The following is a 57,013-nucleotide window of genomic DNA, read 5'->3' as shown; positions in this document are numbered from 1 at the left end:
CCTCGGGATGGTGCAGCAGGTGTTTGGCACCATCGACAACCTCGATGAGGTTGTGCGGTGCCAGGTTCGTCGCCATGCCGACCGCGATGCCGCTGGCGCCGTTCACGAGCAGGTTGGGAACCGCAGACGGCAGCACCTCGGGCTGCATGATCTGATTGTCGTAGTTCGGCACGAAATCGACGACGTTCTCGTCGAGCGACTCCGTCATGGCGAGCGCTGCGCCCGCGAGCCGTGCTTCGGTGTATCGGGACGCGGCTGGCCCGTCATCGAGAGAACCGAAATTGCCGTGCCCGTCGATCAGCGGCAAGCGGAGGGCGAATCCCTGTGCGAGACGCACGAGCGCGTCGTAGATCGACGAATCGCCGTGCGGATGCAGCTTGCCCATGACCTCGCCGACCACGCGAGCGGACTTCACATGCCCCTTCTCGGGGCGCAGACCCATGTCTTGCATCATGAAGAGGATGCGGCGCTGCACCGGCTTCAACCCGTCGCGCGCGTCGGGAAGCGCGCGCGAGTAGATCACCGAATAGGCGTACTCGAGGAAAGAGCCCTCCATCTCTTGCGAGATGTCGATATCTTCGATGCGTTCGCCGGCGAGCTCATGGGGTGCATCCGGAGTGCCGGCGGATGACGTGCGGGGGTCGGTCATAATGGAAATCATGCTACCGACGACGACCGACAACGGTGCGAGGCTTGCCGCGATTCTGCCAAGCGGCCTGGCGGCGATGGCCCGCGGTGCCGGGCACGCGGTGCCCGAGGAGTTGCGCATCGCGTCCGATGTCACCCTCCCGGCGATCCGCTCGTTCGTCATGATCGTGGTCGACGGTCTGGGGAGCGCGAATCTCTCAGCCGCAATCGGACATGCGCCGACCCTCGGGCGATTGCAGCGCAAACGCATTGAAACGGTCGCCCCGTCGACGACCGGAGCCGCGCTCACCACTCTGGTGACGGGAGCACTCCCGGGGGATCACGGGCTGATCGGCTATCGAATTCGGCACCCCGAACTCGGGTTGATCACGACACTGCGTGATTGGGACGGGATCGCGGATCGTGCGGCGTGGCAACGCGCGCGACCGCTGTTCCATCTTGCCGGCGATCTCGGAGCGCGCGCCTTCGCGATCGGTCGCCCGGCGCACGCGTCAGGCGGGCTGACCGAGGCGATTCTCGCCGGGGCGGAGTACGTCGGCGGGCAGCGAATCGAGGATCGCTTTTCGGCCGCATCTCAGCTGCTGCGCGGCGGCGAGCCGGCAGTCGTCTACCTCTACGTCGATGAGCTTGACAAGGCCGCACATGAATTCGGCTGGCAGAGCGACGCGTGGCGACACCGTCTCGAGCAGCTCGACGGCGCACTCGAGTCACTGCTCAGAGGCTTGCCCGGCGATGTCGGGGTCGTGGTGACCGCGGATCACGGCATGGTCGATGTTGCAGCGCATCAGCAGGTCATGATCGGCGCCGATTCACTGCTGCTCTCCGGGGTCGATGACATCGGCGGGGAGCCGCGCTTTCGCGCTTTGTATCTCAGCGATGGCGCCGATGCGGAGGAGGTCGCTCTTCGCTGGCAAGAGGCCGAAGGCGGACGTGCGTGTATCTTCACGCGTGAGGCGGCCGTGCGATCCGGAGCGTTCGGCAATATCGCACCAGAGGTCGCTCCGCGTCTCGGCGATGTGATGATCGCCGCACGCAAACAGATCGCCTACTACTCGCATCTCGACGACCCGAGATCGCTCTCGATGGTGGGGCAACACGGATCATTCACCGATGAGGAACGGGGAGTGCCGCTCGCGCTTGCCGGCGCGCTCGCCGGAACAGGATTCGCGAACGCCGTGGCCGCGGTAGCTCGAGCGCGCGCCGAGGCCTGAGCGGCCATCAACTCAGCGTCTACTGCGCTGGATCTTCGTCGCTGCGGGTGCCGAACAGGATGTCGTCCCAACTCGGAATCGAGGCCCGACCTTTCTTCGCAGGGCGCTCGGACTCGCCGGACGAAGCCGGTTCGTTCGGGCGCATCGAGCTCGGTCGCTCCTGAATATCAGGGGTGCCAGAATTACCCTGGGGTGCCTGGTCGCGCGTCGAGCCGGGGGCCGACACCCCGGCGTTGCCCCAGATGCTGCGAGGGGATGCAGCGCGCTCCGAGGCTTCCGGAAGCGAGACGGGTGCGGTCGCGTCGTTCGTCGAGTCGTCGTCCTTGCGTTCCACGGGAGACGGTGTAATCGCCGGCCCAGAATCTGCGAGAGCGTCCAGATCAAGCTCCTGAGGCTGCAGGGCGGCATCGCGTTTGACCTGGTCCCGTTCCCCACGCCGCTTTCGAAGCGCATCGAGCAGATCTGCAGTCTGGCTGAGATCCGCCGGTGCTGCGGCGTCTGATGAGATGGCGCGCTGATCGATCTCTTTGCGGCGCTCGTACTCGGCATTCGAATTTGCGGGCGGCGTCGCGTCGGTGTCCGCTTCGGGACCCGACTCGGTCTCGATGTCGGAAGCGTCGGCAGAGAAATCTTCGCCGGTATCTTCCGCGAACGTATTCGCCTCGAAGCGGCCGCTACGTTCCCCACCGTCGACTGCGCGCAGCTTCGGAATCAATCGGTCGCCGACTTCGCCCTGCTTCGACAGGTTCACCGCGTCCGGATTGATCGGCGCGAGAATGTTCTTGCGATGATCGAACGTCCACACGGCGCGATGGGCAACGTCATGCGAGATGAACTCCAGACTGACCATCCACCCCCGCTCCTCATCGCGCCATGAACTCCACTCGCTCGTGTCCGACGCGAGCCCGATGAGTCGCTCGGCGATGACCGCACCGAAACGCTCATCCGCCTCGTCAAGCGCATCGGTGCGCACCGGCACAGCGTGCGCACGCTCAAGGATGTAGCGACGCTCGGCGAGTACTGGCTCCTCGTAGCGTTCGACGTCGGCCTCGTCGAGCCCGGTCTCCGCAATCACCTCGGCGCGTGACTTCCCGGAGCGGATGAGCGCCTGGATTTCACGCGGCCCGACTTTTCCGGGCTCACGCTCGCGACGCGACAAGTGACGAAGCTCGCTCAGCGCGGCCTCGTCTACCAGGAAGCGGAACTCGTCGCCGGCGTCGTTCGCGACGATCAGCGACCGGTCATCTCGGCGCACAAAGCGCAGTTCGTCCATCGGCGCATCTCCTTCGTGAGTCGCGAACCAGAGTGACATAGAGTGTTGGCGATTCAGCGCATTGACGCGGGCGCGTGGCGATATGCCCGCGCAGAGGGTGTGTGCGACTTCGCGCTCAGAGAACTCTGAGCGGAACAGTTTGCGCCAGACAAGGTTCGTGCGGCAGACTATGGCCGCTCGAAGGATAAGGTGCCGATAGACCGGCACGGGAATGCAGGAGAGAATGGCCACCGATTACGACGCCCCGCGCAAGACCGAAGAAGACGCCGATTCGATCGAGGCGTTGAAAGAGCGTGGACCAGCCAAGGGCGCCTCGGGCCTCGATTCAGAGGATGCCGACAATCCCAGCTTCGATCTGGGAGGCAACGACCTCTCTGACGTCGAACTCGATGTCGTCGTGCTGCCGCAGCAGGATGACGAGTTCACCTGCGTGAGCTGCTTCCTGGTGCGTCACCGCTCACAGATCGACCACGAGACCGATCTCGGGCCGATCTGTCGGGAGTGCGCAGCGTAATTCCCGCTGAAACGACTGTGGCTGCGTGCCGCCCGGAATCGGGCGAACACGCAGCCACAGTTGTAGTGCGAGAGATTCAGGCCTCGTGCGCGTCGCTTCGCGTCGACGCGATGGCGGCGGAGAGCTTCTGCGGGTGTCGGGTCGTCAGGATCCAAAACGGCGCCGGGTCGTTCGCATCCGTGACCTCAATCCGCACACCCCGATGAATCCATCCGCGCAAGAGCAGGTAGTTCCGCGCGTCAGCTCCCGGTCCGATCGCTGCTTTCAGTGCTTCGGCTCCGAGAAGTTCGACGGCTCCGAGGTGATGGAGCGGGATCCGCGCACGCCCGGCGACGAGTGAATCGTCAGCGACCTCGATCGATGGGCTGAGCAGCAAGAACGTGAGCGCAAGAATGACGTACACGATGACGCCGGTCGGAATCGCCCACTGCGCATTGATCGGAGTCAACACCAGGGCTACCGCGGGGATCACCAGGATGAGTGAAATGAACAGGCTCGGGCCGGGGAGCAGTCGTTCCCGGTAGGAGGAAGTCGTCGGTGCGGAGGCATCACGGGTCATGCTGCCATTATCTCGCGGGCCGAGCTGGGAGCAGCCGATCCAGCGCATGTGCGGCCCGATCAGATACGCTGAGCGGGTGAGTGATGTTGTTGAGGTGCCGATTGTCGCCGAGTTCGCCCCCACGTATGCCCACCCCGGAGATGCGGGAGCAGATCTCAGGGCCGCGGAGTCAGTCGTGCTCGAACCGGGCGAGCGAGCGCTCATCGGAACGGGTGTCTCAATCGCTCTTCCCGATGGATACGTCGCGTTCGTCGTGCCGCGCAGCGGCTTGGCGGCGAAGCACGGTATCACGGTGGTGAATTCGCCCGGCACCGTCGATGCGGGCTATCGCGGAGAACTCAAGGTCACGTTGCTGAATACGGATCGCTCGGCTGCGTTTGCCGTGGAGGTCGGGGATCGCATCGCCCAGGTCATCATCATGCCCGTGAGCCGTGCGGTGTTCACTCCGGTGCCGGAGCTTCCGGAGAGCGTCCGCGGCACCGGCGGCTTCGGCTCGACCGGCGTACAGAACTGAAGACAGACAGTCGGCGCATGAGCGCCGCAATCGGCCAATACCGGCCGCAGGAGGAGACGCAATCATGAGTGATGCACAGACGCCCGAGTCTGACGAGCTCGACCCGAACGCCGCTGACGCGTTGGAGGTGCGCGACGCAGAGCTTGCCGCGCCCGACGACAGCAAGTCTGCGCCCACGGATCGCGAAACGGCGGGTCCGTTCGATGTCAGCGAAGTCCCCGCAATGCGTCCGTATGTCGACCTGGGCGGCATCAAGGTTGCGCCTCGTGAGGGATTGCAGTTGCGCCTTGAGGTCGATGAGCGTGCGAATCGTGTCGTCGCCGTGTCGCTGGAGTACGCGGAGTCGCTGCTGCAGGTGCAGGCATTCGCCGCACCGAAGACGACCGGCCTCTGGCACGGGGTGCGCTCAGAACTTGCCCATCAGATGACCACTCAGGGCGGCACCGCGACGGAAGAGGAGGGTGTGCTGGGAACGGAGCTGTTCGTGCAGACCCCCGCGCCTGATGAACAAGCAGGCACTCGTGCCGCGCGCTTCATCGCCGTCGATGGACCGCGATGGATGCTCCGCGGCGTCATCATGGGCAAGGCAGCTGTCGATGCAGGTGCACGTGAACGGGTCTTCGACCTGTTCCGTGAGCTTGTCGTGGTGCGCGGTGATCAGCCCATGCCGCCGAGCGAGCTGCTGCCGCTGAAGGTACCCGCCGGAGTGCAAGGCGAACGCCAGGCACCCGAAGGCGGAACGCTCGCAGTGTGACCGGCCCCGAAGGTTCTGCAGGGCCAGAACGCAGTGCGCCTGAGGGTTCACAGCCGGAATCTGAGCGGACTCCGCTGATCCCGCCGCCTGCGGCCGAACCCGTGTCGGTGACGCGTGAGTTCGGAGGCGCGCTGGGGCGCACCGTGCGCGCCGGAATGTCTGGAGAGGCGCTTTCGGGTCGTGGCGTCCTCGAAGCGATTGGAGGGTGGCGGGGTATCGCCGAAACCCTCGTGCCCGGCCTGCTCTTTCTCGTGCTCTTCACGCTCACCCGCGACGCGAGACTGTCGGCGATTGCGCCGGCCGCTCTCGTCGTCGTGCTCATCGTGATTCGACTGCTGCGGCGCGAACCGCTTGTGTCGGTCTTCTCTGGGGCGGCCGGCGTCGCCGTTGCCGTCGCGGCAACGATATTCACGGGGCGCGGAGCCGACTACTACGTTCCGGGCTTCATCACGAATATCGTTTGGTCGCTGGGGCTGCTCCTGTCGGCGGCGGTCGGATGGCCGCTCATCGGACTCGCGCTCGGAGCACTGCGCGGCGATCTGACCGGCTGGCGCCGGGTGCGGGCGCTGAAGCGCATCGCGACGTGGCTCACCCTGCTCTGGGCGGCGCTGTTCGTGGCGCGACTCGCCGTCCAGCTCCCGCTCTACTTCGCCGCGCGTGGCGACGACGGGGGAGCGGCGACCGATGCGCTCGGGATCGCTCGCCTGGTCATGGGGGTGCCGCTCTTCGCACTGGTGGTGGTCTTTACGTGGATGGTCCTCAATCGTCTGCCCCGATCATCAGATGATCCAAGCGGAGAATCTGAGGAGAACACTGGGCAAAACGCCCCGTCGGCGTGACAATGGTGGTGTCGGTTCGGGTATAGAATTATCTCGACATCGAGACACATTGGAGGAGCTCAATGGGAGCCGTCAACAGCTTCGACGCGAAGAGCACCCTCGCCGTCGGCGAGAACGAATACGGAATCTATCGCATCGATCAGGTCCCTGGCCACGAGCGGCTGCCCTACAGCCTGAAGGTGCTGCTGGAGAACCTGCTCCGCACGGAAGACGGCGCAAACGTCACCCGTGAGCACATCGAAGCCCTGGGCAATTGGGATCCTTCGGCGCAGCCCGACACGGAGATTCAGTTCACCCCCGCGCGCGTCATCATGCAGGACTTCACGGGCGTGCCTTGCGTCGTCGATCTCGCGACGATGCGCGAGGCCGTTGTCGACCTGGGTGGCACCCCTGACAAGATCAACCCGCTGGCGCCCGCCGAGATGGTCATCGACCACTCGGTGATCTCCGATGTGTACGGCACTCCCGGCGCGGCCGCGCGCAACGTTGAGATCGAGTACCAGCGCAACGGGGAGCGCTACCAGTTCCTTCGCTGGGGCCAAGGCGCGTTCGACGAGTTCAAGGTCGTTCCGCCCGGAACCGGCATCGTGCACCAGGTCAACATCGAGTACTTGGCCCGTGTGACGTTCACCCGCGACATCGACGGCGAAACCTTCGCATACCCCGATACCTGCGTGGGCACCGACTCGCACACCACGATGGAGAACGGCCTCGGTGTGCTCGGTTGGGGTGTTGGTGGTATCGAGGCTGAGGCGGCCATGCTGGGTCAGCCCATCTCGATGCTGATTCCCCGAGTGGTCGGCTTCAAGCTCTCAGGCCAGATCCCCGCGGGCGTCACCGCCACCGACGTGGTGCTCACGATCACCCAGATGCTGCGCAAGCACGGTGTGGTCGGCAAGTTCGTCGAGTTCTACGGCGAGGGTGTCGGATCGGTTCCGCTTGCGAACCGTGCGACGATCGGCAACATGAGCCCCGAATTCGGCTCGACGGCAGCGATGTTCCCCGTCGACGATGTGACGCTCGACTACCTGCGTCTGACCGGCCGCTCGGAAGAGCAGCTCGAACTCATCAAGGCCTACACGCAGGCGCAGGGCATGTGGCACGACGCGTCGCGCGAGCCCGAGTTCAGCGAGTACCTCGAGCTCGATCTGGGTACCGTGGTCTCGTCGATCGCCGGCCCGAAGCGCCCGCAGGATCGCATCGAGCTGTCGCACTCGAAGTCGCAGTTCGAGACGGACCTCAAGAATTACGCCCGGGCGGCCAACCCTGCCAAGGTCAAGGACGCGCAGGGGCGCGAGTTCGAGATCGACCACGGCGCGGTGACGCTTGCGTCCATCACCTCGTGCACCAACACCTCGAACCCTTCGGTGATGCTCGCAGCGGGCGTGCTCGCTCGCAATGCGGCAGCGCGCGGTCTCCAGGCGAAGCCGTGGGTCAAGACGACGCTGGCTCCCGGGTCGAAGGTCGTCACCGACTACTACGAGAAGTCGGGCCTGAAGGTCGACCTCGAGAAGCTCGGCTTCTACACCGTCGGCTATGGCTGCGTGACCTGCATCGGCAACTCGGGTCCGTTGAACCAGGAGATCTCCGACGCCGTCAACGATCACGATCTCGCGGTCACCGCGGTGCTCTCAGGCAACCGCAACTTCGAAGGTCGCATCAACCCCGATATCAAGATGAACTACCTCGCCAGCCCGCCGCTGGTGATCGCGTACTCGCTTGCCGGAACGATGGACTTCGACTTCGAGACCCAGGCTCTCGGTCAGGACTTCGAGGGCAACGACGTGTTCCTCCGCGACATCTGGCCCGACCCCGTCGAGGTCCAGAAGATCGCCGACGAGTCGATCGACTCCGACATGTTCACGCAGAAGTACGCCACGGTCTTCGATGGTGACGAGCATTGGACCTCGCTGCCGACCCCCGATGGCAACACGTTCGCGTGGGATGAGAAGTCGACCTACGTGCGCAAGGCGCCCTACTTCGACGGCATGGAGCTCACGCCGTCACCGGTCACCGATATTTCGGGCGCGCGTGTGCTCGCGAAGCTCGGTGACTCCGTGACGACTGACCACATCAGCCCGGCGGGCAGCTTCAAGGCCGAGACGCCGGCAGGTCAATACCTCGTCGAGAATGGCATCGCACCGAAGGACTTCAACACCTACGGCTCGCGCCGCGGCAATCACGAGGTCATGATCCGCGGCACGTTCGCGAACATCCGTCTCCGCAACCAGCTCCTGGCTGCGGAGAACGACGGTGCGGGCGTCGAGGGCGGCTTCACGCGCGACTTCACGCAGGCCGATGCGCCGAAGTCGTACATCTACGATGCCTCGCAGAACTACCAGAACGCGGGTATTCCGTTGGTGGTGCTCGGCGGCAAGGAGTACGGTTCGGGCTCGTCGCGCGACTGGGCGGCGAAGGGCACCCGACTGCTGGGCGTGAAGGCAGTTATTACCGAGAGCTTCGAGCGTATCCACCGCTCGAACCTCATCGGCATGGGCGTGCTTCCGCTGCAGTTCCCCGAAGGGCAGAGCGCCGATGACCTCGGCCTTGACGGCACCGAGACCTTCGATATCTCGGGCATCACTGCGCTCAACGATGGCGAGACGCCGCGCACGGTCGCTGTGACGGCAACCAAGGCCGACGGTTCGCAGGTCGCCTTCGACGCGGTGGTTCGCATCGACACCCCGGGCGAAGCGGACTACTACCGCAACGGTGGCATCCTGCAGTACGTGCTGCGTTCGCTGGTCTAGCCGCTGCGTGCATTGCGCGGGCCCGGTCGCTTCGGCGATCCGGGCCCACGCTCGTTTGCGGCGCTACTAGACTGATCAGATTCGCGGTTCTCATGCGGCGAAACGGAACGGAGGCCAAGTTCATGGCGATCCTGGATCGAATCTCAGGGCCTCGAGATCTCGACGCGCTCACACTCGATGAGTGCCAAGACCTGGCCGCGGAAATCCGCGAGTTCCTCATCGCTGCCGTATCGCGGACCGGAGGTCATCTCGGGCCGAACCTGGGGGTCGTCGAGCTGACGATCGCGCTGCACCGCGTGTTTCAGTCGCCGCGCGATCCCATCGTGTTCGACACCGGCCACCAGAGTTATGTGCACAAGCTCCTGACCGGGCGGAAAGATTTTTCTGGTCTCCGCAGTCGTGGCGGCTTGGCCGGGTATCCTCAGCGCACTGAATCCGAGCACGACATCGTCGAAAGTTCGCATGCGTCGAGTTCGCTGAGTTGGGCGGATGGCATCTCTCGAGCATTCGCGCGGCGCGCCCAATCTGACCCCACCCAGCTGCATCGGCACGTCGTCGCCGTGGTGGGTGATGGCGCGCTCACCGGCGGGATGACGTGGGAAGCACTCAACAACATCACCGACGACAACGATCGTAACCTCGTCTTAGTTGTCAACGACAACGGGCGTTCATACGCTCCGACGATCGGCGGCATGGCACGGTTCCTGAATTCCGTGCGCTCGAAAGACGCCTACCGCGACCTGCAGGAGGGCAGCGAGAAGCTGTTTTCACGTCTCGGCGCGCCGGGTCGCACCGTCTACCGCGCGGCGCGCGGAGCGATGCGCGGCATGGTCAGCCGGGCATCGGACAACCAGGACCTCTACTCGAATCTCGACATCAAGTATCTCGGCCCCGTCGACGGCCACGACCTCGCCGCGGTGGAAGAAGTACTGCAGCAGGCAAAAGGATACGGTCGCCCGACTCTGGTCCATGTGATCACCGAGAAGGGGCGCGGATATGCTCCGGCAGAGAACGATCTCGCCGACCAGTTCCATGCGATCGGGCAGATCGATCCGGGCAGCGGCGAACCCGTTGAATCAACGCGTGGACGCAGTTGGACGTCGGTCTTCAGAGACCGGATCATCGAGCTCGCCGCGGCCGATGACCGCATTGTCGGGATCACCGCTGCGATGCTGGCGCCCACGGGACTGGACGGCCTCGCCGCAGCGTATCCGGGCCGCGTGATCGACGTCGGCATCGCCGAGCAGCATGCAGTCACGAGTGCTGCCGGGCTCGCCTACGGCGGGATGCACCCGGTCGTCGCGGTCTACGCGACGTTCATGAATCGTGCGTTCGATCAGCTGCTCATGGACGTGGCCCTGCATCGCGCCGGCGTAACGTTCGTGCTGGACCGTGCCGGAATCACGGGGCCCGATGGGGCGAGCCACAACGGCGTGTGGGATCTCGCGACCCTGCAGGTCGTGCCGGGCATTCGGATCGCTGCGCCTCGCGATGCAGCGCGCCTGGACGAGCTCCTGGCCGAAGCCGTGCGCGTCGACGATGCACCCACCGTGCTCCGGTATCCCAAGGGCGCAGTCGGTGACGATATCAGCGCCCTTCGACGTACCGTCGACGGTGTCGATGTGCTGCGAGAAGCGGTGCGTCCGTCGAGCCTCGCTGATCACAGCGCTAGCGGTGACGTGCTGTTCGTTCCCGTCGGGCCACTCGCCGAGGTCGCGTTGGAAGCGGCTGGTTTGCTTGAGCGCGACGGTATCACTGCCTCAGTGATCGATCCGCGGTGGGTGGTGCCCGTCGCCGCATCCGTGATCGACGCAGCGCGGAACCATCGACTGGTCATCACCTTGGAAGACGGCATTCGCGTCGGTGGAATTGGCACCCGAATCCGTCAAGCACTTCGAGATGCGGGCGTCGACACCGCGGTGAGCGAGCTCGGAACGCCGGATGCGTTTCCCGACCATGCTTCGCGCGCCGAACTGCTCCACGATGCCGGATTAACGGCGTCGCAGATCGCGGCGAATGTCGTGGAGCAGGTGCAGGGCACCCGTATTCCGATCGCGCGCCCCGAGACGGAAACCGTCCCCGAGAACTGAGAGGAGCGGGGCGCCCTCGCTGAACTTGAGGACGCCCCGCCCGTCTTCCGCGTTACGACCGGTGCGCCCCGGCAATGCGCGGATCATGGAACGTACCGCCGAATGCTCGCTCGCTCGCTCCTGAACGATCCAGGTAGGGTGTCGCCCCGCCGGCCTGGAACGGCCAGCCTGCGCCAAAGATGAGACACAGATCGATGTCTTCCGCCGCCGCGACCACGCCCTCGTCGAGCATGATCTTGATCTCGTTCGCCACTTCATTCTCGACACGGCGTAGGATCTCATCTTCACCGACGGCGTGCTTGCCGAAGACGCCGGCCTTCTTGGCGGCCTTTGATAGCTCCTCGACCTTGCCGAGCTTCGTCTTCACCAGGGGCGACTCGACCTCGGCGAGACGGTGCAGATTCTCTGACGCGTAGAACCGGTCGGGGAACGCATGGACCATCGTGTCCTGCACGTGTGCCGCGACCTTCCAACCGACGAGATCGATGAGTTCGAACGGCCCCATCGGCAGTCCGATCGGTGCGAGCGCGCGTTCCACGACGGGGAGCGGGGTTCCCTCATCGAGAGCACGTGCGGCTTCGCCCATGACCTTCGCCAGGAGACGGTTGACCACGAAGCCGGGGCGATCCGCGGTGATGACCGCGTTCTTCCCCAGCTTGCGAGCCGTAACCATTGCCGTGGCGAGTGACGCGTCGTCCGTTGCGGGCGTACGCACCACCTCGATGAGCGGCATCACGGCGACCGGGTTGAAGAAGTGGAAGCCGACGAGTCGCTCAGGATGAGCGAGGTTCGCGCCGATCTCTTCGACAGAAAGGGAAGAGGTATTCGTTGCGAGCACGGCAGTCTCGGAAATGATCGGCTCGATCTCCGCGAATACCTGTTGCTTGACACCCAGCTCCTCGAACACGGCTTCAATGACCCAATCGCAGTCCGAGAACTGCGTCTTATCGGTCGTGCCGCGTACAAGTTCGGTGATCTGATTGGCATCGTCCGCACTCAGACGCCCCTTGTCGCGCAGCTTCGCGATCTCGCCGCGGATGTACTCCAGTCCCTTATCGACGCGTGACTGATCGAGGTCGGTGATCAGCACCGGCACCCGCAGTTTCCGGGCGAAGAGCAGTGCGAATTGGCTCGCCATGAGCCCAGCACCTATCACGCCGACCTTGAGCACCGGCTTGGCGAGCGCCTTGTCGGGCGCTCCGGCGGGGCGCTTCGCACGCTTCTGCACCAGATCGAAGGCGTAGATCGAAGCTGCAAACTGGTCGCCGGAGATCAACTCGGCGAGTGCATCGTCTTCGCGTTCGAATCCACGTTTCAGGTCATTGTCTTTTGCGGCACTCAGCAGATCGAGCGCGACGTACGGCGCCCGGGTTGCGGTGCCCAGTCGCGCTTTCAACGTGTCGCGTGCGATCTTGATCGCGGCGGGCCACTTGGTCAGGCGCTCCAGCTTGCCCGGCACGTGCGGTCGCTGCACGGAGATGGATCCTCCCAGCACCCCGTCGGCCCAGGCCAGGGAGCGCTCGAGGAAGCTTGCGGCCCCGAACATCGCGTCGAAGAGGCCCATGTCGAGTGCCTGCTGCGGCTTCAGCATCCGATTGTTCTTGAGCGGGTTCGAGACGATGACCTCGAGTGCCTGTTCGATGCCGATGAGATTCGGAACAATGGTCGCTCCGCCCCACCCCGGAATGATGCCCAGGAACACCTCGGGGAAGGCGAGCGCAGCGGCTGAAGAATCGAGGGTGCGGTAGGTGCAATGGAGGGCGATCTCCATCGCGCCACCGAGGGCGAGGCCGTTCACGAATGCGAATGAGGGAACCCCGAGCTCGCCGAACTTGCCGAGCACGAAGTGGCCGTACTGCGCCATGAGTCGAGCATTCTGCTCGGTCGCGAGCGTTGATACCTTCGAAAGATCGGCTCCCGCGGCGAAGATGAACGGCTTCCCTGTCACCGCGACGGCAACGATCTCACCGGCGGCCGCGCGGCGCCGCAGATCGTCGAGCACAATCGCGAGTGACTGGAGGGTGCGCGGTCCGAGTGTGTTCGGTCGGGTATGGTCTCGTCCGTTGTCGAGCGTGATCAGCGCGAGTGTGCCGCCGGACGGCAGGGTGACATCGCGCACGAACGACTCCGTGATGACCTCGTCGTCAGACGCTTCGATCAGCGGAGTGAAATCGATGCTGCTGTAGTCGGTCATTGCGCTACTTGCCCTTCTTGCCGTCGAAATGCGGGTTTTCCCAGATCGCCGTGCCGCCCTGTCCGAGGCCGACGCACATCGCGGTCACGCCATATCGCACGTCGGGCCGCTGCGCGAACTGGCGCGCGAGCTGCGTCATCAAACGGACGCCCGATGCAGCGAGCGGGTGCCCGATGGCGATCGCGCCGCCCCAGGGGTTGACGCGCGGGTCGTCGTCGGAAATGCCGAAATGGTCGGTGAATGAGAGCACCTGGACGGCGAACGCCTCATTGAGTTCGAAGAGGCCGATGTCGTCGATGGTAAGGCCGGCGCGGCGCAGCGCTTTCTCCGTCGACGGCACCGGGCCGAGTCCCATGACTTCGGGCTCGACACCAGCGAAGCCGAAGCCGACGAGCCGCATCTTTGCACCGAGGCCGAGTTCGCGGGCGGTGTCGGCGCCGGCGAGCAACGAGACGGTCGCGCCGTCGGTCAACGGGGACGCGTTGCCCGCGGTGACGCGACCATGCGGGCGGAACGGGGTCTTCAGCGTTGCGAGGCCATCCATCGTCGTCTCCGGTCGGCGCCCCTGATCTTCGGTTGCGAGACCCCATCCGGTTTCCGAGCGAGTCGCCACCGGAATCAGGTCGGCCTGGATATCGCCACGGTCGTAGGCGGCCTGCACTTTCTGCTGGCTCAGCATGCCAAAACGATCCGCGCGCTCCTTGGTCAATGCAGGGAAGCGGTCGTGCAGTCGTTCCGCGGTGATGCCCATGTTCAGTGCATCCGGGCTCACCAGTTTCTCGGCAACAAAGCGAGGATTCGGGTCTGCGTCGAGTCCGATGGGGTGCTTACCCATGTGCTCGACTCCGCCGGCAATCGCGAGGTCGTACTGACCCGATCCGATCGCTGCGCCCATGAACGACGCAACCGTGAGTGCGCCGGCACACATGCGATCAAGGGCGAACCCGGGCACGGTGACGGGGATGCCCGCAAGCATCGACACTGTGCGGCCGAGCGTGAGCCCCTGGTCGCCTTGCTGGGTCGTCGCGGCGATGCCCACGTCGTCGATGCGCTCGAGCGGTAGCTCGGGGTTGCGCTCGATCAGCCCTTGCAGTGCCTTGACCGCCAGGTCATCGGCACGAGTCCCTGCGTAGATTCCCTTGTCGCCGGCACGCCCGAACGGGGTGCGGACACCGTCCACGAACACAACTTCTCTCATTGCGGCCACTTCGCCTCCATCAGCATTGGTGATCTGCGTTTCCTCCATCCTAGAGAGACGGAGTCTCACGCGTCACGACCTGGCGCCGAGAATGCTGAAAATCTGCGGGAATCACCGCACAGCGTTATGGGAGATCTACAATTACGTCGGCAATAATTGGTGCGGTTATGCCAACCTGCCAGGGGCGCGCTCCGAGCTCCGTGAGACGGAGTGCGATGCTTTCCGCAGAGCGGTCGGCGGGCGGCTGGAATACGACCCGGCGAAGCGTGTCGGGGGTGAGTAGGTTCTCCAGAGGAATCGAGCGCGCCTCGGCTTCAGCCTCGATTGCTGGTCGGGCGGCGTCGAGTCGTGCGGCAGCTTCGGGATGACGCTGCGCCCACGCGCGGTGATGCGGAATCGCCTCTGGGTCGCGCTGCTTCGGTCCCGGCAGGTCCGTTGTCGTCTTCCCGCGCAGGATCGCAGACCACCAGCGCTCGAGCTCACTGCGGCTGGCACGCCCGCGGAACGTCTGCAGGCGCGCGAGGTCGCCGCTCGACCGGGGATTTGCGGCCGCGGCGGCGACGATCGAGGCGTCCGGGATCAGCCGACCGGGTGCCACGTCGCGTTCGCGGGCGAGTGCGTCGCGGGCGTTCCAAAGCTCTCGGGCAAGTGCCAGGGCGCGCGCAGATTTGAGGAGGTGGCCGCCGGAGAGTTTGCGCCACGGCTCTGCGGGGCGCGGCTTCTCGGGTTTGGTGCGCGCCGCTTCGAATTCCTCGATCGCGAACTCTGCTTTCTGCTGTCCGTCAAGATCCGCCGCGATGGCGTCGCGCAGGTCAGGCAGGAGCGCAACGTCGAGCGCCGCGTACTCCAGCCAGGATTCTGGGAGCGGACGCTGCGACCAGTCTGCGGCAGAGTGCGCTTTTTCGAGTCTGATGCCGAGCTTGAGTTCGACGATCGCCCCGAGGCCAACGCGTTCGTACCCGAGGAGTCGCGCAGCCAGCTCGGTGTCGAAGATGCGTTGCGGCACGAGCCCGATCGAAGCCAGGCAGGGGAGATCCTGAGTCGCCGCGTGGAAGATCCATTCCTCCGCCGCGAGGGCGTGCTGCAGCGGCGCAAAATCTGGAATGTCGATGGGGTCGATCAGGAACGTGCCCGCACCACGACGAAACACCTGCACCAGGTAGGCCTCAGACCCATAGGTGAAGCCGGACGCGCGCTCGGCGTCAACGCCGACCGGTCCGGTTCCGCCGGCGAGGGCGTCGGCGGCGCGTTCGAGCCCCTCGGGGTCGCTGACCATGGTCCAGTGGGTATCGAGGTCCGACTGGGAGACCGTCATGCGTTATGCCCCTTCCGCGGCTTGGCGCGAGCGTCGCGCCGCGATGGAGTCTATGCCCTCCGCGTGTGGGAGTCCGGCTAAGAGGCACAAGAGCTCCGACCATGCCTGGGCGTGAACCCCGAAGTCGTTGCCGATCGGCGTCCACGACGCGCGCAGTTCGATCTGGGCGGATTCTCCACGCGCCTCCAGGGCGCCGTAACTGCTCGAGAGCGTCTTCGTGGCGGTGGCAGAAAGGTAGGTGTACTGGGCGCCGCGCGAGTCCAGCGCATCGACGAGCCAGGACCAGGCGACATCTGAGATAAATGGGTCGACACCGATCTCCAGTTCGAGCGGCGCCTGGGCGAAGCACACAATGCGGAATTGGCCGCCCCACTCGTCGAAAGCGTCGGGGTCGTGCATGAGCACGATGCGCCCGGCTCCATAGGGAGAATCGGTGGCCGTACTCGATGCAGGGTCGTGCTGCGACGCGCGGGATACGCCTGCGGCGAGCGCGATCGAATGCGGCGCGATGCGCTCGGGTGCCGCGATTTCCTGGGAGACCAGTTCGCCGCGCAAGCGCGCGGAACGGAGCTGCTCTGCAGCCATGTCGAAGTCGACGGGGGCGCCACCGATGCGTGCCATCACACTGGTGACACTAGAGTTTGCTGTGAACTTCGGGTGGATGCCACGCCGGGATCGACGAAGCGAAGGAGGAGGCCGTCACCATGGTGGATTCTGAGTCGCGACGGGGCCGGGCGGTCGGGCGCGGGGTGCTGGGCGCGCTCGCGGGAACGATGCTCGCCGGAGCAGCGGGCGCCGTACTCGGTGGCGTCGCCCTTGCGCGACGCGCCGTGACGCCGGCTGCCGTCCCCGAGTCGCCAGTCGAAGTCGTCTCGGTCGATGCTGCGGGGCTCGATGGCACGGCTCGCCCGCAAGGGGGCGTGCCCACGGTGCGGCTTCGCGGAACTGATGCAGATCTGCCGGGGCGATACTCGTACCTGTTCCAGGGCGTGGCGGGTCACGCGCGCGTCGGCGAGGTCGTGGCGCATCTCGGAGGTGACGTCGTGCGCGATCTCATCGCCGTCGATCGGGGTGAATTGCTGCCGGGCGTGCTGGGGCGCATCACGGGCTGGTGGTACTCGGAACCCGAAGAACTCGGATTGCGCACCGAGCGCATCACCTATGCAACGGAACTCGGCGATGCCGATGCCTGGATCGTGCACCCGCGCTGGCCCCGAAAGCGTCGGTGGGCGATTCACGTGCACGGCCGTGGAGCACTGCCGGGGGAGACGCTGCGCGGCGTGACTGCGCTCGCGCAGAGCGGGGTCACGAATCTGATCATCAGTTATCGGAATGATCCCGGTGCGCCACAGGGCTTGCGCGGTCGGTACGGAGTCGGCCTCTCCGAGAGCCGCGACGTCGATGCCGCCGTCGCGGAGGCCGTGCGTCGCGGGGCGGAACGCGTGACCCTGGTCGGCTGGTCGATGGGGGGTACCGCCTGCATGGTCGCGGCCACACGTGGTCCGCACCGCGGCGTCATCGATGGTCTGATTCTCGACTCGCCAGCCGTCGATTGGAACGCGCTCCTCCGCTATCACGCTGCGGCCGCCTCGGTACCTGAGGTAATTGCCGGTATCGGTGTGGGCATGCTCTCGCGCGGGTGGGTCGGCGCTGGAGAGAACGGTGGGCTCCCGATCGCGCAATTGCGCCCCGAAACTTTCGCCCGCGATCTCCGCATTCCGGTGCTGATACATGCAAGCCGCGGTGACACGTTCGTTCCGTCTGATGGCGCGGAGCGTCTTGCCGATCTGCGACCGGATTTGGTGCACTTGCGCCTGGTGCAGCGAGCGGAGCACGTGAAACTGTGGAATATAGACCAGGAAGGGTGGGAGCGTACGACGCGCGTCTTCGCACGCGCGCTGCCGCATCCTCCCTGGCGCGGATAAGCACGGTCACGCGGGTACACTGGCTCCGATGGTCTCAGACACCCAGCACAACGCCGCCCGGCTCGTCGACCGGCGACCCACGATCTCCGGTACCGAACTCGTCGCGACCCTGGTGCCTCCGCCCCAGTTCGATCGCGCCTCTTTCGATTCGTACCGGCCGGATCCCGAATACCCCTCCCAGGACGAAGCCCGCGAGCTGCTGCGCGCGTTCGCCGCACCCGCACCGACGGTGTCTCGCGGAGGGTTCTTCGGATTCGGAAAGAAGAAGTCGGCTGACTCAGCCGCTCCTGCGCCGACGAAGCCGGGCATCTACCTCGATGGCGGTTTCGGCGTCGGTAAGACCCACCTGCTCGCGGCCACGTGGCACGCCACGGCCGGTCGCAAGTACTTCGGCACCTTCATCGAATACACCGCGCTGGTCGGTGCGCTGGGCTACAGCGGCGCCGTCGGTGTGCTGCAGGGAGCCCGGCTGATCTGCATCGATGAGTTCGAACTCGACGATCCAGGCGACACCATGCTCATGACGCGTCTCATCGGTGACCTCACCGCGACCGGCACCAAGTTCGTCGCCACCTCGAACACGCCGCCCAACGCGCTCGGCGAGGGGCGGTTCGCAGCTGCCGACTTTATGCGCGAGATTCAAGCGATGTCCGATCGCTTCGTGACGATTCGCATCGACGGCGTCGATTACCGTCAGCGCGACCTCGAGAGCGACGCCATCGCATTGACTGATGACGAGTATCGCTTCGTGTTGGCGGATGTGGCCTCTGCGCACGAGCGTATGACCGACGACGATTTCTCCGAATTGATCGAGCATTTGGCCACTGTGCACCCGTCGAGCTACAGCGGGCTGCTGTCGGGCGTGCAGTGCATCGGCCTGCGGAATGTGCATGAGCTCACCGATCAGTCATCGGCACTCAGATTCGTCGCGTTCATCGACCGTGTGTACGACGCGCAGATTCCCATACGCGCGACCGGCGCGCAGCTCACGACGATTTTTGGCGGCGGCATGCTCGACGGCGGGTATCGCAAGAAGTACCTGCGCTGCATGTCGCGCTTGAACGCACTGACGGCCAGCGAAGTTTCTCAGTAGCGCCAGCCGCACCGTCGAATCAGGAGACGATATGAACGGGACCCCGTCGAACAGAGGGTGGGCGCGAGCGCTCGGTGAATTCGGTCGTTCGTTTCTGACGGCGTTTCTCAAGTCTTCGGGCCGGCAGAATTCCGATCAGCGTTCGGGCTCAGGTCCGAAACCATCTGCACAGGATCGCCGCAACCGACCGGCAACTGCGACGGCCTCGCACGACGAGCGTCTGAGTCCGGGGCGCGATGGCCAAACGGCAACGCGCGAGCTCACCGCGTCGGAGACGCGTCTCTTGCGGCCGAGCTACGAGCCGAACCCTGACGGCGATCCTGACCCCGGGGAAGTCGTTTGGACCTGGGTGCCCTACGTCGAGAACGATGGTCGTGGCAAAGATCGACCGGTGCTCATCATTGCTCGCATCGACAACGAGACCACCGCGGGGTGCTACCTGAGCACGAAGCAGCACCGTGGCTTCGTTTCAGTCGGCACCGGGGGCTGGGACAGTCAGGGGCGCGAGAGCTTCCTCTCGCCCGAACGCGTACTCCGTATCACGAACGATGGGATGCGCCGCGAAGGTCACGTGCTTGACCGGAGCCGCTTCGTTGATGCGGTCGCCGCAGTCGTGCGCGAACACGGGATCCGTGGGTGACCCGGAGCGGTTGATGCTCCGTACTTTCATGCTCTGTTCCGGGCATCAGCCCACTTGGTGGACGCTCGCGGCTCAGCCGCGCACCGTGCAGAACAGGTGACCGACTGGATCGCGGTACACGCGGAACGTGTCGTTGTCTGCCGCGAAGCGTGCTCCAATTTCGAGGAGTGCGCGGTGCGCTTCATCGAGGTTGTCGACCCGAATGTCGAGGTGCGCCTGTTGCGCGCCGTCGTCGCCTGGCCAATCCGGCGGTATGTAACCGGGGGACTCCTGGAACGCGAGTGTCGTGGAGAGCCCATCGATCTTGAGGTCGACCCAGTCGTCGCCGTCGGCCACCACCGTGCCCCCGAAGATGCGCTGATAGAACTCTGCCAGAGCGGCAGGTTCGGGGCAGTCGAATACGAAACTGTGCAACGTCGCGATCGGGCTCATGCGGGTCTCCGTTCTCAGCGGTGAGCGTGCCACCAGTCTGCGCGGAGCTGCTGCACGGTGCAATCACTTGCGCGAGATGCCGCTTCCGGTTTCGGAGGCGACGTCGGGAGAGCGGCGGGCCTCGATGATGCACTGGGGGCGGGTGCCCGGTTCGTGGCGTTCGATGACCGAGAGCACGCTGAAGCCTGCTTCATGCAGCACGCAAGAGAACTGACTGGGAGGCCAGCGATACGCCCGGACAACGGCGTGCTCGAAGGGTTCGAGATGCGACCAGGCGAACAGGCCGACGAGCAAGCTCCCGCCTGGGCGCAGCACGCGGCGGAACTCCGCGAGCACCGCAGCAAGCTCTTCGGGGCAGGTGTGTATGACCGAGTACCACGCGAGGACACCGTCCAGGCTTGTATCGGCACACCCGGTCTGCTCGAGGGAAGCCTGGCGGAATCGAGCGTCGGGGAATCGGCTTGCGGCGATGGCCAGGAACTCGGGGGAGTGATCGATGCCTTCTGCATCGACTCGGTGCTGCCGCAGCTCCTCGGTCCAGTGCCCGGGGCCGCAGCCGGCGTCGAGCACGGGCCCGGAACGGGCGTGAGCCCAAGCGCGAATACGCGCGCGGTCGTCGGGGTGCGCGGCAGCGACGTCGGCAAAGTGTTCCGCGTATTCGACGGCGCGCTGGTCGTAGGCCTGGCGCACCGCCATGGGGGTGGGGTCGGAGGCTCGCATTGTTCCAGCGTATGTCGAAGCGTTGGAGTGCCTTGACATATGGCTCTTCCCTCAGAAGATGCCATGCAGTCATAATGAGTGGAGATGCGCCGCGACCGGCCGGTGCGCTGACGAAAAGGACGAACGAATGGGCATCGAAGATCTGAGCAAGAAGGCCTCCGACCTCGCCGGCAAGGCCGGTGAAGTGGTGAACGAGAATGCTGAGAAGCTGCAGGATGCGCTAAAGAGTGATCAGGCCGAGGAAATCAGCGACAAGGTGCTCGACGGCGTCGCCGGTTTCGCCGACAAGATCACCGGCGGCAAGTTCAGCGACAAGATCACCGAAGTTCGCGACAACATCGACGGCGCGATCGGTAACGAGTAGTTTTTCGCGGCACTGACGCAATTTCGGCCTCCGAATGCGTGAGCGCTCGGGGGCCGAAGTGTGCGTGGCATCGCGTTCGCGATTCTCGCGAGGTCACGGAATGCAAAAAGCCCCGGGGGAACCGGGGCTTTTCTTCTGTGCGCGATACTGGGATCGAATAGTTATTGCGATAGACTAGGAGCACCTCAGTTTCACTCCCGATCCCTTTATTAACAAGGGATACAGCCCAAGACCATCAGGTCAGAATGGGGCCGAAAAGGTCACATTCGGGCAGAAGATATTGACCGGGAGAGCACGATGGCTGAGAAGAAGCGCAAGCAGCGCGAGAAGTTCGGGCGCGTCAGGAAGCGCAGCAACGGCAGGTACACCGCCGGGTACGTCGGCCCCGACGGCGAACTGCACTGGGCCCCCGCGACGTTCGCCGCGATCACCGAGGCCCGCCACTGGCTGGCGGAACGTCAGGCCGAGATCGCCAAGGAGACCTGGCAGCCCCCGGCAGCGCGCGCGGCGCAGGCCGAGCAGGCGGCGGCAGAGGCCGCCCGCCGCGAGGTGACGCTGGGCGAGTACGCGGCGAAGTGGATCGAGACGCGCACGAACTCGCGCGGCGAGCCGCTGCGGCCCCGCACCGTTGAGAACTACGAGGGATACCTGCGCCCGGCGGGCGTGGCCACCAAGAAGGACACGCCGGGCAAGGGCGGACCGCTCGCCGATATGGTCGGGCGCAAGCTCGGCGAGATCACGCCCGAAATGGTGCGTGAGTGGCGTGCGGCCCAGTTCGAGACGGGACGTATCTCCCAGACCTCCCGCGCGTACGACCTTATGAAGTCGGTGCTGAAGACCGCCGTGGACGACGGCATCATCGAGAAGAACCCCTGCCAGATCCGGGGCGGCTCGACGGCATCTACCGGTAAGAAGGTGGAACCGCCGACCGATGCCGAGCTGGACGTGATCCTGTCGAGCATCGACAAGCGCTACAAGGCGCTGGTCGTGCTCGCTTGCGGTGCCGGGCTGCGCTGGGGCGAGAACACCGAACTGCGGGCGAAGGATGTCGTGGTCGAGCGCGACGAGGCCGGTGAGGTCGATTGCGTGCGCATCAGCGTCTCCCGGCAGGTCGTGCTCACGAAGAAGAACGGGCGCGACGTCGGCGAGGTCAAGACCCTCGCAGGCGTGCGCAACGTCGTTGTCTACGGCGACGATGCTCGCATCATCGCCGCGCAGGCCCGTGGGAAGATCGGCAATGCCCTGCTGACCACCAACCACGACGGCAGCGGCTGGCTGCCGCAGACCTCGTTCTGGCGGCACTGGCACAAGGCCGTCGTCGCCGCCGGACGGCCCGACCTGCCGTTCCACGGGCTCCGGCACTTCGCGGGCACCCGCTACGCTCAGACCGGCGCGACCCTGAAGGAGACGATGGATCGCCTTGGGCACTCCTCCGTGAAGGCGGCGATGCGCTACCAGGCGAGCGGGAACCGCGACGACGAGCTGGCCCGCCGCATGGCCCAGCAGCGCGCGAGCTGATCGGTTGGCGCGGGCCCGGCGCGGGTCTGTGACATGTGCCCTGCCCCCGCCTCGCGGGCGCAGGGCACCGTCATGTCGCCGGTGCTGCGCCAGACGGGTGTCGAGGGCTCCGCAAAAGGGTGTACGCAGGAATCGGGGCGGTTCGGCGGCGGAGAACCGCAGAATCACACGGCAGAACAGGCCGCAGGGCTGCCCCAGCGTGCGTACATCCTTTTGCTACTGGGTAACGCAAAAGGGTGTACGCAGGTTCGGCGGCGGATCAGCGGTCAGAAGTGTCGGAATCACGCGGCAGAACGAGGTCGCGGCGCTGCCGAGAGCGCGTACACCCTTTTGGAGCGCAAGAAGCGAAAGGGTGTACGCACTTTGGTACATGACTGCGGCGGGCTCGCGACTAACTCGCGTGCGTGCGCGTGCGCAGACCGTTGGCAGACCAGGGGAACTGCTTGCCCGGTCGACTGCTCGGGCTTCGGTCAGACCCGGTGTGCGTACACCCTTTCGCTCGCATCTCAAGTCTTTGGCACTCGCCTGAAGCCTTGCGGAAGTGGTACGCGATGGCGCTCCGCTTCAACGTCTAGTTTCTCGAGGGATTTAACCGCTGACGAGAAGAGCAAAGCCCCGGGGGCATGTCGCGCGAATCCTTGCGGATGCCGATAGAGGCCGAGCCGGGGCTGCACCCAGGATAGCATGAGATCGTGAGCGCAATCATCGATACGGCTTGGGTTTCTCCTGAACGCTTTGCCGAGTACCTCGAGGCGGCTTCAGGCGACTCCGAACTTGCGAGCCGTCTCTATGAATGGAACGCATGTGCTTCAAGTGCACTCTTCGAACTCATTGCGCATTTTGAGGTGCTATTGCGGAACGCGATCGTGCGGGAGGTTGAACGTGCTGGAACGAATCCCATGTTGCCACCAGGTTCTCCGTGGCTAGACGGACACCAGAATATTCTTGAGGTTACGTCTCGGTTGAAAAAACAGAAGAAAAACACGACGGCTGGGCGGGTCTACTCAGGGCTGACTTTCGGGTTCTGGGCCACGATGTTTTCCACGGCGCAGGAAGAGCTGTGGCGTCACTCGCTAAAGCACGTATTTCGTTACGCTCGTGCGGATCGAAGCGTGCTCGCTGAGTATTTGCAGTCGGTCAACCAGCTGCGGAATCGGGTAGCGCACCATGGCAGCTTGCTCGACAACGACATCTCGGTCGAAGTACAGAAACTCTTTCGTCTTGCCGGATGGATCGATCCGAAGGCTGAAGTCTGGTTACGTTCGCTCGACAGGGCACAGTCGGTGGCTGACTCAAGGCCTGTGCCGATAGGGCGAGACACCCTTGTTGTGCGCGGTAGCGACGCGTGGGAGTTTTACAAGCAACTTGGGAAGAACGCGTATGTGCTTCCGGCTGGGAAGTCGGTCCGGCTCACGCAGTACCTAGCGTTCTATGTAGACAGCGAGATCAAGCCATTAGTTCCAAGCGTGCGCCGCTGGTTCGATGCCGTTGATTGGAACTCCGCCAATGCTAAGCGGCTGTCGAAGTCTCTCGATGCCGATGAGCGGTTGCTGTCAGGAGTGATCAAAGCGGGGCAAGCGAATGGTTATGGCGCAAGCACCTACCAGGTCTTTCTCCTCAGCACGCCCGGCGATCCCTCAACCCTCACGCTACCTGCACCTATTGCGCACAGCAGAACAGGGCGGGGGAGCGCATTCGTAAAGAGTCATCGTTATGTTGCATCTGCAGGACTGCGGAGCGCTCGGGACACAACGGAGCTTTCAGCATCGTGAGCGTGGATTTGTCGCTACGGCGCTCCGCATGCATGCTTGTTCGCCCTCATTTCCACACCGCTAATCACAACGTAAACCGGTGGAGTTCCGGTTTAACGTACTGACCGTCGCACGAATAACCCCGGAAGCCTGTCACGTAGCTGGTGACTGTTACGTACGTCCATCTGCGCTACCGTCGGTGTATGCCAACGCACCTACGTTTCGCCATGCCGAAGCCCGTCCGCATAACAGGGCGCACGTCGAGCATCACAAACTCATTTGTGAATGGGATCATCCCGGTCATCTGGCCGACGGAGGCCGAGATCGAGGAGGCTTTGCGCGTACTCGGTATGGATGACGTCGTGTGCGCATATTGCGGAGGAGCATCAACCGAGTGGGACCACTTTCGTCCGCTCGTGGTTGGCAAGAAGCCCACGGGTTACATCTCTGAGATTCAAAACTTGGTTCCTGCCTGTGGCAAATGTAATCAGAGCAAAGGCAACAAGGAATGGCGAGCGTGGTTGCACAGCGCAGCGCGCCTGTCGCCGCGCACCCGCGGCGTTGCTGACCTAGATATACGGGCAGCGCGCCTCGAAGACTTTGAACGATGGGGATCCCCTACGCGCATTGATTTCGAGAGCATTGTCGATAGCGAATTGTGGAGCCGGCATTGGCGGAACTATTCGGCGATCGTTGAGCTCATGCGCGAGGCGGAGGTCACAGCTGACGCCATTCGTGAAGCGATAGCGGCATCGCGCACTGCTCTCGGTGCGACCTCGCCGCTGGTCTCACCCGCGTTGGATGTCTATCCATAATGCAACCCGCCACGTTCCCGCTGCTGCATTTTTGCCGCTCCGGCACTGGTACCCGAGACCGTGCATACAGCCTTCGACCTCGAGGCATGAAACCTCGGGTTCTCTGCTCTCACGCCTTCACACCTGACGGGCTCGTGTACCGCGCCGACGCCGCCTTCAGTTCAGCCCTAGCCTCGTCGGTGCTGAGCTGACCTGCGCAGACCAGCTGGCGCAGCCGGAACAGCTCACGGGTGTCGATCAGGCAGCCGTTGTGGTTCTCAGCGAACGACGTGAGGTCGTCGTCACGGCTCACGAGGGCGACGCTCCTCTGACCGGGGTCGTCTTCCCTGAACGCGTTGACGACGTACCAGAGTGAGTCAGGGGCTCGACCCTCCGACGCAGCGAACGCCGTGCTCGCGCCGGTCACCTGCTGGAGGTCATTCGACTTCGCGCCGCCGCCGTAGCCCTTCACCTCGACGAGGGCGATCCAATCCCCATCGGAGACGCGCAGGTCTTCGCGCTTCTTGCCCTTGTTCTGGGGCAGGGCGTCGGAGTCCACGACCTCGAACCCGAAGCCGTCGAACACCCCCTTGACCGACGCGACGAGCTCGTCGCCGGTGTCGGTCAGAATCGAGCGCCAATGCGCGCCCTTCTCGCCTGCCGCATCGACCGCTGCGGCCAGCTCGGCACGCTCTCGCTCCGCAGCCTCGCGGCGACGGGCCTCCGCTTCATCGAACTCGCGGAGCGTGAGGCGTGCAGCGCTCTCCTCGGGCGAAGCCCAGAGGTCGGCAGCTTTCCACTCGGCGTTCTCGGGGAACGCATCGGGATCCGCCTCGCGCCAGCGGGAGAAGGCGAATCGTGTCCACTCGCCCAGATGCGACCGTGCGATGTCAGGCAGCCAGAGCGCCGAATCATAGCTGTACCAGCTATCCTCCAGAGGGAACTCAGAATCATATTCAAGGAACCCCGCGATAGCCAACGAATCGTTCAGGAGTTCCCGGAGGAAGATCATCTCCGACCGAAAGGGCTTCACGGGCGTCTTGAATCCCGCGTAGTGCTCACCTGGCGTCGGCATGCAGCTTCGGCGAACCAGGGATTCGACGCCCATTTCCTGCGCTTCAGGCTGCACAGCGAAGTCACGGGCAGGAGCGATACGCGTAACCCTCCTCGTGACGCTCCGGTCCGTCTTGATCGAGCCGACTATTAGCCGACCGCTCTCATCTCGCTGCGCAGGGGGCTCGGAGAAGACGATGCGTCTTGGAAAGTGGCCCGCGAAGTCAGCGAAGTCGGCCTCTGTCTGGATCAGTACATCATGCTCTTCCGGATGCACGCTCCTCAACGCGTCAGTGACTACGAGGCTCCCCGCGAGCGGCCGAATCTCCTCGATCTCGGCATCGGTCAGGCCGACGGCAAGAACACGTGGGCGCGGCGCGCCCTGGTACCCGGCGTTCACGAGCGATCAGCACCCTTCGCGCTCCGCCGCTTCACCGGGTTCGCGTCCGCCGGTGCGTCCCGCTGCTCGGGCAACTCGTCCCGCAGCTCGCCGTTCAACAGCGCGACCGGGTCGACACCGAGGATCCTAGCCAGCTCGTCGAGCGTGTCGACCGTGACGTTGAACTCTGACCTCTCCAGCCCGGCGATGTATCGGGTCGTAAGGCCGACCCGCTGCGCCAGCCGCTCTTGTGAGAGACCCCAGCGCTTTCGCTGGGCTCTCAGCGCCGTACCGATCTTCGTCTTGAGTGAATCCTGCTGCATCTTTACAAGGCTGACTGCTAGCACGCTCGCGTTCCATGCTGTGATACGTGCAGGAACGTACACGTGCCCCTATGATTGATTGGTAGACGAGCAGAAACAGCACGTCGAGACAGCGCTGGGAACAACCGCCCGAACGCCTCGCCAGCGACGGATGATCCGAGCCCCGAACGGCCCAACCTGTCGGCGACCAGACACCCAACGACAGGAGACGAAAGACCCGATGACCAAGACCAAGACCAAGACCAAGACCAAGACGATGAAGACCGTATCCGCACTGCTCGCCGCAGGAGTGATGCTTGCCTTCACCGGCTGCGCCGGGAGCAGCGGCACCGCCGCCTCCGGCACCTACTACGGCCAGACCGGCAAGGGCAGCGACCCGGCGATCATCACCGTTGACGGCGACACCGCGACCTGGGGCGACTTCGGCTGCGACAACGTCGGTCAGACCGACATGGACGACTCCGACACCAGCGTCGGCACGCTCGACAAGACCCGCACGACCGTAGCCTGGACACAGGAGGGCCGATATAGCAACACCGACCCGTTCACCGAGTCCGAAGACGGATCGGTCATCACCATGAGCGGCGGCACTTACTCCAAGGCGGGCACCGACGCGGGTGACGCGATCCTCGCTGAGCAAGAGCAGGAATGCCAGGCCGACGCCGAGCAGAAGGCCGAGAACGAGGCCGCCCAGTCCGAGCAGGCCAACGCAGACGCCAAGCTCAAGCCCGCGTTCGACAAGCTCGTCGCCGCGCTGGTCGCAGCCGGTGAGGCGGGCGACTACTCCGGTACGGAAGCAATCTTCGCCAACAACGGCATGACGGTGGACGAGTTCGCCGCCTACATTGAGCGCAACTACTCGCTCAGCGTCGACGACTTCTTCAGCTTGATTCAAGACGCACCCGACCAGGCCAAGGCCGAGCTGGACGCCAACAAGCGGTAGCCAGCACAACGCCCGTCCGGATGCCCCCGTCGCCGTCACGACTGCGGGGGCATCCTGCGTATGGTCAGGGCTGCCGCCGGTGCTGCGCACCGTTGCCCATAGAAGGGTCGTCACTCGCCGAAGCCGTACTGCTCAGCCGGAGTCTGCGGGCGAGGCTGCTGCCGTTCCTCACGCATCTCCCTAGCCAGCCGCTCGCGGTCAGTCTCGACCACGAACGGAACGGGCCTGCGCCGAGGCTTCACAGGCGGCCCACTGACGGCCTTGGTTGCCTTCGGCGGGGCCGTGCTCAACTCGGGTGCTTCCACAGCCTCAGAAGGACTCTCAGAGGCCGCCACCCGCTCTACCGGCTGCGCCTCGTGCTCCTCTTCGTCGCGCTTGCGGCGTAGCCCTGCGAGCCCGCTGCTGAACGACGGTGCAGCCTGCTGCGGTGCGGGAGTCGGTGCGGGCAGAGACAGCGGCTGCTGCTGCTGCTGCGCGATGTTCTCCTCGATACGGGCGAGCGTTGCCGCCGACCCCAGATCGTTGCCGATGCCGTCACGTCCACCGGCGCGAGCGTTGCGCTGCTTGCCGAGCGCGTCGGTGAGCCGGTAGCTGAAGTTCACCGGCACTCCATCGCCGAAGTCGGTGCCCGTCTTGCTCCTGCGAGTCTTCAGCTCGATGCCGCGAGCACTGAGCAGATCGCGGTATTCGTCCAGACTCGTCGCCTCGGCCTGCGCGTCGGCGACCACCGCCCGCAGATGCGCGCGCCAGTCGTTGCCCGCGTGCTGATCCTCAAGCTCGGCAGCGGTCGCGCGGTCAGCCATGCCGACGCGGTGCTCTTCCATCAGCGCTTCGTTGTCATAAGCGTCGAGTCCGATGGACTGCATGAACTCCTCGTCGGCGAGCACGCTGTCTACCGTGTGCTGCAACCGCCACGCGTTCGTCATGGCGGAGCTGACCGCACGCCCGGCGGCGTGGGCATCCTGCTGCTCGATGAGGCCGTCGGGCTCAGGCTGCTCGCCCTTGCGGGGCTTGCGCCGGTAGACGTGCACCGCGTCGCGGTCGCTGACCGCCGACACGAGGAAGTGCACGTGCCACAGGCCGCCCACCCCGTCGCGCTGCACTGCGAGCAGGGCAGGGTGACCGGGGTACTGCTTGCCGACAAGGCGCTGCCCGATGCGTAGCGCCTTGATGCCCGCGTCGGGGTCGTCGGGGTCAAGCTCCTCGCGGCTGAACGAGATGTAGCCCATGATGCCCTGGCGCTTGGCGCCCTCCTTCCCGAACCGGCGGCGGATCGCCGCGAACTGCCCCGGCGCGACCGCCGGGATGATGCCGTCGACGCCGCCGACGTAGACGGCGCGGGGCTCGCCCGAACCGTCGTGCGCGGTGCCGCGCACCATGTAGTTGCAGCCGCGACCCGTGCTCGTGGTCGGGCTCATCGCACTCGACGCCATCAGGCAGCCTCGCTCTCGATCATCAGCTCATGGAGGCCGAGCCACCGGAGCATCTTCTCCGGGTCGCGGCGCAGGTAGAACCTCGTATCGCGCAGCACATGCCGCGTCTGATTGAGCACAGCGATCACCTCTCCATCGTGTGCACTCTCCCCAGAGTTGAGGTGCCGCGCGATCTGGTTGAGGTTCGCTCCCACCCGGTCGAGCGCGACCGCGTGCAGCTCGTGCGCTCGTGCGAACCGCTCAAGCGCGTCGCTCACATCGTCGAGCACCGGGGCAGCCGCGACCGCTGCCGAACCGCCGTCATGGCGCCGCAGCATCAGCCGATGCGCCTTGCTCTGCGTCACGCCCAGCGCCTCGGCGACACCGCGCACCAGGCGCATGTCATCTTCCGTGAGGCGCAGGTGCACGTCGTGCACCAACGCCTCGCGCGTCGTCTTCGTCTCTTCACTGTCGTTCATCGTCTCGTCTCCTTGCTCGTCGTTGGCGCACTCCGTGCGGTCACGGGCACCTCACCGCTGGTGTTGCTGGCAGAGTGAGGCGCCCGTGACCCGGCCAGCAACGCATTTGTGGTCGGTTTCGCTACGCTCACCTCCCACAAATACGGCTGGCAAGGGGCCGGGGCTACGCCCCACCCCTTGACCCCAACCCCGGCGTTCGGCATCGGCTCACGCGATCCCGAACGACACGGCCAACGCGTCGATCAGCGCCGTGCGCTTCATCGACTTCTTGGCCTCGGCACCGCGCTGCACCGCGTAGGCGGCGCGCAGCACGGCAAGCTCGCGCTCCTCGGCGAGCTGCGCCTCAAGCCTCGCCAGCGCAGCCGCAGCCTCCTCGACGCGCTCAGCGGTGCTCTTCACCGCAGCCCGCACCCTCGGCGAACTCTTCGGCGTCTGGTCACGGTCAGCGGCGTCCAGCGCCGCGTAATCGATCTCGCTCATCGGTCTACTTCCTTCGTCATTGTCGTCAGCTCGCACCCGGTCGGGCACTCGCAGCCGCCACGTCCTGGGCAGCTCGGGTCTACATGGGAACGAGAGCATTCAGCTCGGCGTCGTACTCGTTCAAGGTCTCGTCATCAAGCAGCAGGTCTTCGAGCGCTTCGGCGTCGAGCCCGTCGCGCTCGGCCTGCGCGCGCAGCTCGACCTCGCGGGCGTCCATCAGCTTTCGCAGCTCCTCGCGGCGGTCGTGCTGACGCACGCGCTCAGCGATCTGGGCGTCGTGCTCGCGGTCGCGCTCTTCGCGCTCACGATCTTCGCGAGCGCGCCGCTCAGCGGACTCCGCCAGCGCACGATCCTCGGCCTCGCGACGCTCACGGGCGCGCTGCTTGCGGGCCGCGTCATCGACAGGCAGGGCGGGCACAGCGGGCTCGTCAGCGGCAGCCTTTCGCGTCTGCTCCCGGCGCTGATACTCGCGCAGCTCCTCGGCCTCCTCGCGCAGCTTGCGGGCATTCTCGCGCACGTTCTCGAGGCCGTTGAACCTGCCCCGATAGGCAGCCCACAGCTTCGGGTAGTCGAGCTGGACGTCGTGGAGCGCAATCTCGCCGTCCATGAGGCGCTGGCGCAGACGCTCGACCAGCGCCTCGGTGTCGCTCTTCTCGTCGGCACGCGCCTTGCGCCCGAGCCAGGCATCGACACGTGCCCAGATGCCCTCGGGATCGCTCGCGAAAAACTCCTCGCGGTGGTACCGGGCTTGCAGCATCTCGTCGACGTGCGTCAGGTAGTGGGCGAACGCCTCCACCGCATTGCGCCCCGCCAAGGGCACCACGCGGATCAGCTCGGGAGGGATGCCACCGGAGGCAATGCGGGCTACAGCCTCGCGCTCGGTAAGCTTCGAGCCGCGCGCCGTGCGCAGGTAGCCCTGCACATGCCGCTCGGTGTCGTCGCGGTAGTGGCCGACGAACAGGTGCTCCTCGACCGTGCCGGAGACGCAGAGAGCGTCGTGCAGCCGCTCGCGCGACACGAAGGCAGAGCGCACCTCGAACTTGTAGGCGCGGTGGCGGCGTCCGCGATAGCGCGAGACCCGCTTCGGACTGGGATGCTTGGGCATACGAAACTCTTTCCGATGACCCTCGCCCGGGTGTGACGACCGGGGATACCGCGAGGGCCATCTCTTTGTTGAGACGGCTCTTGCGGAGGTCAGGCGGCGGTGCGCGCGAATACGTCGCGCAGCGCCTGCTCGGAGATGCGAAGCGGGCTGTTGTTACCCTTCTTGCCACGCGGGTAGAACACGGTCAGCTCGCCGCGCTCGATCATGCGCTGCACGGTCTTCACGCTGATACTCAGGCGCTCGGCGACCTCGGGGATCGTGTAGGCGCGCAGCAGCTCATCGCTGGTGGCGGTGCCGGTCTTGCGGACGGTGGTGCGGGTGCGGGCAGTGGTGGTCATCGAAGCTCCATAGCGGTGGTGATCTTCGCTGATCTCGCTATCTTGCTTCGGCGGGGTGCGACTCCCGTCGGAGGGCCTGTATTCGCTGCTCGGCTTGCCCTAGGCTCCCGCCCAGCCGAGTCGGACGGGGATCCTGCACAGACGCGCCGTCGCTGGCGGGTCATCAGACAGGGTACCACGGACTCTGACCGAATGTGCTGGTCAGGACACGAAACGATGTTGACCAGATATTGACCAATGGCATGTTGACCACGTGTAAAATGAAGAAGACCCTTGATTTCTCAAGGGTCTTCGGGAGTGCGCGATACTGGGATCGAACCAGTGACCTCTTCCGTGTCAGGGAAGCGCGCTACCGCTGCGCCAATCGCGCCTGTACAGGCTATGAAATTATAGACGAGGTGGCGACGGGATTCGAACCCGTGTATACGGCTTTGCAGGCCGCTGCCTCGCCTCTCGGCCACGCCACCGTAGTGGTTGTTACCACAAGCGGCCGAGCAAGCTCGGCCGCTGGAGCGGATGACGAGACTCGAACTCGCGACCCTCACCTTGGCAAGGTGATGCGCTACCAACTGCGCTACATCCGCATTTCCGCCGCGTTTCCGCGACCTGATTAACTATAGGGAAGCCTGAGCGGGGGTGCAAATCAGGCTCGCCATCCCGGGCGCGCCGCACGCAGTATTGGCGTGATTTCGCCGTTTTTGGAAGTTTTCGCATGCGTGTCGGCGGCCCCGGATACTGTGGATGCATGTCCGAAAGCGCGGGGTCGGTGGTGAAGCGATGGGTGGGCTTCGCGGTCTTCCTGCTCGTCGTCGCGCTCGTGGCGTTCGTCATGATGCATCGGCAGGAGCTCAAAGATCGCTTCGCTGCGATCGGGTTTGAGTTCAGCCCGCAGGTGGCAGAGCTCTCGGAGTCGCTGCAGCTGACCGACGCGGGTCTGCGCATCTTCACCGCGACGCACCCGACTATCGACGGGAGTCAGCACTTCAATGAGCAGTGCGCCGAAGTCGACCACTCGGAACAGGGTCACGTGCTCGGGTGTTATGCGGGCGACCGAATCCATTTGTTCGACGTCACTGATGAGCGCGTGAGTGGAATCGTCGAGGTCACCGCGGCTCACGAGCTGCTGCACGCCGTGTGGTCGCGCATGGGGGAGGGCGATCGCACGCTCATGACGGCGAAGCTGCGCGAGGTCTACGACGACCTGGTTCCCGCGCACCCCGAACTCGCAGAGCGCATGTCGGTGTACGAGCATCTGTCAGATACCGCGTTCGCGAACGAGCTGCATTCGGTCTTTGGTACCGAGGTGCGCGAGCTTCCGCCCTGGCTCGAAGGGCACTACGCGCAGTGGTTCGAGCAGCGATCAGACCTGATCGACGGGTTCGACACGTATCACACGGTGTTTCAGGAGTTGCAGCAGCAAGCCGATCAGTTGCAGTCTGAAATGACGGCGCTGCGTGCCGATGTGGAGTCGCGCAAGCAATCGTACGGTCAGGCGGTGGAGGTCTTCAACGCTGACGCGAGCGCATTCTCGGCCGATGTCGCGGCCGGCACGTATGCGGAAGACCCCAATGCGCAGGCCGTGATCGCCGGCGCACTCACCGAGCGTCGCGCCGCCCTCGATACGGAACTCGCCGATCTGCAGGGCGACATCGACCGATACAACGGGCTCCGCCATGATCTGCAGCAGCTCAGCGAGGTGAGCGCCGAACTTGATGAACAGCTCAACAGTGATCTCGCGCCGATTACGACACGCCCGACCGATTAGCCCTGATTCCGCGAAATACTGCGCCTCGAGACTGGTGGGGCAGAGTGAGCCTGCGATCCGTGTATGATCGATCAGGTTGGCACCGCGCAGTTTCAGACATGAAACTCCAGTGCAGACGGGCGATTGGCGCAGTTGGTAGCGCGCTTCCTTCACACGGAAGAGGTCATCAGTTCGAGTCTGGTATCGCCCACCACACCAGCATTAGGCCCGCAGCGATTACGCGTTGCGGGCCTAATGCGTTTCACCCCATTGCGTTCCTCCGGCGAATCTGGGACAGTTGACCCACATTCTCGACGAGGAGGATTGATGGGTGTTCCTGTGCATCAGCGTCGAGCCGCGCTCGTCGATGCCGCGTTGCGGGTGCTCAGCCGAGAGGGGCTCGCGGCGACATCCACTCGCGCGATTGTTGAAGAGGCGGGCATGAGCCTTGCGAGCCTCCACTACGCGTTCGACTCCCGCGATGCCCTGCTCGAGGCGGTCGTCGAGAGGGTCGTCAGAGACGAACGCGAAGCGGTGCACGCGGTGTTCGCGAGTGGGGCAGGCGCGCAACGCGGTGTCGAGACCTCAGACGCCACCGGCGACGCTGTTCTTCGGCATTTCGTCCGCAACGGCATGGAACGCTACATGCAGACCGTGGTGCAGCATCCCGGACGCGAGCACGGCATGCTCGAATTGACGCTCGATGCGTCGCGACATGACGACTCCCGGGCACTCGTGCGCTCGCAGTACGACAGCTACCGGTCACTCGTCGCCGACCTGCTTGTCGAGGCCGGGCAGATCTCAGGAACTCGGTGGCGCGTTCCCGTCGATGAGATCGCGACCGTCGTGGTCGCATTGACCGACGGCCTGACCATCGCGCACATTGTCGATGGGGTCGCGCCCGTGCTGGCTCTGGATACTGTGGTTGCGGCGATCCTCGTGCACGCGGATACGCGGTCGCTGTGAGTCGAGATCGCGGCCGGGCGCGCGAGACCGACGTGCCGTCGTCGGTTGAGGCGGAGGCGACTACCCCACCATCACGCCGGGTCTCGGCCCCGTGGATCGCTGCGTTCTCAGTTGCGTGGCTGGGCGTGTGGATGGCCCAGCTCGCGCCGATGCAACTGCTCCTCCCGACACAGGTCGAACGATTGGTGCGGGCCGATGGTTGGATCGGGAGCGTCGTCGCCTTCGGCACGGTGAGCGGGATCTCTGCCGTCTGCGCGATCATCGCGTATCCGCTGGCGGGGGCGCTTTCCGACCGCACGACGTCGCGGTGGGGGCGACGCCGCCCCTGGATCGCTGGGGGAGCCCTGCTGTTCGGCTGCTGCCTGATGGCACTCGGGCTGCAGGAGTCGTACTGGGGCATCGCAGTCTGCTGGTCACTCGCTATTTCCGGGTTCTGCGCGCTGACAGCGGCGCTGACCGCGATGATCGCGGACCAGGTGCCCGTGTCTCAGAGAGGCCTCGTCTCCGGGTTCGTTTCGGCGCCGCAGGGCGTCGGGGTGGTGCTCGGCCTGCTGCTGGTGACCGTGGTGCTGACGGGCATCATCGCCGGGTACATTGGCCTCGCGGTGGCGCTCTGCGTGCTGGTGCTCCCCGCCCTGCGGCTGCCGGATTCGCCGCTCGACCGCCGTCACCGCGCGCCCTGGAGCGCCGCTGCCGTGGCCCGCGGGTTCTGGATCAGCCCGCGTCGCTTCCCCGACTTCGGTTGGACGCTGCTGTCGCGCATTCTCGTGAATACGGGCAATGCACTCGGCACGGGCCTCCTGCTGTACTTCCTGATATTCGGGCTCCACCGGGCACACGCTGACGACGACCTGCTTGTCTTGTCGCTCGTGTACACCGCCATGACCGTCGTGGCCTCGCTCGTATGCGGCAGGCTCTCGGATCACCTCGGCCGGCGCAAGGTCTTCGTCGCCGTCTCGGCCGGGTTGCAGGCGGTCGGCGGCCTGCTGCTCGCGGTGTGGCCGGGCTATTCGCTCGCGTTGGTGGCCGCAGTGCTGCTCGGCCTCGGGTACGGGTGCTTCCTCGCCGTCGATCAGGCGCTTGCGACGCAGGTGCTCCCTGACGCCGCGACCCGGGGCAAAGATCTCGGCATCATGAACATTGCGAACGCCGTGCCGCAGGCGCTCGCACCACTGCTCGGGGCGATCGTCGTGAGCGCTACCGGAGGATTTCTCGCACTGTTTCTCGTCAGCGGCGTGTGCTCGCTGCTCGGCGCTTGGAGCGTGCACTACGTGAGGAGTGTTCGATGATTGACCTGACAGCGCCACGAGGGGACCCCTGGGCGAACCCTGCGGCGTACTGGCCCCGCATCGATGCTGCGACGTGCGAGCTCGATCCGCCGTTCGGCGTGCTGCACCGGGGTGCCCTCGCGCACAATGCTCACGATCTGCTGCGGCGAGCGCAGGGGACGCCGATACGTGTCGCGAGCAAGTCGTTGCGGGTGCGGGCCGTGCTCGAATCGGTGCTCGCGATTCCCGGGTTTTCGGGAGTGCTCGCGTACACCCTGCCTGAGGCGCTCTGGCTCGCGAATGCCGGGTTCGACGACATTGTGGTCGCCTACCCCACAGCGGATCGCGGGGCGATCGCGGCGCTCGCGACCGACGAGCGGCGGGCTGCCGCGATCACCCTGATGGTCGATGATGTGTCTCAGCTGGACTGTATCGACAGCGTGCTGCCGCCGGCGCAGCGCGAGACCGTTCGGGTGGCGTTGGAACTGGACGCCTCGTTGCACTCGCCGGTTCTGGGCCACGTCGGGGTCTTCCGTTCCCCGGTGCGGTCGCCGGCGGGGCTCGCGAGTCTGGCGTCCGCGGCTGCGGGGCGTGCGGGGTTTCGGGTGGTCGGCATCATGGCGTACGAGGCGCAGGTCGCGGGCGTTCCCAATTCGGGTCCGGGCAGGATCGCAATTCGCGCCATGCAACGCGCGTCGATGGCTGAACTCGCCGAACGACGAGCGGAGGCGGTCGCCCTGGTGCGGTCGGTCGTCCGAGCACACGGCAACGACCTCGAATTCGTGAACGGGGGCGGCACGGGGTCGATCGAATCCACTCGGCTCGATGATTCCGTCACGGAGATCGCGGCGGGGTCCGGGCTCTTCGGCCCAGGCCTGTTCGATCACTACGAACAGTTCGCGCCGGCTCCCGCGGTGGGTTTCGCACTCTCCGTGGTGCGCCGCCCCGCTCCAGCGGTCGCGACGGTGCTCGGCGGTGGGTGGATCGCGTCGGGACCATCGACGGCCAGCCGCCAACCGATCCCGGTGTGGCCTCCAGGGCTGAGCACGTTGCCGCGCGAGGCCGCTGGCGAGGTGCAGACTCCGCTGCGCGGAGCCGCCGCGCGCGGCCTCGAGGTCGGCGATCGGGTGTGGCTGCGACACGCGAAATCGGGGGAGATCTCTGAACATCTGAATGTGCTGCACGTCGTAGAGGGAGATCAGGTGATCGATTCGGTACCCACCTATCGCGGCGAGGGGAAGGCGTTCCTGTGACTGACTCGAGATCGTCGTCGGATCCGAAACTCGACCGCCTGCGTACCCGCCGCGGTCGCATCGTCGAGAACTGGGGGCGCAGCGCCCATGCTCACCCCATACGGATTCTGGCACCGACATCCGCCGAAGAGCTCTCGGACATCGTGTGTCGTGCAGCGGCAGACGGTGAGACCGTGAAAGCGATCGGCGCCGGGCATTCGTTCAGCGACATTGCGATGACGGATGGCGTGCTCGTCGATGTCGCAGCGCTCTCCGGGCTGATCGCACACGATCCGGAGTCGCGGCGCGTCACCATCGGTGCCGGCACACGTTTGCGACAACTCCCGATGATCCTGCGTCCTCTCGGATTGGCCGTCCAGAATCTCGGCGACATCGACACGCAGACGATCGCCGGTGCCGTCTCGACCGGTACTCACGGTACGGGGATCGGCTTCGGCGGCCTCGCGACGCAGATCACTGCGGTGACGCTGGTCGACGGCACCGGGGAGATCCGCAGGATCGCGACCGATGCGCACCCCGAATGGCTTCCGGCCGTGCAACTGGGACTCGGCGCACTCGGCGTGCTCGTCGCCGTCGAACTGCAGTGCGTCCCGACGTTTCTGCTGCACGCCGTCGAGCGCTCCGAACCGTTCGCAGTCATCGACGACCTGCTCGACCGTGCACGCGCGATCGACCACGTCGAAGCGTACTGGTGGCCGCACACGGACCGATTGTCGACTAAGTCGAACGCGCGTCTCACCCCTGACGCGGCATTCGCCACGCCGCACGCGGTGCGGGGCTGGCTGGAGGACGAACTGCTCGGAACGGCGGCGCACTGGGCGATCTGCAGTGTCGGCACCGTGGCGGGGTTTGCCACGCCCGTGATCAACCGATTCGCCGCTGCGGTCTACGGCAGGCGCTCGTTCACCGACGACTCCCACGCGGTGTTCACCAGCCCGCGACGCGTACGCTTCCGCGAACTGGAGTACGCCATTCCTGCAGAAGCTCTGCCTGCGGCCCTCCGCGAGGTGCGCGCGCTGATCGAACGACGACGGTGGCGGGTATCGTTCCCGATCGAGGTGCGCTTCGCCGCAGCAGACGACCTGTGGCTCTCGACCGCCTACGGTCGCGAGAGCGCGTACATCGCGGTGCACCGCTACTGGAGAGAGAATCCGGAGCCTTACTTCTCAGCAGTCGAATCGATCTTGCGCGGCTACGACGGCCGCCCGCACTGGGGCAAGATGCACGGTCGTAGGCGGTCTGATCTCGAGTCTGCGTACCCTCGATTCGACGACTTCCTCGCCGCCCGCGACGTCTTCGACCCCGAGCGAACGTTCGCGAACGACTACACCCGCCGCGTGCTCGGGCGCTGACCGGCGCAAGTAGGCTGAGAGGCATGCTTCCTCCGGCCATCACCGCGCTCGACGTGGTTCCCGGCGTCTTCGCCTTGACGCATGCCGCCATCGGACTCACCGCGATCCTGTCGCTCGCCAAGTTCGAACCGCAGCTGACGTGGCCGAAGATGATCGCGTGGATCGTGTTCATCGCCGTCGTTCCGCTGGTCGGCGCGATCGTATGGTTCACCGCAGGTCGGCCGCGGTTCCGCTCTGCATCGGGTGTCGACGCGGCGGCCGACTCCGCGCCGCACGTCGGGGGAACGCAGTAGGATCGTACGGTGATCGGCGCAGTGCCGGTCCTGCGCGACCGCAACGGCGTGCGCAGCATTTCCGACACCCACAGTGCAGGAGTTCACCCGTGGCCGATGGCTTCTCCCGGTTCCCCGATCGTTCGATCGTCGCGATGCGCGTCAATGGCGAGTTGCGCGACCTTGCGACGGAGCTGACGGAGACGGACACGGCGGAGCCGATCTCGATCGAGTCGGCCGACGGTCTCAACATTCTGCGCCACTCGGCGGCCCACGTGCTCGCGCAGGCGGTGCAGCGCATCAACCCCGAGGCGCGCCTCGGCATCGGCCCGCCCATCACCGATGGGTTCTACTACGACTTCGACCCGAAGACGCCGTTCACGCCTGAAGATTTGAAAGCGATCTCCGCTGAGATGCAGAAGATCGTCAAGCAGGGGCAGCGCTTCGTGCGTCGCGTCGTCACCGAAGACGAAGCGCGCGCCGAGCTCGCGAACGAGCCGTACAAGCTCGAACTGATCGGGCTGAAGGGCGGATCGGCGGGTGACGAGAACGGCGAGAGCGTCGAGGTCGGTGGCGCAGAGCTCACGATCTACGACAACGTCGACCCGAAGACCGGCGAGCTGTGCTGGAAAGATCTGTGCCGCGGCCCGCACGTGCCCAACACGCGCCTGCTCGGCAACGGTTGGGCGCTTATGCGCTCGGCAGGAGCCTACTGGCGCGGCAGCGAGAAGAACCCGATGCTGCAGCGCATCTACGGCACCGCCTGGCCGACCAAGGACGAGTTGCGCGCCTACCAGACGCGCCTCGAAGAGGCGGCGAAGCGCGATCATCGCAAGCTGGGCGTCGAACTCGACCTCTTCAGCTTCCCCGACGAGATCGGGTCGGGCCTCGCGGTCTTCCACCCGAAGGGCGGCATCATCCGCCACGAGATCGAGACGTTCATGCGCGAAGAGCTGCTGAAGAACGGCTACGAGGTCGTGAACAGCCCCCACATCACGAAGGGCTCGCTCTTCGAGACCAGCCAGCACCTGAACTGGTACAAGGACGGGATGTTCCCGGCGATGCACCTCGACGAGGTCGAAGACGCCGAGGGCAATGTCATCAAGCAGGGCCAGGACTACTACCTGAAGCCCATGAACTGCCCGTTCCACAACCTCATCTTCCGCGCCCGGGCGCGCAGCTATCGCGAGCTGCCGCTGCGTCTCGCGGAATTCGGCACGGTGTACCGCTATGAGAAGAGCGGCACGCTGTCGGGCCTCACCCGCGTGCGCGGCCTTACCCAGGACGATGCGCACATCTACGTCACCGACGATCAGGTGAAGGGCGAGATCAAGCAGCAGCTCGAGTTCGTGTTCGCGACGCTTCGGGCGTACGGTCTCGATGACTTCTATCTCGAGCTGTCGACGCGGGATCCCGAGAAGTCTGTCGGCTCCGACGAACAGTGGGAGATCGCAACGGAGACCCTGCGCGAGGTCGGAGAAGAGTCGGGGCTCGAGCTCGTCGCTGACCCCGGTGGCGCGGCGTTCTACGGCCCGAAGATCTCCGTGCAGGCCCGAGACGCGATCGGCCGCACCTGGCAGCTCTCGACGGTGCAGCTCGACTTCAACCAGCCCGAACTGTTCGAACTCGAGTACCAGGCGGCCGACGGCACGCGGAAGCAGCCGGTCATGATTCACCGCGCCCTGCTCGGCTCGGTGGAGCGCTTCTTCGCGATCCTGCTCGAGCACTACGCCGGCGCGTTCCCCGTGTGGCTTTCGCCGACACAGGTCGTGGGCATCCCCGTGGCCGAGCAGTACGGCGAGTACCTCGACGGTGTCATTGCGCAGCTCCGTGAGCACGGCGTGCGCGCCGAGGTCGATCACGGTGACGACCGCATGCCGAAGAAGATCCGCACGCACACGAAGGCCAAGATCCCCTTCCAGCTCATCGCGGGCGAGGAAGATCGCGCGGCGGGTGCCGTCAGCTTCCGCTTCCGCGACGGCACCCAGATGAACGGCGTGCCGGTCGCCGAGGCGATCGCGCGCATCACCGGTGCGATTCGTTCGCACGAGCAGGTCTCCACCGCATGGTCGGAGTAGGCGACCGCGCCGACGGCACTGCTCCGGTCGAGTCCCTCGACGAGAGCGGTGCCGTGGGCGTCGCCGACGACATGCAACGACTGTGGGTGCCGCACCGCATGGTGTACGTCGCCGATCACTCGCAGCCCGAGCAGCACGACTGCCCGTTCTGCGCAGCGCCCGGCCGTACCGATTCCGAGGCGCTCATCGTCGCTCGTGGCGAGCACGCCTACGTGCTCCTCAATCTGTTCCCCTACAACAGCGGACACCTGCTCGTCTGCCCGTATCGCCACGTCTCGACCTATGACGAGGCCACCGCAGACGAGGTTGCCGAAATCGGTGAGCTGACGCAGATCGCGATGCGCGTCGCGAAGCAGGTGCTGCGCTGCGACGGCTTCAACATCGGCATGAACCAGGGAGAGGTCGCGGGGGCCGGCATCGCCGCGCACCTGCATCAGCACGTCGTACCCCGCTGGCGCTCGGACGCCAACTTCTTCCCGATCATCGCGAAGACGAAGGCGATGCCGCAGTTGCTCGGCGAAGTGCGCGATCTGTTCGCTGAGGCCTGGCCAGCGCCGTCAGATGCCGGGCCGCAGCGCTCGTAGAATCAATCCCAGACCACCCTTTTCCATCACGATCAAGAGGAGCTCCCGTGTCCGGACACTCCAAGTGGGCGACGACCAAGCACAAGAAGGCCGTCATCGATTCGCGTCGCGCCAAGGCGTTCGCGAAGTACATCAAGAACATCGAGGTTGCCGCGCGCATCGGTGGCGCCGACCTCTCGGGCAATCCGACGCTCGTCGACGCCGTGCAGAAGGCGAAGAAGAACTCGGTTCCCGGTGACAACATCGACCGCGCGATCAAGCGCGGAGCCGGTCTCGACGGCGACGCCGTCGAATACATGACCATCGTCTATGAAGGCTACGGCCCGAACGGCGTCGCGCTCATGATCGAGTGTCTCACCGACAACAAGAATCGCGCCGCCGCCGAGGTGCGTACGGCACTCAGCCGCAACGGCGGTACGTTGGCGGATCCCGGCAGCGTCGCCTACAACTTCGCCCGCAAGGGCGTCATCACCGTGCCCGCAGAGGGCACGACTGAAGACGACGTGCTCGGCGCCGTGCTCGAGGCCGGCGCCGAAGAAGTGAACGCGGCACCCAACGGCGAGAGCTTCGAGGTCGTCACCGAGGCGTCTGAGCTCGTTGCCGCCCGCACCGCGCTCGTCGATGCGGGAATCGACTACGACTCGGCCGACGCCGAGTTCGTGCCGAACCTCAAGGTCGAGATCGACGCCGATACGGCGCGCAAGGTCTTCCGACTGATCGATGCACTGGAAGACAGCGACGACGTGCAAAACGTATTCGCGAACTTCGACCTCACCTCTGAGGTGCAGGCCGAACTCGCCGAAGACGAGTGACCCGAGCGCTCGGCGCGACTTTCGCATGACGCGCATCATCGGGATCGACCCCGGTCTCACCCGCTGCGGAATCGGCGTGGTGACGGCCGGGGCCGGTCGTCGCGTCACCTTCGAGCACGTCGAGGTACTGGGCAGCCCGGCCACCGCCGAGCTGCCCGCGCGCCTGCACCAGCTGGGCTCCGCAATCGAACGTCTGCTCGACGGCGAGAAGCCAGCAGCAATCGCGCTGGAGCGCGTGTTCGCCCAGCAGAACCTCCCCAGCGTCATGGGCGTCGCCCAGATCAGCGGTGTCGTGATGTTCCTCGCGGAGCGCCGAGGCATTCCCGTGGCGCTCTACACCCCGAACGAGGTCAAAGCGCAGGTGACCGGATACGGCAGCGCCGATAAGGCGCAGGTGACCACCATGGTGACGCGCCTGCTCGGGCTCGCCGCACCGCCGAAACCGGCCGACGCCGCCGACGCGCTCGCGCTCGCGATCACCCATGCTTGGCACCTGTCGCGCGGTGGCAGCGCTGACCGTTCACAGCGCGGTGCCGCACCCGCGGGGGAGACGCCGGCCCAACGCGCCTGGCGGGAGGCCGAAGCGAAGGTCGGTCGGCGTCGCAGCGGCCCGCGAGCCTGAACCCTGGCGACTGCTGCAGATCGCCTAGCGCTCGTGAGACGTCGGATCGTCGTCGTCCTCGCGATCCGGCATCGCCGAATGGCGCCCGTACCCGGCGACATCATCAGTATCGGGAAGCGTGATCGGCAGTGTGAGCGTTCCCGTGTGCAGCGCCTCTTCGATCGCCTGTTCGACCTGACGCTGCCGACGCAACTGGATGCGACTGATGGCGCGCTGCTCGGGGAGGCTCCAGCCAAAGCGCACCGCGAGCAAGCGCACGAGGGCGGTCACGATGACGCACACGATGCCGGCAGTGATCACCGGCACACCCAGTGCGAGCAGACCCACGAGCACGACGACGCCGGCGAGACTTGCCACCGCGTACAGCGAGCCGACGTGCATGACCGCGATCGGAATGTTGAGCATCAGATCGCGCAGCACCCCTCCGCCGATGGCCGACACCGTGCCGATGAAGAGCGCGGGGATCACCGGAAGGCCGAGTGCGAGCGCCTTCGTCGCTCCGATCGCGCCGAACATGCCGATGCTGATCGCGTCGAGCACCGTGATGGCGGGGTCGACCTTCTCGAGAACCCGCGACAGCAGCATGCCGAGGAACGCGGCACCGGTCGCGACCAGCAGGTACAGGTTGTCGGTGAACGCGACGGGCGATTGGCCGAGGAAGACGTCGCGAAGAAAACCGCCGCCGACCCCCGAGAAGATGCCGATGATCGCGACGCCGAGCAGGTCGATGCGTTTGAACCCGGCGGCGAACATCGCGCCCTGCAAACTGCCGACCCCCACGGCAGTGAGATCGGCGTACAGCGGGATCCGGAACGTCTCGTCGAACACCCGTCCATTCTCGCGCACCTGCAGTTGCGCCGCTCGCGGAATCTCCACGTGGATATCACGCACTGCGCGATACTGAAGGGGTGCCCCTCTACCGCGAACCCGGGGTCGTGCTGCGCACCCACAAGCTGGGCGAGGCCGACCGCATCGTCACCCTGCTCACGCCCGGACGCGGGCTGCTGCGAGCGGTGGCCAAGGGCGTGCGACGCACCTCGTCGAAGTTCGGCGCCCGTCTCGAACCCTTCATGGTCGCCGATCTGCAGTGCTTCGAGGGCCGCACACTCGACACCATCACTCAGGCCGAGACCCTGGGGGCCTACGGCCCGCAGATCAGCGCCGACTACGACCGATATCGCGCCGGCAACGTGATCGTTGAAACCGCCGAACGGTTGGGCGAGGGCGACACATCGCGCGAACTCTACGGCCTCCTCGTCGGCGCGCTCCGCACACTCGCCGCGGCCCGGATTCCTCCGGAACTGGTGCGCGACGGGTACCTGCTGCGTGCGCTGTCGATCGCGGGCTGGACACCGGGGTTCACCGACTGCGTGCGATGCGGGCGCCCCGGCCCGCACACGGCGGTGGTCGTGCAACTCGGTGGCGTGGTGTGCGAGGAATGCCGTACGCCCGGGTCGCCCCGACTCGATCCGGGGAGCATCGCGCTGCTCGAGGCGCTGCTCGTCGGCGATTGGGACGGGGCCCTGTCGGCGACTGAGCGCGAGCGCGGCCAGGCGGCCGGGATCGCTGCGGCGTACACGCAGTTCCACCTCGAGCGCGGGCTCCGCTCCTTCAGCGCGCCGCGCAACTGACGCTCGGCGGCGCGCCTCTACACTGGCAGGCATGCACTCCGCGCCCACCACGCTCGTTCCGGTCGATTGGACCGGAGAGCAGCCGCCGCAATTCGCCGGACCGGCCCCGAAGCACGTTGCGATCGTCATGGACGGCAACGGACGGTGGGCGAATCGGCGCGGCCTGCCACGAGTCGAGGGCCACCGCATGGGGGAGCAGGCGCTGCTCGATGTCGTCGCCGGAGCGATTCAGGCGGGCGTGCGGCATCTCAGTGTGTACGCCTTCTCGACCGAGAACTGGCGGCGCTCGCCCGACGAGGTGCGGTTTCTCATGGGGTTCAATCGCGACGTGCTGCGTCGACGGCGTGCGCAGCTCGACGCCTGGAACGTGCGCATGCGCTGGGCCGGTCGACGACCCAGACTCTGGGGATCGGTCATTAGCGAGCTGCAGGCCTCCGAGCGCGCGACCGCGAAGAACACCGGGCTCACCCTCACCATGTGCGTCAACTATGGCGGTCGGAACGAGCTCACCGATGCGGTGCGAGAGATCGCGGCGGAGGTGCGCGCCGGGCGTCTGTCGCCGAACGGCATCACCGAGCGCACGATTGAGCGCCACCTGTATGTGCCTGAACTCCCTGACGTCGACCTCTTTCTGCGCAGTTCGGGGGAGCAGCGCACGAGCAACTTCATGCTGTGGCAGTCGGCCTACGCCGAGATGGTGTTCCAAGACACGCTCTGGCCCGATTTCGGGCGGCGCGAGCTGTGGGAGGCGATTCGCATCTACCATGCCCGCGACCGTCGCTTCGGCGGCGCGGTCGACACGCCCACCGCCTCCTGATCTGCGAGAATAGAGCGGATATGACTTCCCAGACTCTCGGTGACGCCCGCCTGCGCATCGGCCCGCTCGCACTCGACGTGCCGGTCGTGCTCGCACCCATGGCCGGCATCACCAACACTGCGTTCCGTCGACTGTGCCGAGAATACGGCGCCGGCCTGTACGTCAGCGAGATGATCACGAGCCGTGCGCTGGTCGAGCGCACGCCCGCGTCGCTGCGTTTGATCAAGCACCACGAGAGCGAAACGCCTCGATCGATTCAGCTCTACGGCGTCGATCCGAAGACCGTTTCCGAGGCGGTGCGCTTTCTCGTCGATCAAGACCTGGCCGACCACATCGATCTCAATTTCGGCTGCCCGGTGCCCAAGGTCACGCGCAAGGGTGGCGGCTCGGCGCTGCCCTGGAAGAGTGATCTGTTCCGCGCCATCGTCGAGGGGGCCGTGCGCGCCGCGGGCGACATCCCGCTTACGGTGAAGATGCGCAAGGGCATCGATGAGGATCACCTCACCTACCTGGACGCCGCGCGTGCGGCGGAGGGTGCGGGCGTCGCCGCCATTGCGCTGCACGGTCGTACCGCAAATCAGTTCTACTCGGGTCACGCCGATTGGAGCTCGATCGCGACGCTCAAGGAGACGATCACCAGCGTTCCCGTGCTGGGCAACGGCGACATCTGGTCCGCGGAAGACGCGATCCGCATGGTTCGCGAGACCGGCTGCGATGGTGTCGTCGTCGGCCGTGGTTGCCTGGGACGCCCCTGGCTGTTCGGGGATCTCGCCGCGGCGTTCCGCGCCGAAGCCGGCGAGATGAGCGCGTCGGAGGCCGAGGCGGCGATCGCGAAGCCGCCGCTCGGCTTCGTTATGGAAGCCATGCGTCGCCATACCGAATTGCTGGTCGAGTTCTACGACGACGATGAACCGCATGCCTGCCGCGACATTCGCAAGCACGTCGCCTGGTATTTCAAGGGCTATGGTGTCGGCGGCGATACGCGCCGAGCGCTGGCTGCGGTCGAGTCGATCGCGCATATGGACGAAATCTTCGCCACGATGGACGGCTCGATGCCGTATCCGGGTGAGGGAGCCGAAGGGCAGCGCGGTCGCGCGGGCAGCCCGAAGCGCGTTGTGCTGCCCGATCGTTGGCTCGAGAGCCGCACCAGCGAAGGCATTGACTACGCCGACCTCGCCGAGGCCGAGCGAGACGACTCCGGTGGGTGACCCCGGGCTGCCCATCGGGTACGACCGAGCAGACGCGGAACGCTACGTTCCGGAGTCACACGGCGGCGGTCGCAGCGATTTCGCCCGCGATCGCGCGCGCGTGCTGCACTCCAGCGGCTGGCGTCGGCTCGCCGCCAAAACGCAAGTGCTCAGCCCGACTGCGGGCATCGATTTCGCGCGCAACCGCCTGACGCACTCCCTTGAAGTCGCGCAAATCGGACGCGAGCTCGCCGTCGCCCTGCATCTCGCACAAGACGTGGTCGATACGGCCTGCCTCGCCCACGACCTCGGTCACCCGCCCTTTGGGCACAATGGTGAAAAGGCCCTCAACGAGTGGGTCGCCGATGCGGGCGGGTTCGAGGGCAATGCGCAGACATTGCGCGTGCTGGCCCGGCTGGAGCCGAAGCGGTTCGATGCCGACGGTCGCAGTGTGGGGCTCAACCTGACGCGGGCGACGCTCGACGCGAGCTGCAAGTACCCGTGGAGTTTGGCTGAAGCGGAGCCCGGCAGCGCGAAGTTCGGATACTTCGCCGACGACGCTCCCGTCTTCTCCTGGCTCCGGGCGGGCGCTCCCGAGCGGCAGAAGTGCGCGGAGGCGCAGGCCATGGACCTCTCGGATGACATCGCCTACTCCGTGCATGACTTCGAAGACGCGGTGGTGAGCGGTTTCATCGATCCTGAGATCTTGACCGCACGCTCCGGGCACGACGGGCTCATCACCGACGTCTCCGAGTGGGCCGACGGCTCGTTCTCGCGCGACGAGCTGGGTGCTGCGTACGATCGAATCGCAGAAACTTCGAACTGGCTCACCCGATGGGATGGCACGCGCGCTCATCAGGCACAGCTCAAGAATTTTACGAGCGACATGATTGGGCATTTCGCGCGCGGCTCGATCGCTGCGACCCTCGAGTCCGCTGACGGGGCTCCACTCGCTCGGTACGGCGCCTCGGTGATCGTGCCGCGTGAGATTCGAGCGGAGATCGCCGTGCTCAAAGGCATCGTTGCGGCGTTCGTGATGGCCAGCGGTCGACGGCAACCGACCTACCGCCGGCAGCGCGAGCTGCTGAACGAATTGCTCGACGTCCTGTGGCAGACCGGCGACAGCGAGCTTGAGCCCGCATTCGCCGCTGATTTCCGTGAAGCGTCGGACGACGCCGGGCGGAAGCGCGCCATCGTCGATCAGGTGGCCTCGCTCACCGATCAGTCGGCGATCGCCTGGCACAAGCGACTCTGCGACATCCCGCTCGTGTGACGCGACCGGCACCGTGCCGCGCGCTGCACCGAGCGGGGCATGCGCGGGGAGCGTGCGGGCGCGCTCAGGAGCGCGTCGTGCGGCGCTAGACTCTGCCCTATGGCAGGCAGGATTCGGGCGAGCGACGTTGAGGAAGTGAAGCGGCGCACGAATCTCGCGGATCTCGTCGGCGACTACGTCACGCTGAAGAACGCCGGCATCGACTCGATGAAGGGGCTCTGCCCGTTCCACGATGAGCGGAGCCCGAGCTTCCACGTGCGCCCAGCACTCGGGTATTACCACTGCTTCGGGTGCGGCGAGTCGGGCGACGCGTTCACCTTCGTGCAGCGCATGGACCACCTCACGTTCGCGGAGACCGTCGAGCGCCTGGCCGCACGCATCCACTACGTACTGACGTACGAAGAAGGTGGGTTTCAGCGCGAGGATGGGCCGAATCGGGCGCGTCTGCTCGCGGCGAACCAGTCAGCTGCGGCGTTCTTCGTGGAGCAGCTGCAGAGCGACGAAGCCACGACCGCACGCGAATTTCTCACGGCCCGCGGGTTCGATGCGGCCGCGTGCGCGCACTTCGGTGTCGGCTACGCCCCGCGAGGGTGGGACGGCATGACCGGGTATCTTCGCGCGCAGGGCTACACCCCGCAAGAGCTCGTGCTCTCCGGGCTCGCTTCTGAGGGCCAGCGTGGTGCCTACGATCGTTTCCGCGGCAGGATCGTGTGGCCGATCCGCGATACGAGCGGCCAGACGCTCGGCTTCGGTGCTCGCAAGCTCTACGACGACGACAACGGTCCGAAGTACTTGAACACCCCCGAGTCTCCCGTCTACCACAAGTCGCAGGTGCTCTACGGACTCGATCTTGCGAAGAAGGCGATCTCGCGGGGCAAGCGCGCCGTGGTGGTCGAGGGGTACACCGACGTCATGGCCTGTCACCTCGCGGGCATTGAAACCGCCGTTGCGACCTGTGGCACGGCATTCGGCAAAGACCACATCGCGGTACTTCGCCGCATCATGGGCGATGATTCTGCAGCCGAGGTCGTGTTCACCTTCGATCCCGACGAAGCCGGCCAGAAGGCCGCGCTGCGCGCATTCAGCGAAGAGAAGCGGTTCACCGCGCAGACGTACGTCGCGGTCGCTCCGGAAGGTCTCGACCCCTCCGACCTTAGGCAGCATCGCGGGGATGAAGCCGTGCGCGAACTGTTCACGCGCAAGGTGCCCCTGTTCGAATTCGCGCTGCGACAGGCGATTGCGCGATTCGACCTGAATAGCGTCGAAGGGCGCGTCTCGGCACTCCGGGAGGCCGCACCCATCATCGCGGAGATCAAAGACGCCTCGCTTCGACCCGGGTACACGCGCGAGCTCGCACGCATGCTCGGTGCAGAATTGGGGGAGGTGCAGCAGGCCGTGCGCGGCGCGGAGCGGTCCCCGCGGCCGCAGCCGCGCACCGGCGGTGGCGCGCAACAGCGCGGGCAGCAGCGTGGGGCGCCTGCCCGTCAGCGCGTCGCCGCGCAGGCCTCTGGCCCTGGCGACCCGTATGGGGACTCACTCAGCGATGCGTTCGGGGGGGACGACCCCTACGGCACTGCAGGCGACCCCTACGCCAGTGGTGCGGGGGGCGCAAGCTCCGAACCTCAGGCACCACGCCGCATCAGCGTGTCCATGTTGCACAATGCCTCGACAACGCGCCTCGAACGCGACGCGATCATTGCGATGCTGCAGCAGGGCGACAGTATCGGCGCGGACCTGCTGCAGCAGGCCGTGACCGCGCAGGTCTTCGAACCCGATCTGCGCATCGTGCGCGATGGGTTGGCAGTCGGCCTCTCACAGCTCGGTTCTCCCGGCTGGCTCGACGCGGTGATCGCAGCCGTTCCCGAGACGCATCACGGGTTGGTGCGTGAGCTCGCGATGGTGCCACTGCCCATTCCGCAGAGCAAAAGCGAACAGCTGGCCGCCTACTCCAGAGACGTCGTGGTCTCACTGCTCGATCGGGACCTCGTTGAGCTGAAGCGCGAATTGCTCGCACGGCACCAGCGACTCGGTGATTCGAGCGATCCGCGCGCGCGACGCATCCAGGAGCAACTGGTGGCGCTCGAGGCTGCGCGGCGCAGCCTGCGCGATGAATGAGCAACGTGCCGGGAAAATTCCTGGACCGAACTCGCACATGCCCTAGGCTTTCGACAGCCGCAGGACGCCGCGAACCCCGGAGGAGTTTCCAGGATGCCCCAGCCCGTAGTCGATGCCGATCCCACGATCCGCGTCTCCGATCTCTCACTCTCGTACCCGGCGCACGCTGGCGGTCGGGAATTCGAAGCGGTCGAGGGCCTGACGTTTGAAGTCGCGCGCGGGAATGTGATCGCACTGCTCGGAGAGAGCGGCTCGGGGAAGTCGACACTCACGCGGTTTCTCGCAGGTCGGGCGCTTGATGCAAACGAGAAGTCGTCGCGCATCAAGCTGACGGGCGGCGAAGCCACGGTGATGGACGTACCGATGAAACGTCTCGGCCGTCGAACCAAGGCACGACTCACCGCCCATGTCGGGCATCTCGCGCAAGACGCGGGGGCGACGCTCACGCCCGAACTCAATGTCGGCGACATCCTCTTCGAACCGATCGTCGAGCGCAGCAAGCACTTCGACCGCGAGTCGCTCGGCGAGCGCATCGCGGAGATGATGGACATCGTGGCGATGCCGCTCGCGAAACTCCAGGAGTATCCCTACGAACTCTCAAAAGGTCAGCGTCAGCGCGTCGCGGTGATCCGGTCGCTCATGCTCGACCCGAGCCTGCTGATCGCCGACGAGCCGACCCTCGGCGTCGACGCGAACAATCGACCCAAAATCGTCGAACTGTTGCGCTGGTATCGCGAGCGCACGGGAGCGACGATGCTGCTGATCAGCCACGACATCGGAATGCTCGAAGCGTTGGTGCAGGAGGTGCTCGTGATGCAGCAGGGTCGCTTTGTCGGCCGCGGAGACATCAACGAGATCTTCCGCAATGCGGATCACGGCTATGTGCAGCGCCTCGCTCAGGCGTTGCGCGCCACCGCATACGACGAAATTGCGGACGAGTAGAGGCCTGCGAATCGCCCGGGCCGGTTCGATTTGCACTGCTCGTTTCGAGCTTGCTAACCTTATGGGGTTGCAGACGCAATGATCCCCTGTAGCTCAGTTGGCAGAGCGCTTGACTGTTAATCAGGATGTCGCTGGTTCGAGCCCAGCCGGGGGAGCGACCACAGCCCTTACCATTTCGGTAAGGGCTGTTCGCATTTTTCGGGGAGGTGCTTCCCACTCAACGATGGGATTCGATGATGACCGAGAACCCCAATCTGCACGGACGCGTCATTGCGGTGGCACCGTACGGCGCGCCCGAGATCCACGAGTCCACCTGGGTGGCCCCGGGAGCCGTGGTGGTCGGCAACGTGCAGATCGCTGAAGATTCCAGCATTTGGTACAACGCGGTCGTGCGCGGGGATTCTGATGCCGTGCGCATCGGGGCGCGCACGAACATTCAAGACGGCGCCGTGGTGCACACGCAGCGCGGCGACGCGGCCATCATCGGCGATGACGTGTCGGTCGGTCATCTCGCGATGATTCACGGCGCGATCATCGAAGCGGGGTGTCTGATCGGCATGCACGCGACGGTGCTCACGGGTGCCGTCGTCGGAGCGGGGACCTTGGTCGCCGCGGGGGCTATCGTGCCGCAGGGCATGGTCGTCCCTCCGAACTCACTGGTCGTCGGGGTACCCGGTCGGGTCGTACGGGAGTTGAACGCGGACGATCGCGAATCCGTGCGCCAGAATGCGGCGCGATACCTCGAAACCACGGCGCATCATCGAGACGCGACACGCGCCGAATAAGCCGCCGTTCGAACACTCGCCACGAATGCACTATGCTCAGTGGGGTGCTTCGGCACCACGTGCTGCACGTAGCGCGGGGATGTAGCTCAATGGTAGAGCCTCAGTCTTCCAAACTGATTACGCGGGTTCGATTCCCGTCATCCCCTCCACTTCTCAGGCCCCGCTCCGGCGGGGCCTGTTGCGTTGCCGGAGCCATCTACACGCATGCTGACACTCGGAGCTGCATCAGGTGCACTCGTTCAGTCAGTGTTTCGGCTAGACTTGCTCGGGTTGTGCGCGTTCGCGCGCCATCACACGGGACACCCGGGTTCACCGGGGCGTAGCTCAGCTTGGCTAGAGCGCCCGCTTTGGGAGCGGGAGGTCGCAGGTTCGAATCCTGTCGCCCCGACCAGGGTCCGCCGGCCCGAAACCGGCATCCGATCGAAATTCAGATGATGAGAGGCCAAATTGCCGAAGACGACAGCTGAGAAGCTCACTGCCACCCGCGCCAAGCTGAGCGTGGAGGTCACGCTCGACGAGCTGGAGCCGTACCTCAAGCAGGCGTACAAGACCATCTCCGAGCAGGTCTCGATCCCCGGTTTCCGTAAGGGCAAGGTGCCCGCGCCGATCATCGATCAGCGCGTCGGCCGCGAGGCCGTCATTCAGGAGGCCGTCAACGCCTCGCTCAATGACTTCTACCAGTCCGCGATCGCAGAGGCAGAGGAGCGCCCGATGGGTCGCCCCACCGCTGACGTCGCCCAGTGGCCAGACGCGAAGGACCCGAAGAGCACGCTCGAGCTGGTCTTCGAGGTCGAGGTGCGCCCCGAGTTCACGCTGCCGAAGTACGCCGGCATCACGCTCACCGTCGACAACGCAGAGGTCGACGAAGCTGCGATCGAAGACGAGCTGACCAAGCTGCGCGAGCGCTTCGGCACCCTCGTGACCGTGGATCGCCCGGCCAAGTCCGGCGATTTCGTTGAGCTCGATCTCACCGCAACCATCGACGGCGTCGAGGTCGATCAGGCCAGCGGAGTCTCTTACGAGATCGGCGCAGGCAACCTGCTCGTCGGCACCGATGAAGCGGTTGAGACGCTCACCGCAGGTGAGACCACCAACTTTACGTCGCAGCTGCTCGGCGGCGAGTACGAAGGTCAGGACGCGGAGGTCGAGCTCACCCTGACCGCTGTCAAGGAGCGCGAGCTCCCCGAGGCCGACGATGAGTTCGCGCAGCTCGCGAGCGAGTTCGACACCATCGCCGAGCTTCGCGACAGCCTCAAGGATCAGGTCTCGAAGGCCTCGGTCTTCGCTCAGGGCCAGCAGGCACGCGACCTCTTCACCGCGACGCTGATCGAGCAGGCCGGTATTCCCGTGTCTGAAGAACTCGTCGAAGAAGAGGTGCACCGCCACCTTGAGAGCGAAGGCCGTCTCGAAGACGATGAGCACCGCGCTGAGGTGCGCAAGTCGTCTGAAGAGCAGATCCAGTTGCAGCTGCTGCTCGACGCCATCGTCGAGGCCGAGGGGGTCACGCCCACGCAGAACGAGCTCTCGCAGTACATCTTCCAGTCGGCACAGCAGTACGGCATGGAGCCCACGCAGTTCCTCCAGGCCATCAGCCAGGGCAACCAGATGGGTGTCATCCTCGGCGAGGTCACGCGCAACAAGGCACTCGCAGTGGCGCTGGCGCAGGCGACCGTCGTCGATCAGGCCGGCAACACCGTCGACCTGAGCGAGTTCACCGCGGTCGATACCGATGACGAGTCGGGCGACTCCGCGGAGAGCTCAGACGAGGCCGAGGCCGCTGCAGCACCGGCGAAGAAGAAGCCCGCTGCCAAGAAGCCGGCCGCGAAGAAGGCCGCAGCTGAGCCCGCCGCAGACGATGAGGAAGCCAAGAAGGCTGCCCGCTCGGCCGCCGCGAAGAAGGCCGCTGCAACCCGCGCAGCCAAGAAGGCCGCTGCTGAGGCAGCTGAGGGCGACAAGTAAGTCGCACCAACCGGTCTCCAACGATCCCCCGTCTCGGTGAGAGACGGGGGATCGTTGCGTCTCCGGAGGTTCTCAGTCGTCGAGCACCACCATGCGCCCACGGCGAACACGACTCCCGTGCGGCCCGCGAATCGGTACGCTCGAATCAAGCAACAACGAATGGAGCGCCGCATGGCTGAACAGACGCCACCGAACAGTGTGTTCGAGCGACTGCTGAAGGATCGCATCATCTGGCTGGGGTCGGAGGTGCGCGATGACAACGCGAACGAGATCTGCGCGAAGATCCTCCTGCTCGCGGCGGAAGATCCGGAAGCAGACATCTACCTGTACATCAATTCGCCCGGCGGCTCGATCACCGCTGGCATGGCCATCTACGACACGATGTCGTTCGTGCCGAATGACATCGTCACCGTCGGTATCGGCATGGCGGCGTCGATGGGACAGTTCCTGCTCACCGCGGGCACCAAGGGCAAGCGCTACATCACCCCGAACGCGCGCGTGCTCCTGCATCAGCCCCACGGCGGCTTCGGCGGCACCGCGAGTGACATCCAGACGCAGGCGCAGCTCATCACCTCGATGAAGAACCGCCTCGCTGAGATCACCGCGGCGCAGACCGGAAAGTCGGTCGAGCAGATCAACGAAGACGGTGACCGCGATCGCTGGTTCACGGCCGATGAGGCGCTCGAGTACGGCTTCATCGATTTCATTCGCGACTCCGCCTCCGACGTCGTCGGCGGCGGCGGCACGAGCAGCAACTGACGAGACGGACAGGAAGAATCGACTCGATGAATACTTCATACGCACCCCAGGCCGGCGGCTCAGGCCTGCAGATGCCTGAATCGCGCTATGTGCTGCCCTCTTTCGAAGAGCGCACCGCATATGGATACAAGCGCCAAGACCCCTACGCCAAGCTCTTCGAGGATCGCATCATCTTCCTCGGAGTGCAGGTCGATGACGCATCCGCCGACGATGTCATGGCGCAGTTGCTCGTACTCGAGAGCCAGGACCCCGAGCGCGACATCACCATGTACATCAACTCGCCGGGCGGCTCGTTCACCGCGATGACGGCCATCTACGACACGATGCAGTACATCCGTCCGCACGTGCAGACGGTGTGCCTGGGTCAGGCGGCGTCGGCTGCAGCGGTGCTGCTCGCCGGCGGTACCCCGGGTAAGCGACTCGCACTGCCGAACGCACGCGTGCTGATCCACCAGCCGTCGAGCGGCCAGGGCGGTCACGGCCAGGCATCAGACATCGAGATTCAGGCGCGCGAGATTCTCCGCATGCGTGAGTGGCTTGAGGAGACGCTGTCGAAGCACTCCAAGCGCAGCATCGAAGAGGTGAACCGTGATATCGATCGCGACAAGATCCTCAGCGCACAAGAGGCTTTCGAATACGGCCTCGTCGATCAGGTGCTGACGAGCCGTAAGAATCCGCAACCGGTGATCGCACAGTAGTATTCCGGAGCCCCGGGGGTGACCCCGGGGCTCCGGCGTGCCGCCCATCAATGTCGGAGGCTCCCGCTAGTCTCGAAGACACCGGATCAGACCGAGTAGGTGAAGGAGCTCCGCATGGCGAAGATCGGCGAAAGCAGCGAGCTGCTGAAGTGCTCCTTCTGCGGCAAGTCGCAGAAGCAAGTGCAGCAGCTCATTGCGGGCCCGCAGATCTACATCTGCGACGAGTGCGTCGCGCTCTGCAATGAGATTATTGAAGAGCGGCTCGCCGAGCACCAGGCGCCAGAGACCTCAGATTTCACGCTGCACAAGCCGCGTGAGATCGCCGACTTCCTCAACCAGTACGTCATCGGGCAAGAGCGTGCGAAGCAATCGCTCGCCGTCGCGGTGTACAACCACTACAAGCGCGTACGAGCGTTGTCCACGCTGGCGAGCGCCGAGGTGGCCTCCGAACAGGTTGAGATCGCGAAGTCGAACATTCTGCTCATCGGTCCGACAGGGTGCGGCAAGACCTATCTGGCGCAGTCGCTTGCCCGGCAGCTCGGCGTGCCCTTCGCTGTCGCCGATGCGACGGCGCTGACCGAGGCCGGGTACGTCGGCGAAGATGTCGAGAACATCCTGTTGAAGCTGCTGCAGGCGGCTGACTTCGATGTGCAGCGAGCCGAGACCGGCATCATCTATATCGATGAGATCGACAAGATCTCGCGCAAGGCGGAGAACCCTTCAATTACCCGAGACGTGTCGGGGGAGGGCGTGCAGCAGGCGCTCCTCAAGATTCTCGAGGGTACGGTCGCCTCGATTCCTCCGCAGGGCGGTCGCAAGCATCCGAACCAGGAGTTCATCCAGCTCGATACGACGAATGTGCTTTTTATCGTCGCGGGCGCCTTCGCGGGGTTGGAAGACATCGTCGGCTCGCGACTCGGAAAGGGCGGTATCGGGTTCGGTGCGCCGGTGTCGAGCAAGCGAAACGACGACCAGCTCTTCTCGCAGGTGCAGCCCGAAGACCTGCACAAGTTCGGTCTGATTCCCGAGTTCATCGGCCGCCTTCCGGTCGTGGCGACGGTCGATCCACTCGACGTCGATGCGTTGACCCGCATTCTGACCGAGCCGAAGAACGCGCTCGTGAAGCAGTATCAGCGCATGTTCGAACTCGACGGAGTGAGTCTTGAATTCGAAGACGCCGCTCTCGAAGCCATCGCTGAACAAGCAGTTGAACGAAAGACCGGCGCACGTGGACTCCGGGCTATTCTTGAGGGCATTCTCGGCCCCGTCATGTTCGAGGTGCCGTCAGATGGCGACATCACCAAGGTGATCGTCACTCCGGAATCAGTCGCGGGTGACGCGGCTCCGCGCATCCTTCAATCGCGCGGCGGCCTCGAGATCGCCTAAATCGAGTCGCCGTCGCATTGCCGTCGGATTGTCTCGCTCACATCGCCAGTGAAACGCCGGCGACAGTATCGACGCTCCACCTTCCGTCAGCGTCTCGACTGAGCATCGACATCTCCACGTTTCCGATACGCGGGATGTGCTCGACCCGGGTTCCGGCGACGTGCGCCAAAAGATGCCGAATGAACGACCCGTGCGAAACGGCGAGTACTCGCTGTTGAGGTCGACACTCCGCAATGCGCTCCAGCGCCCTGCTGGCGCGCGCAGCGACGGCTTGTGCGCCCTCCATGTCCGGGTACTGTCGATCAGGCCAACGCTCGAGCGCTTCCGCCGGCGATATACCCTCTGCTGCGCCAAATGAGCGCTCGACGAGTTCTGCCACTGGGAGCACTGCACCTAGCTTGAGCTGATTCGCGAGCACCTCAGCCGTCATCGACGCGCGAGTCAGCGGGCTCGACACCACCGCGTCCCAAGGTTCGCCGTCGATGAGTGCCCTCGCCAGGTCAGAGGCCTGCGCTCGTCCGGCTGCGTTGAGTGGAATATTGGTGCGACCCTGCATACGGCCGGCCACGTTCCAATCAGTCTGGCCGTGGCGGATAAGCGCGAGTCGCACCGACTACCCTGCGCGTTCGAGGTCGTAGCTCAACAGCACCGAGCCATCGTCGTTCGGAATCAGCAACGCGTCGACGCTGAGCCCGGCCCCGTCGAGGTGCGCTGAAATTCCGCCATCGCCCGATTCCTCCGATGCCGACACGGTGAACCCACTGTGCGAGATGACGCTCTGCCACAGCGCGTCAGCATCAGCGCGATCCGGCGCACGCAGTACGACGAACCAGGCACTCGCTGAACGCTCACCCGCATCGTCGACCGTCGCTCCGGCGGGCACGACGAACTGAGTGCTCGGG

General features: G+C 65.3%; 55 protein-coding genes and 7 tRNA genes (2 of these 62 running past the window's edge). 40 read left to right on the top strand and 22 right to left on the bottom strand.

The window, feature by feature from the left end:
- A protein-coding gene (locus CH42_RS10345) for a DNA gyrase/topoisomerase IV subunit A (RefSeq protein WP_053353094.1) crosses the window boundary here: on the bottom strand, positions 1–649 show its beginning. 1,823 nt of this gene lie to the left of the window's left edge; the window shows 649 of its 2,472 coding nt (coding positions 1–649); it begins with the start codon at positions 647–649; its stop codon lies beyond the left edge, outside the window.
- Positions 650–659: 10 nt separating this feature from the next.
- Here CH42_RS10345 and CH42_RS10340 point away from each other — a divergent pair, with 10 nt between their 5' ends.
- Positions 660–1,859, top strand: a complete 1,200-nt coding sequence (locus tag CH42_RS10340; protein ID WP_053353569.1) for an alkaline phosphatase family protein — start codon at positions 660–662, stop codon at positions 1,857–1,859.
- Between the two features lie 19 nt (positions 1,860–1,878).
- Here CH42_RS10340 and sepH read toward each other — a convergent pair whose 3' ends face one another.
- A complete protein-coding gene (sepH, locus tag CH42_RS10335) occupies positions 1,879–3,132 on the bottom strand; it encodes a septation protein SepH (protein WP_053353568.1) in 1,254 nt (417 codons plus the stop codon).
- Positions 3,133–3,355: 223 nt separating this feature from the next.
- Here sepH and CH42_RS10330 point away from each other — a divergent pair, with 223 nt between their 5' ends.
- Positions 3,356–3,646, top strand: a complete 291-nt coding sequence (locus tag CH42_RS10330) for a DUF4193 domain-containing protein (RefSeq protein WP_053353093.1) — start codon at positions 3,356–3,358, stop codon at positions 3,644–3,646.
- A 76-nt stretch (positions 3,647–3,722) separates the two neighbouring features.
- Here the strand turns inward: CH42_RS10330 and CH42_RS10325 are convergent, their stop codons facing one another.
- Positions 3,723–4,205 (bottom strand): DUF3093 domain-containing protein, encoded by a 483-nt coding sequence (locus CH42_RS10325; protein ID WP_053353567.1) that lies wholly within the window; start codon positions 4,203–4,205, stop codon positions 3,723–3,725.
- A gap of 46 nt (positions 4,206–4,251) precedes the next feature.
- Between CH42_RS10325 and dut the strand changes: the two genes are divergently transcribed.
- The 5 genes from dut (at position 4,252) to dxs (ending at position 11,152) form a co-directional block, all read left to right on the top strand.
- Positions 4,252–4,719, top strand: coding sequence for a dUTP diphosphatase (gene dut, locus CH42_RS10320; protein WP_082309396.1), 468 nt, complete (start codon positions 4,252–4,254; stop codon positions 4,717–4,719).
- A gap of 64 nt (positions 4,720–4,783) precedes the next feature.
- Positions 4,784–5,473, top strand: a complete 690-nt coding sequence (locus CH42_RS10315; protein ID WP_053353092.1) for a DUF3710 domain-containing protein — start codon at positions 4,784–4,786, stop codon at positions 5,471–5,473.
- Complete coding sequence (locus CH42_RS10310) at positions 5,470–6,312, top strand: DUF3159 domain-containing protein (RefSeq protein ID WP_053353091.1); 843 nt, start codon at positions 5,470–5,472, stop codon at positions 6,310–6,312. Before CH42_RS10315 ends, CH42_RS10310 begins: the two co-directional genes overlap by 4 nt.
- 62 nt (positions 6,313–6,374) lie before the next feature.
- Positions 6,375–9,062 carry an aconitate hydratase AcnA gene (acnA, locus tag CH42_RS10305; protein WP_053353090.1) on the top strand — a complete coding sequence of 896 codons (2,688 nt, stop codon included), beginning with the start codon at positions 6,375–6,377 and terminating at the stop codon, positions 9,060–9,062.
- Between the two features lie 122 nt (positions 9,063–9,184).
- Positions 9,185–11,152: a 1-deoxy-D-xylulose-5-phosphate synthase gene (gene dxs / locus CH42_RS10300; RefSeq protein WP_053353089.1), complete on the top strand. Its 1,968-nt coding sequence runs from the start codon at positions 9,185–9,187 to the stop codon at positions 11,150–11,152.
- A 52-nt stretch (positions 11,153–11,204) separates the two neighbouring features.
- Here the strand turns inward: dxs and CH42_RS10295 are convergent, their stop codons facing one another.
- The 4 genes from CH42_RS10295 to CH42_RS10280 all read right to left on the bottom strand — a co-directional run bounded on the left by CH42_RS10295 (position 11,205) and on the right by CH42_RS10280 (position 16,480).
- A complete protein-coding gene (locus CH42_RS10295; protein ID WP_053353088.1) occupies positions 11,205–13,346 on the bottom strand; it encodes a 3-hydroxyacyl-CoA dehydrogenase NAD-binding domain-containing protein in 2,142 nt (713 codons plus the stop codon).
- 4 nt (positions 13,347–13,350) lie between these two features.
- Entirely contained in the window at positions 13,351–14,544 is a 1,194-nt protein-coding gene (locus CH42_RS10290) for a thiolase family protein (protein WP_394325244.1), read from the bottom strand.
- Positions 14,545–14,668: 124 nt separating this feature from the next.
- Positions 14,669–15,859 carry an HRDC domain-containing protein gene (locus tag CH42_RS10285; RefSeq protein ID WP_082309395.1) on the bottom strand — a complete coding sequence of 397 codons (1,191 nt, stop codon included), beginning with the start codon at positions 15,857–15,859 and terminating at the stop codon, positions 14,669–14,671.
- Between the two features lie 3 nt (positions 15,860–15,862).
- Positions 15,863–16,480: a DUF3000 domain-containing protein gene (locus CH42_RS10280; protein ID WP_053353087.1), complete on the bottom strand. Its 618-nt coding sequence runs from the start codon at positions 16,478–16,480 to the stop codon at positions 15,863–15,865.
- Positions 16,481–16,563: 83 nt separating this feature from the next.
- Between CH42_RS10280 and CH42_RS10275 the strand changes: the two genes are divergently transcribed.
- Genes CH42_RS10275 through CH42_RS10265 form a run of 3 tightly spaced genes read left to right on the top strand, consistent with a single transcriptional unit; the run spans position 16,564 to position 19,517 of the window.
- Positions 16,564–17,784, top strand: coding sequence for an alpha/beta hydrolase family protein (locus tag CH42_RS10275; RefSeq protein ID WP_053353086.1), 1,221 nt, complete (start codon positions 16,564–16,566; stop codon positions 17,782–17,784).
- A gap of 28 nt (positions 17,785–17,812) precedes the next feature.
- Entirely contained in the window at positions 17,813–18,877 is a 1,065-nt protein-coding gene (gene zapE / locus CH42_RS10270; protein WP_053353085.1) for a cell division protein ZapE, read from the top strand.
- A 31-nt stretch (positions 18,878–18,908) separates the two neighbouring features.
- Positions 18,909–19,517: a hypothetical protein gene (locus tag CH42_RS10265; RefSeq protein ID WP_239684013.1), complete on the top strand. Its 609-nt coding sequence runs from the start codon at positions 18,909–18,911 to the stop codon at positions 19,515–19,517.
- A 72-nt stretch (positions 19,518–19,589) separates the two neighbouring features.
- Here the strand turns inward: CH42_RS10265 and CH42_RS10260 are convergent, their stop codons facing one another.
- Positions 19,590–19,949, bottom strand: coding sequence for a VOC family protein (locus tag CH42_RS10260; protein WP_053353084.1), 360 nt, complete (start codon positions 19,947–19,949; stop codon positions 19,590–19,592).
- 63 nt (positions 19,950–20,012) lie between these two features.
- Positions 20,013–20,669 (bottom strand): class I SAM-dependent methyltransferase, encoded by a 657-nt coding sequence (locus CH42_RS10255; protein ID WP_082309394.1) that lies wholly within the window; start codon positions 20,667–20,669, stop codon positions 20,013–20,015.
- A 127-nt stretch (positions 20,670–20,796) separates the two neighbouring features.
- Here CH42_RS10255 and CH42_RS10250 point away from each other — a divergent pair, with 127 nt between their 5' ends.
- The 4 genes from CH42_RS10250 (at position 20,797) to CH42_RS16035 (ending at position 25,117) form a co-directional block, all read left to right on the top strand.
- Entirely contained in the window at positions 20,797–21,033 is a 237-nt protein-coding gene (locus CH42_RS10250) for an antitoxin (protein ID WP_053353082.1), read from the top strand.
- 297 nt (positions 21,034–21,330) lie between these two features.
- Complete coding sequence (locus tag CH42_RS10245) at positions 21,331–22,551, top strand: tyrosine-type recombinase/integrase (RefSeq protein WP_053353081.1); 1,221 nt, start codon at positions 21,331–21,333, stop codon at positions 22,549–22,551.
- 692 nt (positions 22,552–23,243) lie between these two features.
- On the top strand, positions 23,244–24,323 hold the full coding sequence (locus CH42_RS16040) for an Abi family protein (RefSeq protein WP_075205337.1): 1,080 nt from the start codon (positions 23,244–23,246) through the stop codon (positions 24,321–24,323).
- 206 nt (positions 24,324–24,529) lie between these two features.
- Positions 24,530–25,117: an HNH endonuclease gene (locus tag CH42_RS16035; protein ID WP_075205336.1), complete on the top strand. Its 588-nt coding sequence runs from the start codon at positions 24,530–24,532 to the stop codon at positions 25,115–25,117.
- Positions 25,118–25,226: 109 nt separating this feature from the next.
- Here the strand turns inward: CH42_RS16035 and CH42_RS10240 are convergent, their stop codons facing one another.
- Complete coding sequence (locus CH42_RS10240) at positions 25,227–26,171, bottom strand: hypothetical protein (RefSeq protein WP_156322534.1); 945 nt, start codon at positions 26,169–26,171, stop codon at positions 25,227–25,229.
- 374 nt (positions 26,172–26,545) lie between these two features.
- The gene (locus tag CH42_RS10235) at positions 26,546–26,914 is read right to left on the bottom strand and encodes a helix-turn-helix domain-containing protein (protein ID WP_239684012.1); all 369 of its coding nucleotides are present in this window, start codon (positions 26,912–26,914) and stop codon (positions 26,546–26,548) included.
- A gap of 157 nt (positions 26,915–27,071) precedes the next feature.
- On the opposite strand from CH42_RS10235, the gene CH42_RS10230 reads away from it, so the two are divergent.
- Positions 27,072–27,794 (top strand): hypothetical protein, encoded by a 723-nt coding sequence (locus CH42_RS10230; protein ID WP_053353079.1) that lies wholly within the window; start codon positions 27,072–27,074, stop codon positions 27,792–27,794.
- 110 nt (positions 27,795–27,904) lie between these two features.
- Here CH42_RS10230 and CH42_RS10225 read toward each other — a convergent pair whose 3' ends face one another.
- From CH42_RS10225 to CH42_RS10190, 8 genes are all read right to left on the bottom strand, one after another.
- On the bottom strand, positions 27,905–29,212 hold the full coding sequence (locus CH42_RS10225) for a relaxase/mobilization nuclease domain-containing protein (protein WP_162231085.1): 1,308 nt from the start codon (positions 29,210–29,212) through the stop codon (positions 27,905–27,907).
- Positions 29,213–29,226: 14 nt separating this feature from the next.
- Positions 29,227–29,685, bottom strand: coding sequence for a plasmid mobilization relaxosome protein MobC (gene mobC / locus CH42_RS10220; RefSeq protein ID WP_053353077.1), 459 nt, complete (start codon positions 29,683–29,685; stop codon positions 29,227–29,229).
- 207 nt (positions 29,686–29,892) lie between these two features.
- Positions 29,893–30,165: a hypothetical protein gene (locus CH42_RS10215; RefSeq protein WP_053353076.1), complete on the bottom strand. Its 273-nt coding sequence runs from the start codon at positions 30,163–30,165 to the stop codon at positions 29,893–29,895.
- Positions 30,166–30,244: 79 nt separating this feature from the next.
- Positions 30,245–31,270, bottom strand: coding sequence for a hypothetical protein (locus tag CH42_RS10210; protein WP_053353075.1), 1,026 nt, complete (start codon positions 31,268–31,270; stop codon positions 30,245–30,247).
- A gap of 89 nt (positions 31,271–31,359) precedes the next feature.
- Complete coding sequence (locus CH42_RS10205) at positions 31,360–31,608, bottom strand: helix-turn-helix domain-containing protein (protein ID WP_053353074.1); 249 nt, start codon at positions 31,606–31,608, stop codon at positions 31,360–31,362.
- Between the two features lie 298 nt (positions 31,609–31,906).
- Positions 31,907–31,978 (bottom strand) — tRNA-Val (locus CH42_RS10200).
- Positions 31,979–32,004: 26 nt separating this feature from the next.
- Positions 32,005–32,075: transfer RNA gene (locus CH42_RS10195), tRNA-Cys, on the bottom strand.
- A gap of 41 nt (positions 32,076–32,116) precedes the next feature.
- Positions 32,117–32,192, bottom strand: a tRNA-Gly gene (locus CH42_RS10190).
- Positions 32,193–32,353: 161 nt separating this feature from the next.
- Between CH42_RS10190 and CH42_RS10185 the strand changes: the two genes are divergently transcribed.
- The 11 genes from CH42_RS10185 (at position 32,354) to ruvC (ending at position 42,559) form a co-directional block, all read left to right on the top strand.
- On the top strand, positions 32,354–33,373 hold the full coding sequence (locus tag CH42_RS10185; protein ID WP_053353073.1) for a hypothetical protein: 1,020 nt from the start codon (positions 32,354–32,356) through the stop codon (positions 33,371–33,373).
- 117 nt (positions 33,374–33,490) lie between these two features.
- Positions 33,491–33,566: transfer RNA gene (locus CH42_RS10180), tRNA-Val, on the top strand.
- 113 nt (positions 33,567–33,679) lie between these two features.
- On the top strand, positions 33,680–34,318 hold the full coding sequence (locus CH42_RS10175) for a TetR/AcrR family transcriptional regulator (RefSeq protein ID WP_053353072.1): 639 nt from the start codon (positions 33,680–33,682) through the stop codon (positions 34,316–34,318).
- Entirely contained in the window at positions 34,315–35,607 is a 1,293-nt protein-coding gene (locus tag CH42_RS10170) for an MFS transporter (protein WP_239684011.1), read from the top strand. The genes CH42_RS10175 and CH42_RS10170 overlap by 4 nt, the downstream gene beginning before the upstream one ends.
- Positions 35,604–36,839, top strand: a complete 1,236-nt coding sequence (locus CH42_RS10165; protein WP_053353071.1) for an amino acid deaminase/aldolase — start codon at positions 35,604–35,606, stop codon at positions 36,837–36,839. The genes CH42_RS10170 and CH42_RS10165 overlap by 4 nt, the downstream gene beginning before the upstream one ends.
- Positions 36,836–38,191, top strand: a complete 1,356-nt coding sequence (locus CH42_RS10160; RefSeq protein WP_239684010.1) for a D-arabinono-1,4-lactone oxidase — start codon at positions 36,836–36,838, stop codon at positions 38,189–38,191. The genes CH42_RS10165 and CH42_RS10160 overlap by 4 nt, the downstream gene beginning before the upstream one ends.
- A 23-nt stretch (positions 38,192–38,214) precedes the next feature.
- Positions 38,215–38,484, top strand: coding sequence for a PLDc N-terminal domain-containing protein (locus CH42_RS10155; protein WP_053353070.1), 270 nt, complete (start codon positions 38,215–38,217; stop codon positions 38,482–38,484).
- Between the two features lie 89 nt (positions 38,485–38,573).
- The gene (gene thrS / locus CH42_RS10150) at positions 38,574–40,541 is read left to right on the top strand and encodes a threonine--tRNA ligase (protein ID WP_053353069.1); all 1,968 of its coding nucleotides are present in this window, start codon (positions 38,574–38,576) and stop codon (positions 40,539–40,541) included.
- On the top strand, positions 40,529–41,125 hold the full coding sequence (locus CH42_RS10145; RefSeq protein WP_053353068.1) for an HIT family protein: 597 nt from the start codon (positions 40,529–40,531) through the stop codon (positions 41,123–41,125). The genes thrS and CH42_RS10145 overlap by 13 nt, the downstream gene beginning before the upstream one ends.
- A gap of 47 nt (positions 41,126–41,172) precedes the next feature.
- Positions 41,173–41,937, top strand: a complete 765-nt coding sequence (locus CH42_RS10140) for a YebC/PmpR family DNA-binding transcriptional regulator (protein ID WP_053353067.1) — start codon at positions 41,173–41,175, stop codon at positions 41,935–41,937.
- A 25-nt stretch (positions 41,938–41,962) separates the two neighbouring features.
- Complete coding sequence (gene ruvC, locus CH42_RS10135; RefSeq protein WP_053353066.1) at positions 41,963–42,559, top strand: crossover junction endodeoxyribonuclease RuvC; 597 nt, start codon at positions 41,963–41,965, stop codon at positions 42,557–42,559.
- Between the two features lie 24 nt (positions 42,560–42,583).
- On the opposite strand, the gene CH42_RS10130 is transcribed toward ruvC, so the two are convergent.
- Positions 42,584–43,387, bottom strand: a complete 804-nt coding sequence (locus tag CH42_RS10130) for a trimeric intracellular cation channel family protein (RefSeq protein WP_053353560.1) — start codon at positions 43,385–43,387, stop codon at positions 42,584–42,586.
- A gap of 80 nt (positions 43,388–43,467) precedes the next feature.
- Here CH42_RS10130 and recO point away from each other — a divergent pair, with 80 nt between their 5' ends.
- From recO to clpX, 14 genes are all read left to right on the top strand, one after another.
- A complete protein-coding gene (recO, locus tag CH42_RS10125) occupies positions 43,468–44,190 on the top strand; it encodes a DNA repair protein RecO (RefSeq protein WP_053353065.1) in 723 nt (240 codons plus the stop codon).
- A 31-nt stretch (positions 44,191–44,221) separates the two neighbouring features.
- Positions 44,222–45,007, top strand: a complete 786-nt coding sequence (locus CH42_RS10120; RefSeq protein ID WP_053353064.1) for an isoprenyl transferase — start codon at positions 44,222–44,224, stop codon at positions 45,005–45,007.
- 20 nt (positions 45,008–45,027) lie between these two features.
- A complete protein-coding gene (gene dusB / locus CH42_RS10115; protein ID WP_053353063.1) occupies positions 45,028–46,215 on the top strand; it encodes a tRNA dihydrouridine synthase DusB in 1,188 nt (395 codons plus the stop codon).
- Positions 46,208–47,467 (top strand): deoxyguanosinetriphosphate triphosphohydrolase, encoded by a 1,260-nt coding sequence (locus CH42_RS10110; RefSeq protein ID WP_053353062.1) that lies wholly within the window; start codon positions 46,208–46,210, stop codon positions 47,465–47,467. The genes dusB and CH42_RS10110 overlap by 8 nt, the downstream gene beginning before the upstream one ends.
- A 99-nt stretch (positions 47,468–47,566) precedes the next feature.
- Positions 47,567–49,582 carry a DNA primase gene (gene dnaG, locus CH42_RS10105; RefSeq protein WP_053353061.1) on the top strand — a complete coding sequence of 672 codons (2,016 nt, stop codon included), beginning with the start codon at positions 47,567–47,569 and terminating at the stop codon, positions 49,580–49,582.
- 93 nt (positions 49,583–49,675) lie between these two features.
- A complete protein-coding gene (locus tag CH42_RS10100) occupies positions 49,676–50,524 on the top strand; it encodes an ATP-binding cassette domain-containing protein (protein WP_053353060.1) in 849 nt (282 codons plus the stop codon).
- 82 nt (positions 50,525–50,606) lie between these two features.
- A tRNA-Asn gene (locus tag CH42_RS10095) sits at positions 50,607–50,679 on the top strand.
- An 81-nt stretch (positions 50,680–50,760) separates the two neighbouring features.
- Positions 50,761–51,309: a gamma carbonic anhydrase family protein gene (locus tag CH42_RS10090; protein WP_053353559.1), complete on the top strand. Its 549-nt coding sequence runs from the start codon at positions 50,761–50,763 to the stop codon at positions 51,307–51,309.
- A gap of 75 nt (positions 51,310–51,384) precedes the next feature.
- Positions 51,385–51,458 (top strand) — tRNA-Gly (locus CH42_RS10085).
- A gap of 164 nt (positions 51,459–51,622) precedes the next feature.
- Positions 51,623–51,700 (top strand) — tRNA-Pro (locus CH42_RS10080).
- Between the two features lie 56 nt (positions 51,701–51,756).
- Positions 51,757–53,268, top strand: coding sequence for a trigger factor (tig, locus tag CH42_RS10075; RefSeq protein WP_053353059.1), 1,512 nt, complete (start codon positions 51,757–51,759; stop codon positions 53,266–53,268).
- Between the two features lie 144 nt (positions 53,269–53,412).
- The gene (locus CH42_RS10070) at positions 53,413–54,027 is read left to right on the top strand and encodes an ATP-dependent Clp protease proteolytic subunit (RefSeq protein ID WP_275575617.1); all 615 of its coding nucleotides are present in this window, start codon (positions 53,413–53,415) and stop codon (positions 54,025–54,027) included.
- A gap of 26 nt (positions 54,028–54,053) precedes the next feature.
- A complete protein-coding gene (locus CH42_RS10065; RefSeq protein WP_053353057.1) occupies positions 54,054–54,725 on the top strand; it encodes an ATP-dependent Clp protease proteolytic subunit in 672 nt (223 codons plus the stop codon).
- Between the two features lie 114 nt (positions 54,726–54,839).
- Positions 54,840–56,111 (top strand): ATP-dependent Clp protease ATP-binding subunit ClpX, encoded by a 1,272-nt coding sequence (clpX, locus tag CH42_RS10060; protein ID WP_053353056.1) that lies wholly within the window; start codon positions 54,840–54,842, stop codon positions 56,109–56,111.
- Positions 56,112–56,148: 37 nt separating this feature from the next.
- On the opposite strand, the gene CH42_RS10055 is transcribed toward clpX, so the two are convergent.
- Both CH42_RS10055 and CH42_RS10050 read right to left on the bottom strand, forming a co-directional pair.
- Positions 56,149–56,721, bottom strand: coding sequence for a histidine phosphatase family protein (locus CH42_RS10055; protein WP_075205334.1), 573 nt, complete (start codon positions 56,719–56,721; stop codon positions 56,149–56,151).
- A gap of 3 nt (positions 56,722–56,724) precedes the next feature.
- Positions 56,725–57,013: the 3' end of a hypothetical protein gene (locus tag CH42_RS10050; RefSeq protein WP_156322532.1), read on the bottom strand. The gene runs 332 nt beyond the window's last position; the window shows 289 of its 621 coding nt (coding positions 333–621); the start codon falls outside the window, past its right edge; the stop codon is at positions 56,725–56,727.

It is taken from the genome of Leucobacter musarum subsp. musarum (genome assembly GCF_001273845.1).
Lineage (GTDB): Bacteria > Actinomycetota > Actinomycetes > Actinomycetales > Microbacteriaceae > Leucobacter > Leucobacter musarum.
This window is presented reverse-complemented; position numbering and strand designations above follow the sequence as displayed.

Coding starts and splice junctions, on each gene's coding strand:
- CH42_RS10340 (WP_053353569.1), top strand. CDS start 660: ATGCTACCGACGACGACCGACAACGGTGCGAGGCTTGCCGCGATTCTG.
- sepH (WP_053353568.1), bottom strand. CDS start 3,132: ATGGACGAACTGCGCTTTGTGCGCCGAGATGACCGGTCGCTGATCGTC.
- CH42_RS10330 (WP_053353093.1), top strand. CDS start 3,356: ATGGCCACCGATTACGACGCCCCGCGCAAGACCGAAGAAGACGCCGAT.
- CH42_RS10325 (WP_053353567.1), bottom strand. CDS start 4,205: ATGACCCGTGATGCCTCCGCACCGACGACTTCCTCCTACCGGGAACGA.
- dut (WP_082309396.1), top strand. CDS start 4,252: ATGTGCGGCCCGATCAGATACGCTGAGCGGGTGAGTGATGTTGTTGAG.
- CH42_RS10315 (WP_053353092.1), top strand. CDS start 4,784: ATGAGTGATGCACAGACGCCCGAGTCTGACGAGCTCGACCCGAACGCC.
- acnA (WP_053353090.1), top strand. CDS start 6,375: ATGGGAGCCGTCAACAGCTTCGACGCGAAGAGCACCCTCGCCGTCGGC.
- dxs (WP_053353089.1), top strand. CDS start 9,185: ATGGCGATCCTGGATCGAATCTCAGGGCCTCGAGATCTCGACGCGCTC.
- CH42_RS10295 (WP_053353088.1), bottom strand. CDS start 13,346: ATGACCGACTACAGCAGCATCGATTTCACTCCGCTGATCGAAGCGTCT.
- CH42_RS10290 (WP_394325244.1), bottom strand. CDS start 14,544: ATGAGAGAAGTTGTGTTCGTGGACGGTGTCCGCACCCCGTTCGGGCGT.
- CH42_RS10285 (WP_082309395.1), bottom strand. CDS start 15,859: ATGACGGTCTCCCAGTCGGACCTCGATACCCACTGGACCATGGTCAGC.
- CH42_RS10280 (WP_053353087.1), bottom strand. CDS start 16,480: ATGGCACGCATCGGTGGCGCCCCCGTCGACTTCGACATGGCTGCAGAG.
- CH42_RS10275 (WP_053353086.1), top strand. CDS start 16,564: ATGGTGGATTCTGAGTCGCGACGGGGCCGGGCGGTCGGGCGCGGGGTG.
- zapE (WP_053353085.1), top strand. CDS start 17,813: ATGGTCTCAGACACCCAGCACAACGCCGCCCGGCTCGTCGACCGGCGA.
- CH42_RS10265 (WP_239684013.1), top strand. CDS start 18,909: ATGAACGGGACCCCGTCGAACAGAGGGTGGGCGCGAGCGCTCGGTGAA.
- CH42_RS10260 (WP_053353084.1), bottom strand. CDS start 19,949: ATGAGCCCGATCGCGACGTTGCACAGTTTCGTATTCGACTGCCCCGAA.
- CH42_RS10255 (WP_082309394.1), bottom strand. CDS start 20,669: ATGCGAGCCTCCGACCCCACCCCCATGGCGGTGCGCCAGGCCTACGAC.
- CH42_RS10250 (WP_053353082.1), top strand. CDS start 20,797: ATGGGCATCGAAGATCTGAGCAAGAAGGCCTCCGACCTCGCCGGCAAG.
- CH42_RS10245 (WP_053353081.1), top strand. CDS start 21,331: ATGGCTGAGAAGAAGCGCAAGCAGCGCGAGAAGTTCGGGCGCGTCAGG.
- CH42_RS16035 (WP_075205336.1), top strand. CDS start 24,530: ATGCCGAAGCCCGTCCGCATAACAGGGCGCACGTCGAGCATCACAAAC.
- CH42_RS10240 (WP_156322534.1), bottom strand. CDS start 26,171: ATGCCGACGCCAGGTGAGCACTACGCGGGATTCAAGACGCCCGTGAAG.
- CH42_RS10230 (WP_053353079.1), top strand. CDS start 27,072: ATGACCAAGACCAAGACCAAGACCAAGACCAAGACGATGAAGACCGTA.
- CH42_RS10225 (WP_162231085.1), bottom strand. CDS start 29,212: ATGAGCCCGACCACGAGCACGGGTCGCGGCTGCAACTACATGGTGCGC.
- mobC (WP_053353077.1), bottom strand. CDS start 29,685: ATGAACGACAGTGAAGAGACGAAGACGACGCGCGAGGCGTTGGTGCAC.
- CH42_RS10215 (WP_053353076.1), bottom strand. CDS start 30,165: ATGAGCGAGATCGATTACGCGGCGCTGGACGCCGCTGACCGTGACCAG.
- CH42_RS10210 (WP_053353075.1), bottom strand. CDS start 31,270: ATGCCCAAGCATCCCAGTCCGAAGCGGGTCTCGCGCTATCGCGGACGC.
- CH42_RS10205 (WP_053353074.1), bottom strand. CDS start 31,608: ATGACCACCACTGCCCGCACCCGCACCACCGTCCGCAAGACCGGCACC.
- CH42_RS10185 (WP_053353073.1), top strand. CDS start 32,354: ATGTCCGAAAGCGCGGGGTCGGTGGTGAAGCGATGGGTGGGCTTCGCG.
- CH42_RS10175 (WP_053353072.1), top strand. CDS start 33,680: ATGGGTGTTCCTGTGCATCAGCGTCGAGCCGCGCTCGTCGATGCCGCG.
- CH42_RS10165 (WP_053353071.1), top strand. CDS start 35,604: ATGATTGACCTGACAGCGCCACGAGGGGACCCCTGGGCGAACCCTGCG.
- CH42_RS10155 (WP_053353070.1), top strand. CDS start 38,215: ATGCTTCCTCCGGCCATCACCGCGCTCGACGTGGTTCCCGGCGTCTTC.
- CH42_RS10145 (WP_053353068.1), top strand. CDS start 40,529: ATGGTCGGAGTAGGCGACCGCGCCGACGGCACTGCTCCGGTCGAGTCC.
- ruvC (WP_053353066.1), top strand. CDS start 41,963: ATGACGCGCATCATCGGGATCGACCCCGGTCTCACCCGCTGCGGAATC.
- CH42_RS10120 (WP_053353064.1), top strand. CDS start 44,222: ATGCACTCCGCGCCCACCACGCTCGTTCCGGTCGATTGGACCGGAGAG.
- dusB (WP_053353063.1), top strand. CDS start 45,028: ATGACTTCCCAGACTCTCGGTGACGCCCGCCTGCGCATCGGCCCGCTC.
- dnaG (WP_053353061.1), top strand. CDS start 47,567: ATGGCAGGCAGGATTCGGGCGAGCGACGTTGAGGAAGTGAAGCGGCGC.
- CH42_RS10100 (WP_053353060.1), top strand. CDS start 49,676: ATGCCCCAGCCCGTAGTCGATGCCGATCCCACGATCCGCGTCTCCGAT.
- CH42_RS10090 (WP_053353559.1), top strand. CDS start 50,761: ATGACCGAGAACCCCAATCTGCACGGACGCGTCATTGCGGTGGCACCG.
- CH42_RS10065 (WP_053353057.1), top strand. CDS start 54,054: ATGAATACTTCATACGCACCCCAGGCCGGCGGCTCAGGCCTGCAGATG.
- clpX (WP_053353056.1), top strand. CDS start 54,840: ATGGCGAAGATCGGCGAAAGCAGCGAGCTGCTGAAGTGCTCCTTCTGC.